Source organism: Paenibacillus ilasis (assembly GCF_043195395.1).
In the GTDB taxonomy this organism is placed as follows: Bacteria; Bacillota; Bacilli; order Paenibacillales; family Paenibacillaceae; genus Paenibacillus_AQ; species Paenibacillus_AQ lautus.
The window spans coordinates 230,687-288,357 of the sequence record NZ_JBHDJG010000003.1; the positions used below are offsets into that span (position 1 = coordinate 230,687).

Annotated in this window: 43 protein-coding genes and 1 riboswitch (2 of these 44 running past the window's edge); of the genes, 12 read left to right on the plus strand and 31 right to left on the minus strand. The window is 50.8% G+C overall.

Annotated features, from left to right (window positions below; genetic code table 11):
* From ACETK5_RS25310 to rlmD, 3 genes are all read right to left on the minus strand, one after another.
* A protein-coding gene (locus tag ACETK5_RS25310) for a 50S ribosomal protein L25 (protein ID WP_100540656.1) crosses the window boundary here: on the minus strand, positions 1–303 show its 5' portion. 273 nt of this gene lie to the left of the window's left edge; 303 of the gene's 576 nt are visible here — the first part of the coding sequence; it begins with the start codon at positions 301–303; its stop codon lies off the left edge, out of view.
* A gap of 599 nt (positions 304–902) precedes the next feature.
* Positions 903–1,460, minus strand: coding sequence for a DUF4256 domain-containing protein (locus ACETK5_RS25315; RefSeq protein ID WP_394058562.1), 558 nt, complete (start codon positions 1,458–1,460; stop codon positions 903–905).
* Positions 1,461–1,685: 225 nt separating this feature from the next.
* The gene (rlmD, locus tag ACETK5_RS25320; protein ID WP_394058566.1) at positions 1,686–3,284 is read right to left on the minus strand and encodes a 23S rRNA (uracil(1939)-C(5))-methyltransferase RlmD; all 1,599 of its coding nucleotides are present in this window, start codon (positions 3,282–3,284) and stop codon (positions 1,686–1,688) included.
* A gap of 231 nt (positions 3,285–3,515) precedes the next feature.
* On the opposite strand from rlmD, the gene ACETK5_RS25325 reads away from it, so the two are divergent.
* Positions 3,516–4,289: a sporulation protein gene (locus tag ACETK5_RS25325; RefSeq protein ID WP_326115483.1), complete on the plus strand. Its 774-nt coding sequence runs from the start codon at positions 3,516–3,518 to the stop codon at positions 4,287–4,289.
* Positions 4,290–4,371: 82 nt separating this feature from the next.
* Here the strand turns inward: ACETK5_RS25325 and ACETK5_RS25330 are convergent, their stop codons facing one another.
* The 13 genes from ACETK5_RS25330 to ACETK5_RS25390 all read right to left on the minus strand — a co-directional run bounded on the left by ACETK5_RS25330 (position 4,372) and on the right by ACETK5_RS25390 (position 23,169).
* Positions 4,372–5,046: a GntR family transcriptional regulator gene (locus tag ACETK5_RS25330; protein WP_326115485.1), complete on the minus strand. Its 675-nt coding sequence runs from the start codon at positions 5,044–5,046 to the stop codon at positions 4,372–4,374.
* A gap of 120 nt (positions 5,047–5,166) precedes the next feature.
* Positions 5,167–5,967 carry a Nif3-like dinuclear metal center hexameric protein gene (locus ACETK5_RS25335; RefSeq protein ID WP_326115488.1) on the minus strand — a complete coding sequence of 267 codons (801 nt, stop codon included), beginning with the start codon at positions 5,965–5,967 and terminating at the stop codon, positions 5,167–5,169.
* Positions 5,968–6,073: 106 nt separating this feature from the next.
* Positions 6,074–7,699: an ABC transporter substrate-binding protein gene (locus tag ACETK5_RS25340; protein WP_100540652.1), complete on the minus strand. Its 1,626-nt coding sequence runs from the start codon at positions 7,697–7,699 to the stop codon at positions 6,074–6,076.
* 49 nt (positions 7,700–7,748) lie between these two features.
* Entirely contained in the window at positions 7,749–8,621 is an 873-nt protein-coding gene (locus ACETK5_RS25345; protein ID WP_326115489.1) for a carbohydrate ABC transporter permease, read from the minus strand.
* 13 nt (positions 8,622–8,634) lie between these two features.
* Positions 8,635–9,600 (minus strand): ABC transporter permease, encoded by a 966-nt coding sequence (locus tag ACETK5_RS25350; protein WP_326115490.1) that lies wholly within the window; start codon positions 9,598–9,600, stop codon positions 8,635–8,637.
* 542 nt (positions 9,601–10,142) lie between these two features.
* Positions 10,143–11,177 carry a hypothetical protein gene (locus ACETK5_RS25355; RefSeq protein ID WP_394058571.1) on the minus strand — a complete coding sequence of 345 codons (1,035 nt, stop codon included), beginning with the start codon at positions 11,175–11,177 and terminating at the stop codon, positions 10,143–10,145.
* 29 nt (positions 11,178–11,206) lie between these two features.
* Positions 11,207–11,749: a sigma-70 family RNA polymerase sigma factor gene (locus ACETK5_RS25360; protein WP_394058573.1), complete on the minus strand. Its 543-nt coding sequence runs from the start codon at positions 11,747–11,749 to the stop codon at positions 11,207–11,209.
* 207 nt (positions 11,750–11,956) lie between these two features.
* Complete coding sequence (locus ACETK5_RS25365; RefSeq protein ID WP_326115492.1) at positions 11,957–12,937, minus strand: DMT family transporter; 981 nt, start codon at positions 12,935–12,937, stop codon at positions 11,957–11,959.
* Between the two features lie 135 nt (positions 12,938–13,072).
* Positions 13,073–13,239: riboswitch (FMN riboswitch) on the minus strand.
* Between the two features lie 230 nt (positions 13,240–13,469).
* Positions 13,470–13,841 carry a hypothetical protein gene (locus ACETK5_RS25370; RefSeq protein ID WP_394058575.1) on the minus strand — a complete coding sequence of 124 codons (372 nt, stop codon included), beginning with the start codon at positions 13,839–13,841 and terminating at the stop codon, positions 13,470–13,472.
* Positions 13,842–14,004: 163 nt separating this feature from the next.
* Entirely contained in the window at positions 14,005–19,119 is a 5,115-nt protein-coding gene (locus ACETK5_RS25375; RefSeq protein ID WP_394058577.1) for a choice-of-anchor I family protein, read from the minus strand.
* 608 nt (positions 19,120–19,727) lie between these two features.
* A complete protein-coding gene (locus ACETK5_RS25380; RefSeq protein ID WP_394058579.1) occupies positions 19,728–21,347 on the minus strand; it encodes an extracellular solute-binding protein in 1,620 nt (539 codons plus the stop codon).
* Between the two features lie 33 nt (positions 21,348–21,380).
* Complete coding sequence (locus ACETK5_RS25385; protein WP_100540642.1) at positions 21,381–22,262, minus strand: carbohydrate ABC transporter permease; 882 nt, start codon at positions 22,260–22,262, stop codon at positions 21,381–21,383.
* A gap of 16 nt (positions 22,263–22,278) precedes the next feature.
* Positions 22,279–23,169, minus strand: coding sequence for an ABC transporter permease (locus ACETK5_RS25390; protein WP_243390952.1), 891 nt, complete (start codon positions 23,167–23,169; stop codon positions 22,279–22,281).
* A gap of 363 nt (positions 23,170–23,532) precedes the next feature.
* Between ACETK5_RS25390 and ACETK5_RS25395 the strand changes: the two genes are divergently transcribed.
* A complete protein-coding gene (locus ACETK5_RS25395) occupies positions 23,533–25,800 on the plus strand; it encodes a helix-turn-helix domain-containing protein (RefSeq protein ID WP_394058582.1) in 2,268 nt (755 codons plus the stop codon).
* 136 nt (positions 25,801–25,936) lie between these two features.
* Here the strand turns inward: ACETK5_RS25395 and ACETK5_RS25400 are convergent, their stop codons facing one another.
* Positions 25,937–27,130, minus strand: coding sequence for an acyltransferase family protein (locus ACETK5_RS25400; RefSeq protein WP_394058584.1), 1,194 nt, complete (start codon positions 27,128–27,130; stop codon positions 25,937–25,939).
* 182 nt (positions 27,131–27,312) lie between these two features.
* Here ACETK5_RS25400 and ACETK5_RS25405 point away from each other — a divergent pair, with 182 nt between their 5' ends.
* From ACETK5_RS25405 to cpaA, 5 genes are all read left to right on the plus strand, one after another.
* Positions 27,313–28,245 carry an AraC family transcriptional regulator gene (locus ACETK5_RS25405; RefSeq protein ID WP_100540638.1) on the plus strand — a complete coding sequence of 311 codons (933 nt, stop codon included), beginning with the start codon at positions 27,313–27,315 and terminating at the stop codon, positions 28,243–28,245.
* Between the two features lie 201 nt (positions 28,246–28,446).
* On the plus strand, positions 28,447–29,757 hold the full coding sequence (locus ACETK5_RS25410; RefSeq protein WP_100540637.1) for an ABC transporter substrate-binding protein: 1,311 nt from the start codon (positions 28,447–28,449) through the stop codon (positions 29,755–29,757).
* 89 nt (positions 29,758–29,846) lie between these two features.
* Complete coding sequence (locus ACETK5_RS25415; protein ID WP_394058587.1) at positions 29,847–30,800, plus strand: carbohydrate ABC transporter permease; 954 nt, start codon at positions 29,847–29,849, stop codon at positions 30,798–30,800.
* 1 nt (position 30,801) lies between these two features.
* Entirely contained in the window at positions 30,802–31,626 is an 825-nt protein-coding gene (locus tag ACETK5_RS25420; protein ID WP_326117216.1) for a carbohydrate ABC transporter permease, read from the plus strand.
* A gap of 151 nt (positions 31,627–31,777) precedes the next feature.
* Positions 31,778–32,263 carry a capreomycin N-acetyltransferase CpaA gene (cpaA, locus tag ACETK5_RS25425; protein WP_326117217.1) on the plus strand — a complete coding sequence of 162 codons (486 nt, stop codon included), beginning with the start codon at positions 31,778–31,780 and terminating at the stop codon, positions 32,261–32,263.
* A gap of 140 nt (positions 32,264–32,403) precedes the next feature.
* Here cpaA and ACETK5_RS25430 read toward each other — a convergent pair whose 3' ends face one another.
* Both ACETK5_RS25430 and ACETK5_RS25435 read right to left on the minus strand, forming a co-directional pair.
* A complete protein-coding gene (locus tag ACETK5_RS25430; RefSeq protein ID WP_100540633.1) occupies positions 32,404–32,913 on the minus strand; it encodes a GyrI-like domain-containing protein in 510 nt (169 codons plus the stop codon).
* A gap of 54 nt (positions 32,914–32,967) precedes the next feature.
* Positions 32,968–33,918, minus strand: coding sequence for a helix-turn-helix transcriptional regulator (locus ACETK5_RS25435; protein ID WP_326115505.1), 951 nt, complete (start codon positions 33,916–33,918; stop codon positions 32,968–32,970).
* A 240-nt stretch (positions 33,919–34,158) separates the two neighbouring features.
* Here ACETK5_RS25435 and ACETK5_RS25440 point away from each other — a divergent pair, with 240 nt between their 5' ends.
* Both ACETK5_RS25440 and ACETK5_RS25445 read left to right on the plus strand, forming a co-directional pair.
* Positions 34,159–34,641, plus strand: coding sequence for a PH domain-containing protein (locus tag ACETK5_RS25440; protein ID WP_076322918.1), 483 nt, complete (start codon positions 34,159–34,161; stop codon positions 34,639–34,641).
* On the plus strand, positions 34,634–36,307 hold the full coding sequence (locus ACETK5_RS25445) for a PH domain-containing protein (protein WP_394058590.1): 1,674 nt from the start codon (positions 34,634–34,636) through the stop codon (positions 36,305–36,307). The genes ACETK5_RS25440 and ACETK5_RS25445 overlap by 8 nt, the downstream gene beginning before the upstream one ends.
* Here ACETK5_RS25445 and ACETK5_RS25450 read toward each other — a convergent pair.
* The 6 genes from ACETK5_RS25450 to ACETK5_RS25475 all read right to left on the minus strand — a co-directional run bounded on the left by ACETK5_RS25450 (position 36,302) and on the right by ACETK5_RS25475 (position 49,615).
* Positions 36,302–36,940, minus strand: a complete 639-nt coding sequence (locus tag ACETK5_RS25450; RefSeq protein WP_326115509.1) for a TVP38/TMEM64 family protein — start codon at positions 36,938–36,940, stop codon at positions 36,302–36,304. The genes ACETK5_RS25445 and ACETK5_RS25450 overlap by 6 nt on opposite strands.
* Before the next feature lie 207 nt (positions 36,941–37,147).
* Positions 37,148–40,087: a family 10 glycosylhydrolase gene (locus ACETK5_RS25455; protein ID WP_394058593.1), complete on the minus strand. Its 2,940-nt coding sequence runs from the start codon at positions 40,085–40,087 to the stop codon at positions 37,148–37,150.
* Between the two features lie 334 nt (positions 40,088–40,421).
* Positions 40,422–41,417 (minus strand): Gfo/Idh/MocA family protein, encoded by a 996-nt coding sequence (locus ACETK5_RS25460; RefSeq protein WP_394058595.1) that lies wholly within the window; start codon positions 41,415–41,417, stop codon positions 40,422–40,424.
* 39 nt (positions 41,418–41,456) lie between these two features.
* Positions 41,457–41,783, minus strand: coding sequence for an antibiotic biosynthesis monooxygenase family protein (locus tag ACETK5_RS25465; RefSeq protein WP_326117225.1), 327 nt, complete (start codon positions 41,781–41,783; stop codon positions 41,457–41,459).
* A 175-nt stretch (positions 41,784–41,958) separates the two neighbouring features.
* Positions 41,959–48,045, minus strand: coding sequence for a phosphodiester glycosidase family protein (locus tag ACETK5_RS25470; RefSeq protein WP_394058598.1), 6,087 nt, complete (start codon positions 48,043–48,045; stop codon positions 41,959–41,961).
* Positions 48,046–48,520: 475 nt separating this feature from the next.
* The gene (locus tag ACETK5_RS25475) at positions 48,521–49,615 is read right to left on the minus strand and encodes a CapA family protein (protein WP_394058600.1); all 1,095 of its coding nucleotides are present in this window, start codon (positions 49,613–49,615) and stop codon (positions 48,521–48,523) included.
* Positions 49,616–50,029: 414 nt separating this feature from the next.
* Here ACETK5_RS25475 and ACETK5_RS25480 point away from each other — a divergent pair, with 414 nt between their 5' ends.
* The 3 genes from ACETK5_RS25480 to ACETK5_RS25490 are packed head-to-tail and all read left to right on the plus strand — an operon-like array spanning position 50,030 to position 51,675.
* The gene (locus ACETK5_RS25480; protein ID WP_216534678.1) at positions 50,030–50,512 is read left to right on the plus strand and encodes an Lrp/AsnC family transcriptional regulator; all 483 of its coding nucleotides are present in this window, start codon (positions 50,030–50,032) and stop codon (positions 50,510–50,512) included.
* 51 nt (positions 50,513–50,563) lie between these two features.
* Positions 50,564–51,133 carry a chromate transporter gene (locus ACETK5_RS25485; RefSeq protein ID WP_394058602.1) on the plus strand — a complete coding sequence of 190 codons (570 nt, stop codon included), beginning with the start codon at positions 50,564–50,566 and terminating at the stop codon, positions 51,131–51,133.
* Positions 51,133–51,675, plus strand: a complete 543-nt coding sequence (locus ACETK5_RS25490; protein WP_394058604.1) for a chromate transporter — start codon at positions 51,133–51,135, stop codon at positions 51,673–51,675. The genes ACETK5_RS25485 and ACETK5_RS25490 overlap by 1 nt, the downstream gene beginning before the upstream one ends.
* A gap of 609 nt (positions 51,676–52,284) precedes the next feature.
* Here the strand turns inward: ACETK5_RS25490 and ACETK5_RS25495 are convergent.
* The 6 genes from ACETK5_RS25495 to ACETK5_RS25520 form a co-directional block, all read right to left on the minus strand.
* Positions 52,285–52,656: a Rieske (2Fe-2S) protein gene (locus ACETK5_RS25495; RefSeq protein WP_394058606.1), complete on the minus strand. Its 372-nt coding sequence runs from the start codon at positions 52,654–52,656 to the stop codon at positions 52,285–52,287.
* Positions 52,657–52,988: 332 nt separating this feature from the next.
* Positions 52,989–54,044 carry an amidohydrolase family protein gene (locus tag ACETK5_RS25500; RefSeq protein WP_394058608.1) on the minus strand — a complete coding sequence of 352 codons (1,056 nt, stop codon included), beginning with the start codon at positions 54,042–54,044 and terminating at the stop codon, positions 52,989–52,991.
* 28 nt (positions 54,045–54,072) lie between these two features.
* Entirely contained in the window at positions 54,073–55,623 is a 1,551-nt protein-coding gene (locus ACETK5_RS25505; protein WP_326117231.1) for an ABC transporter substrate-binding protein, read from the minus strand.
* A 59-nt stretch (positions 55,624–55,682) separates the two neighbouring features.
* Positions 55,683–56,543, minus strand: a complete 861-nt coding sequence (locus tag ACETK5_RS25510) for a carbohydrate ABC transporter permease (protein ID WP_100540619.1) — start codon at positions 56,541–56,543, stop codon at positions 55,683–55,685.
* 12 nt (positions 56,544–56,555) lie between these two features.
* Complete coding sequence (locus ACETK5_RS25515) at positions 56,556–57,476, minus strand: ABC transporter permease (RefSeq protein ID WP_100540618.1); 921 nt, start codon at positions 57,474–57,476, stop codon at positions 56,556–56,558.
* Positions 57,477–57,667: 191 nt separating this feature from the next.
* Positions 57,668–57,671, minus strand: the end of a protein-coding gene (locus ACETK5_RS25520) for a helix-turn-helix domain-containing protein (protein ID WP_394058611.1). The gene runs 2,306 nt beyond the window's last position; the window shows 4 of its 2,310 coding nt (coding positions 2,307–2,310); the start codon falls outside the window, past its right edge; its stop codon occupies positions 57,668–57,670.

A 57,671-nucleotide genomic window follows, 5' to 3' on the forward strand; every position in this document is an offset into this window, starting at 1 on the left:
GCGTACAACTTCATTTATATTGATGCGTAAAAAGTCGATATGAATGTATTCACGAGTGATTGGATCACGCTGAACGGACTCCAGCAAAACCGGAAGCGGCTCCCGATCGTCAAAACGAAGCTCAAGGATTCCGCCTTTGCCGTTCCTTGCCCATTTGCCGAACTCTTTGGCGGACAGTTGAATCATCATATTATCTTCCCCTGTGCCAAATACAATTGCCGGAATTCGTCCCGAAAGACGGAGCTGCTTCAGTCCGGTTTTGTTCATGGCAGCGCGCGTTTCTACTCGTAAATTTACTCTCATCTCAACAACACTCCTCAGATTATCGTTATTTGGGTGCACTCTCCATCGATCGTCCATTATGAACTACGGATTTCTCCCCCCGCAGCGGGGAAATCAGGAGCACCATTGCATCACCTCCAGATAGACATTTAATGTAAAAAGCTTTTATATATGCGAGAAGGCACCTCGTCCCACGGGGAACGAAATGCCTAATTACTTGCTACCATATCATAGAAAAGGGGTGTTGTCGACCGAGTTGTCTAGATCACCTATCCCGTTGCTCGATCTACCGGTTTGGCTTTATCCATCACTTGCACCCTCGATGCCATCTGAACTTTACATCCGATGCATCTGAGACTACGCCTTCTTGTTCAGGCTTAATAGTAAATTGCTTCAAATACTCGTACGTAGGTGGTATTGGCATCGCGATCTGTAACTTGGAGGCAATTCCCTCGAACCGTGTTACAATTGCATAAACAATGATATTACAGAAAACCTCCCGTCAGGTAGGTTATTTTGTTTTTATACGAAAAAGAGGAGCTTTCCGCTCCTCTTTGATATTTCCTTCAAAACTTCTCATCTATTTGTCCTTCCGTACACTATCTAAACCCCTATAAAATTCAGACCCTTAGCGAGCCACGGAATCCCCTCGCAGCATAGTATGATTCCGCTCCATTGTGGTACACAAAGACAGTGTCGTAGCGGCGATCACAGAAGATTGCCCCGCCAAGGTTTCTAATACTGGCAGGTGTTACCACCCAGCTCGATGTTTTCACATCGAAATTTCCAAACTTCTGCAGGTCCCGGTATTGTTCTTCCGATAGAAGCTCAATGCCCATGGCGGCTGACATTTCAACAGCACTATTCTTCGGTTTATGTTCTTTCCTTGATTCCAGCGCTTCACGGTCGTAACAAATACTTCTGCGGCCTTTTGGACTCTCAGCTGAACAATCATAAAAAATGTATTCGCCCGTCTGGTTGCCATGGCCAATAACATCCGGCTCCCCACCAGTTATCTCCATTTCATGAAGTGACCACAGTTTTTCAGGATTTGCTTCAAGCTTTGCTTGTACGTCAGCCCATTCCAGACCTTGATGGCGGTTCATATTTTTCTCAAAACGAGCTTTCAATGTATGGAGCAGCCCTTCACGTTGTTCTGTTGACAATTCTTTAGCCAAGTTAGATTCCCCCTCATACCATTACAAACTTAGTTTTAACTTATTAAATAATAAATTGACTGGGCGTTTGTTATATCCTCCATTAACTTCTGAGCCTTGAACAGCACCGCACGTTCCCTTCTTATCATCAACACACAGCACTTTACGTCTACGGGTGCATTTCATTTAATACTAATGATTCTGTGTAACTCTGCTTTTCGCTTTAGCGACACTGACACATCTCGTCTATTCTTTCCTCACCAACAACGTTACCGCCTCCACATGGCTTGTCTGGGGAAACATGTCGACCGGCTGCACCCAATCGAGCTCATAACCGCCGTCAAGCAGCACCTTGCAATCTTTCGCCAAGGTCGAAGGGTTGCAGGATACGTACACAAACCGCTTCGGTTTGGTGCGGAGCACCGTCTCCAGGAAGCGCGGATCCAGGCCGGTACGCGGCGGGTCGGCAATGATGACGTCCGGCTTCATGCCTTCCTTGACCCAGCGCGGCAGCAGTTCCTCTGCCTGGCCGACATGAAAGCTTGCGTTGGCCCGTCCGTTTCGCTGCGCATTGGCCTTGGCATCCTCGACGGCTTCAGGGATCGTCTCGATCCCACGCACTTCTTGGGCATAAGGAGCGAGCCACAGCCCGATCGTGCCGGTTCCGCAGTAGGCGTCGATGACGGTTTCCTTCCCCGTCAATCCGGCTGCCGCCCGGACCGACTCGTACAGCTTGACCGTCTGCTGCGGATTCAGTTGGAAGAAGGCTCTTGGCGACAGCGAGAATTGCAGGTCGCTCAGCGATTCCTGCATGCTCTCGGCTCCCCACAGCGAGATCGTCCGGTCTCCGAAGATGAGCGAGGTTTTCTTCGGATTGATATTGAGTGAAATCCCGCTCACCTCCGGAATGGTAAGGCGCAGCATGCGAACGAGATCGTCCTGCCTCGGCAGCTTGCTTCCGGCCGTGACCAGCGTCACCTGAAGTTCCCCGGATTGAAAGCCGTGACGGACCACAATTGTCCGTACGCCGTCCTTGTTTCCATTCTCTTTGTGAAGCGGAATCCGTAATTCTTCGAGGACGGATTTGACCTTCTCCACGGCTTCATTTACCTTCGGATGCTGAATCGGGCAGCCGCTAATGTCCACGATCGTATGGCTGTCCGCTTCATAGAGCCCTGCGATTACTTCATGGCCCTTCCGTTTCAGCTGCAGCTGCGCTTTATTCCGGTAATCCCATGGGTGCTCCATCCCGAGGATCGGCTTAAACTTCACATCATCACGTCCCGCATATCGGCTGAATGCCTCACGCACAATATCCGTCTTGGCCTGCAGTTGTCCCTCATAGGAGATATGCTGAATTTGGCAGCCGCCGCAGATGCCGAATACCGGGCAAGGGGGTTCAATCCGGTTAGGCGAACGCTTCTCCACTTCCAGAAGCTGTGCCTTGATAAATTTAGGCTGAACCTCTTTTACCTCGGCTTTGACCACTTCATTCGTGATCGCTCCGTCAATAAACACCGCCTTACGGCGGTAATAACCGACTCCCTCTCCGTTAATCCCAAGCCGTTTGATTGTAACGACAATCATGTCGCCGGCTTGCAGTTCATCCGCGTGCTCACGTCCGGATGTTGGCCTTGGCCCATGCACTTCTCGCTTATATTTATCAGACGGTTTCGACTTAGAATACGATGAAGCCGATAATGGATCCCTGTTCTTCCTATGTTCACGCTTAAAAGCCGGCTTGGCCCCAGCTTGGCTGGCTGCCGCCCGTTCACCCGGCTTCTTTCCGTATGCAGTTGATTTGTTGTTTTTGGTTCCTTGTCCGGAACGTCGTTGTTCACTCATGCCTTGATTTCTCCATCCTTCATGGTATCGTGTCCAATATACCATGCCGAACCTGCGAATGCTAACGATCCGTGTTCTTTTTCCCGATGTCATCGGTGATCCTCTGCTTCCTTGACGTCAATATCTTCGCCGCGTAAAACCGCAAAAAAATATTTTTGCAATTCGGAAACCAGAGGTGATCTTCCAGCGTATAATTCCATTATCATACATTCACATATGGAGGTATCTTTTATGTCGTTTTTTAACAAAATGCTAGCCAGTGTAGGAATTGGAGCTGCCCAGATCGATACGCATCTCGAAAAATCCTCCTATTATCCGGGTGAAGAAGTACGCGGCGTCATTCACATTAAGGGAGGGAACGTAGAACAGACGGTTGACCGCATTTACTTGAAATTGATGACGGAATATACCAGGGAAAGCGACGACAAGAAGTACATAGAATCCTATACCCTTGCCAAAATCAATGTCTCAAGCCGCCTCACGTTAAAGCCTGGCAATCAGCAGGAAATCCCCTTCTCCTTTCCTCTGCCGCTGGAAACACCGCTCACCATTTCGCGGCAGCCGGTATGGATCCATACCGGCCTCGATATCGATAATGCCATCGATCCGAAGGACCGTGATTTTATCGACGTTGAACCGAATGCAGGCGCATCCGTTGTCTTTGACGCCGTGGAAGGACTTGGCTTCAGCTTCAAAATGGCAACATGCGAATATCACCCGAGATTAGGCCAGGGCGTTCCTTTTGTGCAAGAAATCGAATTTTATCCTGGCTCCTCTTATGCCGGCCATATCAAAGAGCTTGAATTGATCCTCTATCCGGAGCAGGACGGGATTTCGATTCTGGTCGAAGTCGACCGCAGAGGCAGAGGGGTATCAGGCTGGCTCCAGCGATCCCTTGATATGGATGAACAACACTCCTGGGTTACCCTGGATCAGCAGGATCTGGAGCAAGGTCCATCCCATGTGGCCCAAATTATTGACCGTGTCATCCGCAGATCGATCTAATGAAAAATGGCCCGCAAGGCAGGTCGCTTGATCCCAAGTGACTCTCCTGCGGGTCATTGTTTTAGATACATGATATCGCTTGTCAAATAAAATAATGCGGGTACTTCTCGCGTAAAATATCCTGCTCCACAACGACAAGACGCAGATGACGCTCCATCACTTTCATGGCCTGCTCCGCTTGTTTATTGACGATCAGCTGATACATTTCCTTATGCTGCGAAATGATATGCTCCCAGTTCGAATCCTTGGACAGGCGAAGCAGCCGCAGACGGTTGAAATGAATGTTCAATTGCTGCAGCATCTTCCAGGTCCGTTCTTTGCCCGTACCCTCAAACAGAATTTGATGGAACTCCTCATCCAGCTCAAACAGCTTATAGAAATTATGGTTTTCCGCGCATACGTCCTGGAGCGCAATATTGGTTTCCAGACGGAAACGGAACTCTTCGGGGAAAATTTCGCAGGCAAGCGCCACAATTTCCTTCTCGATCTTCTCCCTGATAAATCGGCCTTCCTCAACATGCCTGAGATTAATACGGGATACGATTGTCCCGCTTTGCGGAATGATGTCGAGCAGTTCCTCCTCGGCAAGCTTCATGAACGCTTCCCGGACCGGCGTTCGGCTGACGTTTAATTCATCCGCAATTTCCTTTTCCGAGATTTTCGTACCCGGTTCCAGCTCCAGATGGAATATCCGGTCTTTCAGCAGCTGATATGAATACTCCCTGGTAGAGCCTTTAATCTTTTGCTCTGTTGACATATATCGTTACCTCTTTCTCCTATGCTCTATGTTCTCTTTGCTTACGTTATAAGCATCGGCTGATATCACCGCTTCATATGCGGATGGCTCTTCCGATCACTGTTGAAGTGATTCCTCACTCTATATTACCTGAATCAATGGCACGGGCGGTATATAATGTACGGGAATCCTCGGAAAAAGCTTGCGGAGCAGCTTGGCCGCACAGGCCATACCGGGCTCCTCGCTGGCGGCATGGCCAATCAGGAGCATGGACGTGTTCCGGCCTTGGGCCGCTGCATCGCCGATGTATTCGGGCGTCTCCCATTCCGGGCCTTCGCCGGCAATAAGAAGATCCAGCCGCTCATTCACGCAGAGGGGAATGGCGTGCGACCCGCCGCCCCGGTAGCCGACGGCAATGCCGACTTTGGAACATGTTCCGCTTCGATTCCCGACATAACGAAGATACGGAAGATTCAGCTTTCTTTTTATATCTTCTGCAATATCCTGAACCGTCATTTCTCCGGGCAGCGTGGCAATAGCCGCTGTCGGAAGATACTTATCGATATATGGTTCCCAGTCCAGCGCCTGAACCAATCCCTGTGTAATCATATCGGGAACATACCTGTGAGGCCCATCATGAAATCGGTAAATCGTCAGATGGCCGGATTCGATCAGGCCTATTTTATCCTGGTATACAGGGCTCGCCTGTATTCCTTCCACCCCATCCTCATGATGGCTGTAAAAGACCCCCTCATGGGTGATCACAAGATTTGCTCCCGCTTGTATGGCTCTCTGCAAAACCGAATGTGAAGCGGCGAACGTGACAGCAATGCCGTGAACGACGGCATCCGCGCTTCCGGCTACAATCCTGTCCACCGTGGATTCAAGGCGTCCCGCTGGTTCTGTTAATCGGTTGATTACGTCTTGAACGATCACGCTCAATTTAGAACAACCTCCTTGTCGTCAACATGGCTGGATCATCGCGACCGTCCGAATCTACAAACAGGCTGCCTTTCCATAAAGAAACGGCAGCCTGTCGATCCGTTGGTTATTGTTGCTCTTTATAATTTTTATACGTTTTATTTGCAATTTCTAGGTATTGTCCCACGCCCTGGCTATCCAGCTCTTTCACGAACTTGTCGTACTCTGCGAGATCGCGGTCGCCCAGAATGAACTTCAGCGTGTTCTGATCCGTGTAGTCCTTCAGCGGCGTGCTCAAAAGCGTCACTCGCTCGCGTTCTTCGACCGAATACGGAATCGGCGGCTCCGGCTTCACGACCGTTTTTGTTTCGCTCATGCTCTTCTGGAACTGCTGCTCTTCCTCGCTGAACATGGATTGAAGCAGCTCGGTCGTACCGCCGTAAGCGAACACCCCGCCCGAGAATCCATGCTCGATCCGCAGATCCTTTGTACCCTTCGGATTCAGTCCGTTGTAGTTAATGTCGTCCATCAGCTTGCGTACGCCGCCTTCCTTGGTATACGTCACGCCTTCGACGCCCCACTTCGCGAATTCCTGTCCCTCGTCGCTGTAATAGAGCCAGTCGATAAACTGCAGGATGGCTTTAAAGTGCTCGCTCTCTTTCACTTTGGAAGAGATCATGACCCCGTTCTCAAGTCGGCTGCCGGACATCAACTGGCCTGCCGGGCCGCCGGGAACCGTGATTTTGCTGATCGCATACTTTCCTTCGCCCAGCGTTTTGTCCATATCATTGCGGTGCTGGACCACGGTCTGGGAGTTGCCGTTAATGATGAAGGATTTGCCGGTCACGAACTTTTGCACGGCCTGGTCGTCATCTTGGGTAAAGCTCTCTTTGTCCAGCAGTCCTTCGTCCACCAGCTTATGGAAGTAAGCCAGCATGTCCTTATATTCATCCGTTGCCGCTGTATACACAAATTCGTCCGAATCTTCCTTATACGTAAGCCCGCTGCCGAAGCCCCATCCGCCTTTGGTGCCAAAACCCGTAGCCGCGATGTTCAGCGTACTGTTGAATTTGAAGCGATCGGAGAACGGCGTAACGTCCGGGTACTCCTGCTTCAACTGCTTCATGGCCGTATACAGCTCATCCCAGGTGGTCGGAATCGCGATGTTATGCTTCTCGAAAATATCCGTGCGCACGATCAGCGTATAGTCCGGCCATACCGCCTCATGCAGGCCTGGAAGCACATAATATTTCTTGTCCTCCTGGCGAAGTCCCTCCAGTTCGCTTTCCATATCCCATTTTTCGATCTTGTCCTTGAAATTCGGCATCAGATCAATATAATCGCTAATCGGCAGAATCGCGCCGGAAGCCACGAACGCGGATTCTTCCCCGGGATAAGTCTTCGGAATGACCAGCGGCGCATCGCCGGAGCTGATCAGCAGGCTGCGCTTTTGACTGTAATCGCTCATCGGCACGATCGTCGGCTTCAAGGTCACGTTTGTCATTTCTTTTAGTTTAGCAAAAAGCATCCAGTCCTGCTTGTAAGGATAAGCCGGCTGGTCACTGTAGAGGATGGACAGATCGAACGGCTCCGTTGCCTTGAACGTATCGCCTACCGCGTAAGTTTCCATGGCGCCCTTATCCTGAATCTCGGCCTCTTTGCCGCCTGTTTTATCGGTACACGCCGCCAATACCGCAACAATCAATGATATCAATAAAGCTTTGCCAGCAAACGAACGAGGACTTTTTTTCATGTTCCTATTCCTCCCAAAATTTCAATAATGGCCAATCGGATGATCCTTCCTATTGCTTGACGGAGCCCAGCATGATGCCGGTTACGAAATAACGCTGCACGAACGGGTAAATCGTCAATATCGGCAAAATGGTCAGCACCATGGTCACCGATTTGATATTGGCGGATATCTGCGTCAGATTATCGGCCGAGGTAGCACCGGCGGAAGTCACGCCTGTCGCGCCCGCTATCATGTTCCGCAAATAGATCGTGACCGGGAAGAGCTCCTTCTGATCCAGGTACAGAAAGGCCGGAAACCAGGAGTTCCAGTGCCCGACGGCATAGAAGAGGACCATGGTCGCGATGACCGCTTTGCTTAAGGGCAGCACGATCCGGAACAGCATGCCGTAGGTGTTCAGGCCGTCAATGGCCGCGGCTTCCTCCAGCTCTTCCGGCATATTTTCAAAAAAGGATTTCATGATGAGCATGTTGTAGATGCTGATGGCTCCCGGGATTACGATGGCCCAGATCGAGTTGCTGAAGCCTAAGCTGTTAATGAGTACATAGTTCGGGATCAGCCCACCGTTAAAGAACATCGTGAATACGGCAAACATCGTTAGAAACTTGCGGCCGAACAGCCTTTTCTTGGATAAGGCATACGCAAAAATCGTCGTTAAGAACATGGAGATCGCGGTGCCGACCACGCTGTAAACGACGGTGTTTTTGTAATTCGTCCAGAACATGGCGTCTTTGGTCACGGTTTTGTAGGTATCGATATTAAAGCCCCTGGGAATCAGGTTGACCTTCCCTGAGTTGATATACGACTCGCTGCTGAAGGATTGAGCGACTACGTTCAGGAAGGGGTACAGCGTAATAAAGACAACGAACAGCAGGATGATGGCATTACACACTTTGAACACCTTATAGGATCTTGACTCCTTCATATACGCTCCCTCCTTACCATAAGCTTCGATCCGTCAGTCTTCGCGAGATCGCATTCACGGAGAAGACCAATATAAGTCCGATCACGGACTCGAACAGTCCGATGGCTGTGGCATAACTGAAGTTGTTGGATACGAGACCGACCCGATATAAGTAAGTCGAGATAACGTCGGCCGTCTCATAGATGACCGGATTGTACAGCAGCAATATTTTCTCGAACCCTACCGCCAGGAACGCTCCCATATTCAGAATCAGCAGCGTCACAATTGTCGGGAGGATGCCCGGAATCGTGACAAACAGCGTTTGCTTCCAGCGGTTGGCCCCGTCAATCCTAGCCGCCTCGTACAGGGATTCATCAATCGTCGTTAAGGCGGCCAGATACAGAATCGCTCCCCAGCCCATGCCCTGCCAGATTTCCGAAGATATATAAATCGTCCGGAACCACTCGGCCCGCTGCATGAAATTGATTCGCTCTCCGTTAAAAAACTCCAGCAGCGAGTTAACGGAGCCATTGACCGACGTTAATTGCAGGATCATCCCGGCAACGATAACGATGGACAGAAAGTGCGGGAGATAAGAAGCCGTCTGGACGAATTTCTTGAATCGCTTGCTCTTCACCTCATTCAGCAGCAGTGCAAAGATGATGGGGACCGGGAACGTAAAGAGCAGGGATAACGCACCGAGCAGCAGGGTGTTCTTGAACACATTCCAGAACGCAGGGTCATGGATAAACATGTTGAAATAATGCACTCCTACCCATTTCTCCCCATAGATACTGCCTCCGGGCATAAATCGCCGGAAAGCAATCACATTGCCAATCATCGGTCCGTATTTAAAAATGAGCAGGTACATCACCGGTAATATCAATAGGGAATACAACTGCCAATCCTTCCGGACGAGGACAGCAACGGTTTTAAGTCTGGGTGGTTTCTTGGCCGCTTTCACGGCTGGCAAGGAATGATTTGCAACTTTTGGCTCCATCAACGTTATTCACTCCAATCCGTACGACCTCTTCTCACACCTCTTCATTCTTGGAATACGGCCGTGTTTCATGATCTACTTTCATTCAATAAACCCAGGAAATCGCTTTCATTTATTGTGGCTATAGGCAGGCTGTAACCGTTACGGCAGGGTAATGTCCCGCCTTCTATTAATCCCTCCTCCAATATTAAGCGCTTACAATGTTCGTTTAAAAAATAGACTCCCGTATCTTGAACGTTAGACTAACAAAGTGATCCAGCTGCTTCTCTCACCTATGTAGAGAGTCATATTTCACCATACTAGTATAACTAGTATGGTAGTTGGTTTTATTTTAATGGACGTTTTCCACAATTTCAATACATTTTTCTCTCATTTATAAAATTCCCATCCCAAGCCTCAAAAAAAAGCCGAGAGGGCATTCAGGCTTTGGCCCACTGCTCTCACGGCTTTCGGATTCCTTTCCTACTGAGGTATTTCATCATGCATAAAGGGCAGAAGTCTTCGCTTCTGCCCCTTGAGGTTTCCCCCTGCCACCTCTATATTTACTTCAGCTCTGTCACGTTGCCGTCAATGCTGATGCTTTTGATGTCCATATCTCCCAGAAAAACGAGGTTATTCTTGCTGTCCAAATTATACAGCCACTGAAACCCGCTCTTTGTCGTACTGGTCGAACTAACACGAAGCATCATTTCGGATCCGTCCGCAGCGATCACCTTAACCTCCGGCGTATATTCCGGTAGTTTATCCAGCTCACCGTCGGTACGCTTGCCTTCGATAGCCACACCGATGGAAGAAACACTAATGGTGCTGAGAGATAGTGCCTCCTCATTCTCATCGATCGCCAGATTCAGGCTTTGCTCTCTTTGCTTGCCAGGAGAAATGGTGAATTGAACATCCCATGGCCCTTCAACAGCTTGGGTGTCGTCCGCCGCTGTGATTTGATCGGCTGTGATCCGTGCTTTTAGCCCGTCGAGATCATTCGCCGCATCCATCTCAAATACGCCGACAAGCTTTTTGTTATCGTCAAGAAGCTGCTGTCCCACCATATAACTCACATCATGTTCCATTTTCAACTCAAGTCCGGGTATCGAAACACCCGCGGGGAATGGCGTACCATCCTCTTTCGTAAAGCTGACCACCAAATAACCGCTGTTGCCGACATAAACTCCTTCTTCAACATTCATGGTCACCCCGGATACAGTATCCGTTCCTTGTATAGGGGATCGTTCATCTTCCGCGATGGACGCGGATTGACCGAAGAACTGCTTCAAGCTATCCATATATTGGCTCGCAAAAGCCGTCGTGCTAAGTATCATGATCATCGCGGCAGCGATAACAATACTGGCTTTATATTTTTTCACTTTCCTGTTTTTGTACACCATAGGTTCCTCCTCTTGAATCTTGCTCATCGCATTGCTCTTGATTCGTTCCATATCGATCCTCTGCGTCAACTCGCGTTCCTCTTCCTCCGTAAGGAGGAGATCCTCCAGCTCCTGATTGTCGATATTGGCCATAATATCTACAATTCGCCGCTTCACTTGCATCCATCCCCTTTCGCTATCGATTTGAAGCTTCATTCCTATAGACACGGTCCATATAGAAAATCCTACGGGTTCTCGGTTTCATAATGAATGCGCAGTCTGTCCCTTGCCCGGCGGATTCGGGCGGTGACGGCTTTCTCCTGCATATTCAGCCTGCTTGCAATATCGCGGACTTTCTCCAAATAGAAGTACCTGCGGATGAAGATTTCACGATCCGGTTCGCCCATCCCCTGCACCATGCCGCTTATCGTTTCCTTCTCCTGACGGAGAATAGCCAATGCCTCCGCAGAGGGACAAAATACGGAATCATCCTCCAATTCGGATTCAATGACCCGCTGTCTTTTGCGCAAGGCATTCAAGGTATGATTACGCGCGGATATGGCCAGATAAGGCTTAAGACTATCTCCGCGCAGGATGATTTTGTGCCCGTCTGTCCACAGCTTAACGAGGACATCACCGGCTATTTCCTCCACATCGTAGGAATTAAACCGCCCGCCTGCCACCTTAGCGACCACCGCGGCTATGTAGCGTGAATAGCGGTCAACCAATGCTTCAAAACATCGCGGATCTTTCCTCGCAAGCCCATCCAGCAATGTTCGATCCTCCATGGATCCTCCCCCCCCTTAATAACCGTCTCCTCTGGTTGAACCAAGCCATAGATCAGGCGCTACTATATAAGACACCTATAATTTCGAAAACCCTACACATCTTTCGAAAAAATGATCCTTTCGCCAGGCAGGCCCATTGGAATAACTTTGTAACGACAAAAAAAACCGATCCAATTCGGATCGGCTTATCTGCAAGCACTAATGAAATTACTGTAATTGTGGAGAAGCCTCGGATTGCTGTCTGGATATGATAAACAGCACGATCCAGATCAGCAGGAATCCCAGAAGCTGAGGACCTGTCACGATTTGCTGGAATACAATCCAGTTGATGAGCACGCCAACCATAGGAAAACTCAATTCCGCAAGTGTTGCCACAGAGGCTTTGGTCGTGGTTAATCCTTTATAATAAACCAGCAGGCTCAGGAGACCGGGCAGCAATGCCTGGCCGATCAGGTTCAGCGATACCAAGGCAAATGCCCCGGTATTCCAGGCTGGCATATTCCATGTTGCCCCCTCGCTCCATGTAATGACGGTCAGGAGCGGCAGTGCCAGCACGAAACGCAGTGAGGTTACCGTCTCGTATTTCAGTTTGCCTACCATCAGGCGCCCCATGACGGTTGAACCGCCCCACAGCGCTGCTGCGCCTAAGGACAAGAGGCTGCCAACTTGAATAAACTCGTTCCAATGGCCAATCGGCAAGGTTAAACCGAAGGTCAGTAAATACGTGCCCGCCAAAGCGATGATGAGCAGAATCCCGAAATGGCGCGGAAGCTTCTCTTTCAGAAGCAAGCTGGCCAGAATGATGGCAAACAGCGGCTGCAGCTTCTGAAGCAGCAGGACGGCATTCAGATTGCCGCTCGACAGCCCCATCGTAAACAATACGGTAGCCAATGCCGAGCCGCCCCAGGATATAAACAGCAGCGCGCCGACATGATTCCAGCCAAGGCCTTTTAGTTCCTCGCGGTTCTTCCACAATACAGGGATTGCGATCAGAGAAATGATGATATGTTCCAGCAAAACGATCTGAGCCGAAGTCAGATTTTTAAGCAGAATGACCCGGAATAACGGGTCTACGCCCCACAGGGCGGCTCCCAATACGACGAGCCAAAACCCTCCTTTAAAACGTCGACTTGCCTGTGCGTCGGAACCAAAGGGTTTCACCTTGACTCCAGTATTCATATTACTCATCTTGCCCTCTCCTGTCTTGAATACGGAGGTCTTACTAGCAGAAAGCCCCCATCATCGACATATGTCGACGTTACGGGGGCTGATCAAATAAGCCTGCGCCCGAATGGAAAATTTCGCATCCACGGCAAACTCATCTTTGATCTTCTCCCATCCGGACTTTACCGTCGGCCTTGGATTTGCACCAAGTCAGTCGCTGCATACTTGTTCGTGCCAGCATGCAGCGAGTCGCGGGCTGAGTTTCGTTCACGCCGGAACGAACCATCACCGCCGGTTAGGAATTTCACCTTACCCCGAAGATCCATATTCATGTTTTATTTTTGTCATGCAATATTCTGATTGACCGATAATTCCTATAAGCTTAGTTGATGTATTGAAATTATAGCATGAATCCTTTCATGTAAATACATCTATTTTCAAAATAATTGAAATTAGACTGGAATACAATGAAAAATCTCACGTTCAACCAAGACTTACTGAGAATTATACAGCAAGTATCAATTTGTTACCAGTATGTTTTTCTGCCATTTTCATTTTAGGTTATATCAAATACCTTGTAGTTAGAACGGGTACCGACCACCCCAGCTTGAAGGCAGAGCAGATCAAGGGCGTCCTTGGTGTTAAGGCCCATTCCTCCGCCTGCCCGAGGCAACGACAACGATAGGTTTGATGAACTGGCGGCGGATTCACTCTCGTACTGCTTCGTCTCGCTTAATAACATTTTGCTTCCATCCGGCCGAACCATATACTGACGCAAATAACCGCCTTCCCTTACGGTTATCAGCTTTCCCTTGCCCTCTTCTTCCTTCGTGCTCTTCTGGAGCAGCTGTTCAAATCCTCCTTGGGCTGATTCAGCGTTCAACCGTTTTACAGGACTCCAGTATGTATATGCAGACTCAATGCGCATGAACTCACATCCTTCTCAATCGTTATTCTATCACTTACAGATATTATCGGGTACCAGAGCACTTCGCTTTAATCGCTCGCCATTTACATTGGTATAAAAAACGCCCTTAAGGTTTTAGCAACCTTAAGGACGGTCTTTTACTTCTAATGGATTCCTGTTTCGCTTAGTTCATAAACTTCAATGCAGCCAAAGTACGTTTCAGAACAAGTGCCGCTTGGGCGCGGGTAACCGAATCGAGTGCTCCGAAATGACCATGATCATCGCCCTGCACGATGCCTTGCTCCGTAAGACTGGCTACATGGGGAGCCGCCCAGGCAGGGATGGATGACTGATCCTTGAATCCGGTAGCGGCATTTGCACCCTGATTCGGCAGGTCTGTCGGACTTACCGCATCCATAGCACGGGTGATCATCACAGCCATTTCTGCCCGCGTCATGCCAGCATTTGGCGAGAAGTCACCGCCGGTGCCACCCTCGACCAAGCCGTAACGCGACGCTGCGCCGATCTCGCCGGCGTACGCGGCGTCATCCTGGACATCCTTGAATGATCCGCTCTCGATGATTGGACTAAGTCCCATTGCGCGGACCAGCATAGCCGTAAACTCGGCGCGTGTGATCACCTTGCCCGGTGCATACGAGTTAGCGTTGACTCCGTTCACGAGCAGCTTGGAGGAAATGGATTCAATTTCCGCTTTCGCCCAGTGGCCGTTCAGATCCGTAAAGGTTTTCTTGTACTGCAGGAGTGCATAAATGGCGTTTCCGGCATGCTTCACTTCGATGGCCGGTTTACCGTTCCATGTCGTCGCGGCAGCCGGTACAAATCGGAAGGTTCCCGCTTCTGCGTCATAGATTACAGCAGTGACCAAATTCGGAGCTTTCCCTGCCGGCAGCGGCAGGATACGGCTGATGACACGCTTCCCGAAATCCTTCAGTTCTTGCTCTGCGCCTGGTGCTCCAACCGCTACGCCAAACTGAAGCGCTCCATTCGCTGCCATCGAGGCACCCATGGAAGCTGCCTTGCTTGTCATAGCATCCACCACCCTGCTGCCAACCGGGGTCATGGATATTTTCACTTGGATGCTGCCGGAGCCCTGCGCCGGCTCCAAAGCCTCATCCAAATGTAGAGCCGTTATCGGAAGACGGAAGGAACCAAGTGCAGTCTCCAGCACCAGGGTCGCATTCGAATTCCGCTCCATGGCCTGCTTCAGACCTGCTGCCGAAAGGGATAGCTCCGCGGCACGGTTCAACTCCGGAGCCCGAATAATCAGTTCCTGCTGCCCGTTCGCAGACAATCCGGCAACTGCCTTCTGCCATGCCTCTTCCTTCACCGTAATGTGGTCCACAGCTCCGCTTGCAGCGCCTATCATCAGATCCTTGCCTGTCATTACGATTGGCAATGATGTGTCTCCGCCCGAGGAAGGAGTGTTAGGCTGAGATACCGGCGGTGTTACAGAACCGCCTCCCGAACCACCTGATCCTGAACCTGATCCCGGTGAGGAGCCGTCGCCAGGATTCGCCGGTTTCTTCTGCTCCGTAATTCTTCCCTCCACCTTCGGCGAAACCTTTCCGCCCAGCTTGGTCACATATTCCATGAAGATTTCATAATCCGGATAACCCAGATCCTCGTTATATTTCCCTTCGGCAATCGCTTCGGCAAAGGATTTATATCCGTCCCCGCCCTTGGCCACAAAGCTGTTTGTTGCCATCCGGTACGATTCGGTCAATACCAAAGGTTTGTAGCTTCCATCCTTCATAATCTGTACATCGAACACTTTATCACCTGCCGGAGCGTTTGGATCCCATTTAAATTTCATCCCGGCGATTTGCGGGAATTTTCCTGGCAGATCCGCCAATTTGGCACCGCTAATTCCGTTGTCCAGTCCGTCTTTCAGCTGCTGTCCTGTGACGTCCATGACAAACAGCGTATTTCCAAAAGGCATCACCGTACGCAGCTCGCCCATCGTGATTTCACCTTCATCAATGGCTGCGCGAATACCTCCTCCATTGGTGAGAGCAATATCGGCGTTTTTCAGCTCTTTGGCTTTTGCCAGCATGCCATCCGCAATCAGATTGCCCAGGTTTGTCTCCTTGGAGCGGACATTCTCGCGTTTTCCATCAAGCGCCACTCCTGCAGTGCCGATAACCTGCTTCATTAGCTCTTCCAATTCCGCTTTATAAGGAGCCAGCATATTTTTAGCCTGCGTGTCTTCCGCGACCGTATGGTCTACCGGAATCAGCTTGCCGCCGAGTTCGCCGTCTCCAACGAGAACATTGCCTTCCTTGTCAAACTGCAAGTCGACCCGGCCGAGATATTTCCCCCATTCATTCGCTTGCACGATGACGGTTGGTGTACCGTGTTCATTGTCCGTCACCACTTCCGGTGCATTGAGCGTTGTGTGGGTATGGCCTCCAACAATGAGGTCGATGCCTTCAACTGCTTCGGCAAGCGCCTGATCTTTGGCGTACCCAAGATGCGACAGACCGATGATGATGTTTAGCCCTTCCTGCTCCATCGCCTCCACGGTTGCACGAGCTGAGGTCACCGCTTCACGGAACACCACATCTTTACCTGGGCTCGACGTCTCTGCCGTATCCTCGGTCGTTAATCCGAATACCCCGACCTTTTGACCGTCCACCAGAAGCGTGACGTAAGGATAAACCCCGTTATTTGCCGTCGTCTTTGGCTGATCGGTATCGATCACCTCCGGCTTACGAATCAGGTGCGAAATGTTAGCATCCTGACTCAGATCCACATTCGCGCTGACAAGCGGGAATTGCGCCTTGCTCACGAAATTTGCAAGCGTCTTGGTGCCTTGATCGAATTCGTGATTACCGAACGTCATCGCGTCATAACCCATATAGTTCATGAAGGCCAGATCGGCCAATCCAAACCATTTGGTAAAATACAGATCGCCTGAGAAGACATCCCCTGCATCCAGCAGCAGGCTGTTTCCGCCCTCGCTGCGGACCTGTTTAACCAGTGCAGCCCTTCTGGCCACTTCAGCCAGATGCGCATGCGTATCGTTGGTATGCATAACCGTTAATTTCCATGGCTCTCCTTCCGACGAACCATCCGTTACCTTAACCTGTACTACCGCCGACCCATAACCATCCCTGCTCAAGACGGTGATCACGGCCTCACCTGCGGAGACTGGCGTGACCAGACCGGTTGGATCCACGGAAGCCACCATTTCATTGGAGGAACTCCAAGTCAGCTCGGTTGAGCCGCCTTGGATCGGCTCCACGCTTGCCTGCAATAGTTCCGGTGCGCCGCCTGGACTCAGCTTCAGTGATGTCTTGTCCAGCGTAATTTTGGTTACCTGGAGCTCCAGCAGGGCCACCGTCCCACTGACCTCATTAGCGACCAGCAGCAGCGGCCGTCCTGTCTTGCTGTCCGCGGCCGGAATAAAGTCCAATCCCTCAGGCCCGGAATCCGACTCAATTCCGCCGTTAAAATCCCGTGTATTGATGTAGTTCAGAAACGCAGGGTCGGATGGATTCGTTACATCATACGTCATAACCCCGCCAATGCGTTCTAAGCCGACAAAAGCCAGCGTCTTCTGTCCTACCTTACCTACCGTTACATATTCGGGTTCTGGACCTTTCTTGGCGCTGCGGCTGTCCAGATCGGTTTTATCATTGCTGGCATTGAAATGATTCGGTAAGCGCTCGGCCGTAATCTTCTCAAAATCACTGCCGCTGTCGTACACCTGGGACATGTCGGCTGCATTCCATATGGAGAATGAACGACCTCCGTACAGATACAATTCCTCATTTCCCATATCGCTGGCAACCTCAACCTTGTCGTAGGCGGTTCCCTTGTCTGCTAGAAATTGAGCAGCCGGAGACAACGGATCCAGATTAGGCTTCATTTTGCCAATGTCGCTTTCATTGCTTCGCTCATCCCAGCCTGTTGCATCGCCTTCGTTCGCAGACAGAATATACTGCTGTCCGTTCACGCTGTAGGTCGCGATTCCGTCCGGCATATACATCCCGTAAAAAGGAACGTTCTCAAACTTGATTTGTCCGTCCTTCAGAAGGTCGAGCTGATTCTCCGGTTGATTGAAGTCCTTATACCCGAGTCCCTTGACCGATTGAATACGCTTCGCGGCGATATCGACCACGGCGACTGCATTATTCTCCTGCAAAGCAACGTAAGCCGTCAACTCGTCCTCGGACAAGGAGATGTATTCGGGCTCCAGATCATGAACAGCATCACCCTTAGTTCCGGTGCTGCGAATTTGCCCGTCCGCTTCCACAGGTCCGCGAATATGCACCTGATCGTCAATGATCGACGGGTCATCAAACTTCAAATGACTTACTTCGCCTGATAAGGTGTCGATAATCGTAATGCTTCCTTCTGGATCAGGAGCGATCTCCGTACGAGGCTCGCCTTCATCCGCTGTCAGGATATAACGGCCATCGGACGTATACTTGACCATATCCGGCTGAATGCCGGTTTCATAAGATCTGATCAAGCCGCCGTCATAGTCGAGTACCAGAACCTTGCCGGCTTTTGCATGATCCTGCTCCTGCACAGCGACCACAACCTGCTTCGTCTTGGTGTTGATATCCACGCTGGTGAGGTCCCCATACAGAAAACCGCCCGTGCTTGCCAACGCTTCCACATCGATCTGCTTGTCCTTCAGCAAGCTGCCGTCAGCGTCAATAGACACGATTTCGAGACTTGCCGGCTGGGTTGAACCATTGACTAGATAGAGCTTCCCGTTATCTTTGTTGTATTTTACAATTTCCGCAACGCCGCCATCCTTATTGGAGGTACCTACGGAATAATGCCCGATCATTTTCATGGCCAGCTTGTCAGCCACCGGATCAGTGCGTTTTCCCAAAACTTGCAATTTCACAAGCGACTGAGCCGTTGCAGGTACGGCTGCACTATCTTGTACCGTTACCTCAACCGTATATTCTCCCTCTTGTCCAGCAGCAGGCGTGCCCGTAATGGATCCTGTATCGGATGTAATGTCCAAGCCTGCCGGTAAACCCGTTGCCGAGAAGGTATACGGTGCTTGTCCGCCATATACATCAACGGTTACTGTATATGTTTCTTCTGCATGTGCATCCGGAAGGATCTTATCGGTAATGCCGAAATCAACGGCAGCGATAGCTGTGTCTTGCGATGCTGTCTCCATGCTGGCCGTCTGAAGTATCTCTTGTCCCTCTTCAGCCATCACGGTGCCTGCCGAAAATAAAGAGGCCATCGTGATTTCCGCCGCCATCAACAGCGAGACTACTTTCATGCTTTTATGCTTCAACTCCATATCCCCTCTTCTATCCTTATTTAATTTCAAGTGTAAGGAAGAAGTGTTAACGCATCCTCAATAAAGCTCGCGGTTTGTGTAAAATGGACGCCAAACAGCAAAAAAGCCGCGACAGCCATGCCGGGCTTCTATAAGCGGCAGCTGTATACTAGCTGCCTGCCAACCTTGAAATCACCTTCATATGTATTGTGATACTCCACTTATCAGAACAAGTACCAGCATCCTCATCGCCTTTAATCAATGATTCCAAAATGCCTCATTGTTGCTATGCTGATCAAAATAACCCAACGTATGAACAGGATGGCCCACATGATCAAAAAGCCCTGAATCAACCGCTCAACCATCCATTCAACCTTGTTATTGGAAGTATATCTCCGTCTCGGCTTCAAAAACCAATGAGTTAACCCTTTAAAGACACCCAATACGATAAACGCGATTCTCACCCGTTAGACACTCCCTCCTCTCAGTGATGTAATTCCCCAAAATTGGTTGTCATTTAATATGATCTTATCACTCATTTTGGGATATTTCACCAATGATTTGGAGTGATTAAAAAACGCGATACGGGATCATCCCCGCACCGCGTCTTTTGATTTTCTTATATCTGTTTACTCCGCCTGGTAGCGCTCATAAGCGGCCTGGTAAACCTCCATGTATCGGTCCAGTCCCATCTTGTTGAGTGTATTCACATACTCATCCCATTGGCTGAACGAGGCCGAGCCGTTCACGAATTTCGCTTCCATTTCCTTAACGTAATCCTCAATATCTTTACCGATCGAGGACATGACGTCCGTCTCTTCCAATGTAAAGTTAAAATTGTAAAGAATCTCTTTTACAGCATACGGCTTTGCTTTTTCGGCAGCGGCCATTGCGTTAGGGCGTGTCTCCGAGGCTTTGAACCATTGCTCCCGCACAAAGCCCGGATAGCTGCCCCCGAGCCAAGTGAAATTTTTGGCCAACGCCTGATCCTGCGTTAATCCGTTTGGATTCTCCGTAATCTCTTTCACATATTCGAGCTGACCGTCAGCGTTTTTCGTATAAGTCTCGCCTTCTTTACCCATGAAATAGAACTGGGCTCCTTCATCCCCATAGAAATAATCCATCCAGCGGATCGTGGCTTCCGGATTCGGGTTCTTATCGGTAATCGCAAATGCACCCACGTGAACCATCGGCACTTTGACGTGAGAATAGAGCTGATCTCCGTGCGGTCCCTTAAGCGCCCCTAGCCCGATGTATTCTTTGCGTCCCATCACCATCTCCGGATTCGGCACAATCGTGGAGCCGAGCAGGCCCTCCTGCCCTTTCGCATTCAATGCTCCGCCTTCAATCGTGAAGATTTCTTTATCGAGCAGTCCTTCCTGATGCAGCTTGTTCACGAACTGCAGCATTTCCTTGTACTCCGGCAAAGCCTTTGTGAAGCGCAGTTTCCCTGTGTCCGGATCTATGTCCACCAATTTATGGCCAAGTCCACTTGTACCAAGTCCCCAAGAGCCTTTCAAGTGATCGATGATCCCGGTAATGCCTGTTGAAGCGAATGGAATCTCATCATGCTGTCCGTTACCGTTCAGATCGGTTTCCTTGACGGCCTTCAAATACGTATAGAATTCTTCGGTCGTCTGCGGTTCTTTCATCCCGAGCTGATCCAGCCATTCCTGATTAATCCATATCGGTGTACCAATCAACATGGAGAGCAGCTCAGGATCGTAGAAAGAAGGCAGGGAATAAATATTGCCGTCCGGCATCGTAAGCCCTTTTCGAATATCCGGGTACTGTTCCATCATTTTTTTGAAATTCGGTGCATATTGATCGATCAGATCGTTCAGCGGTATAAATACCCCTTGCCCCCCATAGCGGGTCAATTCTGCGGAGCTCACCCTTGCCGAGTAGAATACATCCGGATAATCACCGCCTGCCAGCGCCAGGTTCCGTTTCTCGGTCAGTGTATCGAATGGAATGAGGTTCCATGTTACATTCACATTCGACATCTCTTGATAGGTTTTCCATACGAGGGTGTCCTCGAATTTGCTTCCGTTCGATGGCGACTTGCCCGTGAAGAATGTCAGGTTGAGGGGCTCGTTCACAATCGGCATCCCCGTTTCGTTAAAATTAGCCTGAGGCGTTTCCCCCTTATCCGTTGCACCTTCCCCGCTTTTACTACCACAGCCTGCCAGCAATCCGGCTGCCAGCACGGCTGCCAATGTAAGTGAAGCCCATTTTCTCATCACCATAAATTTCATTTCCTCCTCATAAAATATCCGTAATCAACCTTTAATTGCACCAATCATAACACCCTTCACAAAATACTTTTGCAGGAACGGATACAACAGCAGCATCGGCAGATTCGTCACAATGACCGCCGCATATTTGATCGCTTCCGCATCCATTAGACTTCGTGCCAGTGAATCATCACTGATATCCACCATCTCCTGCATTTGTCCCTGAACCAAAATTTCACGCAGGAACAGCTGCATCGGATAATTCGCACGATCTGACAAATAGATCAGCGCACTAAAATACGAGTTCCAGTGGCCCACGGCGTAGAACAGCACCATCACGGCCAGTATCGGACCGGATAACGGCAGGACAATGCGCCAAAGCACCCGCATGTTGGAAGCTCCGTCAATAAACGCCGCCTCCTGCATCTCCTTCGGAATGGAGCTTTGAAAGAAGGTCCGCATGATGATGATGTTCCACACGGATACGGCCGAAGGGATAATGATGGCCCAAATCGTATCCAGCATCCCCAGTTCCTTCACCAGCAAGTAATTGGGGATCATCCCCCCGCTGAAGAACATGGTGAATACAATAATTGCCGTGAAAATGCCGCGACCGTTGAAATCGGCTCTGGAAAGCGGATAAGCAGCTGCGATCGTCATCAGCACATTCAGCGCGGTTCCCGTCGTGGTATAAAGCAGCGTGTTCAGGAATCCCTGCATAAGATCCGAATTGGCAAATAATCGTTCGTAACCGACAAACGACAATTCCTTCGGCCATAACCATACTTCCCCCCGCATCACCGTTTCCGGAGCGCTGATGGAAGCAATCAGAACAAAAAATAAAGGATACAGTACAAGGAGCGTAATAAAAGATAGTATAATGTAAATAAATACGCCGGCTATTCGTTCACTGCGGCTTTGCGGCATATGCCATCATTCCTCCTTACCATAGGCTGTTCTCGCTGACTTTTCGGGCAATCCGGTTTACGGTAATCAGCATGATAAAGTTAACGATGGAGTTAAACAGGCCGACCGCAGCCGAAAAGCTGTACTGGGCACCCAATATACCGCTCCGGTATACGTTCGTGGCGATGACGTCGGACGCTTCCATATTGAGTGAATTTTGCATCAGGAAGATCTTCTCGAAACCGACGCCAAGAACGGAACCGATGTTCAGAATGAGCAGAATCGTCATCGTGGGCGCGATCCCCGGCAGATTAATATGCCAGATTCGCCGGAGCCAGCCCGCACCATCCACCTTGGCCGCCTCATGCAGCTGCGGATCGATCCCGGCGAGCGCCGCCAAATAGATAATGGAGCTCCAGCCCATGCCCTGCCATACGCCAGACCATACGTAGATGCTCTTGAACCAGGAGGGCTCCGTCATGAATGCAATCGGCTCTCCGCCGAAGGAGGTGATAATGTAATTGACTAGGCCGCTTACTGGCGACAGGAACATCATGATCATGCCAACGACGACGACCGTGGACAAGAAATGAGGTGCATAAGTTACCGTTTGTACGAATCGGCGAAACCGGCCCGATCTGGCTTCATTGATCATCAAGGCCAGAATAATCGGAATCGGAAATCCGACCGCCAACTCATATAACCCGATACCCATCGTATTTTTAATAATGCGCCAAAAATAAAAGCTGTCAAAAAAGCGCTCAAAATGTTTGAAGCCCACCCATGGGCTATCCACGATCCCTTTGTTAGCCATAAAATCCTTAAATGCAATTTGGACGCCATACATGGGTACATAATGAAATACAATGAAGTATAACAGAACCGGTGCAAATAAAGCGTATAGCTGCCAGTTTCTGCGCATCTGCATCATTGATCTCCGCCAGACACTTTTCTTTTGAATTTTTGAATGCGCTTCCACATTGCTTAGCTGACGTTGCAAAATCGGCAATCCCCTCTCTTTCGTCTATGCATCTTTCGTGTGTCCCAAGGTCCACGTCTGCATCATAAACGACCCGAACGCATAAGGGGTATTGACCATTTTAATGATGTCTTGCCTTTCATTGGATGGATGGGCGAAAGCGCCATTTTCCTAAAGCAATGCTTAAAATCTAAAATATTGACTATCCATTTTTTACGAACGATTAACACGAATCGGGCACAATCCTTAACACTTGTCCTATATAATGTTGTGAAACCTTGGACGTCAGAAAAATACAAAGGGGGGAAGGCTGTGAATTGGATCAGACATAAAAGCCGCAGTGTATTCTTTAAGATTTTTCTGAGCTTTCTGGCCATCATCGTGTTATTCGGATTTTTCTATACGGTCATCTTCCAGCTTTTTAAGACCAGCCTGCAAAAAGAAATCATCGATACCAGCCAGCAGGCGGTTCATGATACGGCAGAGCGGTTCAACAACCAATTCAGCAGACTGCAGGTATTAATGTTCGATATATACAATCAATCCGAATTAATCGGCTTCAATAATCAGCTTCGCCACCAGGCCGGAAACGAAGTCAATTACTTGAAGGCACGTGATGTGATGATGCAGATGCGGAGCGATATCTATAATCCTCTGTTCTTTCTGGAGGACACCCTGATTTATCTCCGGGAGTTTGATTTTGTCCTCAGCAAATCCGGTAGCGGCGATGCTTCCTATATGTTGGGCCGATCCTACATGAGCGCTGAGTATCCCTATACATTCTGGAAAAACTATACCGACCATCATGAATCCTTCAAACTTCTCCCTGCAGCAACCTACCGGATAAACAACGATTGGTCCGAGAAAAAACTGATGCCCTATATCTATAAACAACCGAACAGCCGCTATGAGATCATTGCTCTCATTGATATCGATAAGGCCGCTCAATCCTTCTTCGGCGAGTCGGACGATCGTGCCCTGGCGATTCTGAACGCTGAAGGAAAAGTATTGTACGCATCGAACTCCATTAATCAAGATCAGCTTCCGACGTTTGAAGCTGGACAAAAAGCGGTGCTGAAGGATGGAACCTACTATTTTGCGGAAGCCGGATCCGACGGACTGGCTTATGTCTCGGCCGTACCTTATAGCCATGTCTATTCTCAGTTGAGCCGGTTAACCGGCGGTTTACTGCTCATCTTCTGCCTGTCGCTTGGCGTGGCTCTCGCCGCTTCCTATTTCCTCAGCCGCAGATTGCACAAGCCGGTAAAGCAGATTCTAACCACCGTTCTGAACAGAGCCAGCAGTTCATCGATGCCGGAACCCGGAAGCATCACGGAATACGATCTGATTCAGAACCGGATCCAGGAGCTGTTCAGGGAAAAGGAAGAAATACGGGATCGCATGAACAAGCATAAATCCGTTCTAACCAGTTACTCTTATATCAGTCAGCTGAAGAGCATCAATACCGATATTAGCGAGTGGGAGGATTTCCTGTCGGATGACGGAAGTTTCATCGTGGTTCTGTATCACATCCGTTTCCGGATGAATCCGGTTTATGAGCTCCCCCTTCAGACCGATCAGGCTGTCCGCCATATGCTGGAGCATATTCATCTGATCACGGCTGAACGCTACCCGGGATCCCATACGTTCCAGATCGAAAAAAATGAGATCGTATCCATCTTCAAACGGGAGGAGGCTGCCCGCCTGGAGGAACTGCTGCTGGAAATCAAGGACATGTTAAATGAAGAAAAGGAATTGTTCCTGGTCACGATTGCAGTCAGTTCCCAGGTGAGCCATTCGTCCGAATTCAATCAAGCCTACCATCAAGTCAAAGGACTGACCGCGCAGGCACAACTCATGGAGGAATCACAGATGGTAACCAAGCAGCGGGTGCTTCCAACCACCGTCAACCTGAGCCCGTCACAGGAAAAAGGACTGCTGGACGCGCTGCAATCCGGCAGCGACAGCCGCTCCCTGCAGATCATCGATCAGGCGCTCGAAGCGATGCAGCGTAAGGAGGCGGGCATTGCGCAATTTCGTTTCTTTGCCGATTCGGTCGCTTCCAAGATTCTAAGTTATATGGAGATGGCCCAGGTTGATAAAACTTCTGTCCAATCCTTGAAGCAATGGAGCGCAAGATTGGCAGAATGCCATTGTTTATCTGATTACCAGGGGGTATTCCGTCAGCTCGTTGAAGCCTCCTGCGCCCTCATTCGCAAGAAAAAGGATACCGGCGAAGAGCCGCTCATCGCCATGTTCATGAACATTATCCATAACCAGTATGCCGATGATCTGTCTCTCGACTATTTGTCAGCCAAACTAAACCTGTCGAGTGCCTACCTCTCCGTCTATATCAAGGAGAAGACCGGTCTTAACTTCAGTGAACATCTGCTCGGCATCCGTATGAACAAAGCGAAGGAACTACTGTCGTGCACGGACTTAACCGTCAATGAGATCAGCCAACGCGTCGGGTATCTCAACATCACCTCCTTCAACCGGACGTTTAAGAAGGCCACTGGCATGACGCCGGGCGCGTACCGCAGGCAGCATGTGGTGCAGACCCATGCGAGCGGATCATGAATTGCGGCTGTGACATAAGAAAACCTTCTCTTTCCTGGAAGGCCCGGGCATATCCCCGGCCCTCCAGGCGGAAGAGAAGGTTTTTTCTTTATATTTCGCTCACACGCTGACGGTAAACAAACGGATCTGTTTCGCTCTAATCAGCCTTCATTGTCTTTTCCGTTTGTACTTGCCCCCGATGTCCTCTTAAATTCTCTGCAGGGAACAACCGCTTGCTCCAGCGTGCCAGCAGGATCAGGATCCGGGCATCCACGAACCTGTAGAACCCATGGGCAATAACAGCGATAACCAAGAACGTAATGATGGTGGTAAACAGTACGTTCAACCCATAGTTCAGGAATTGATTGAGATACAGAAATATAAAGCTCCCTAGGGAACAAATAACGGTAAAGTGCACAAGGTACAACGAAAAAGAGACTTTTCCCAAATAAGCAAAAAACCTGCGGCTAAATATCGACTGCATTCGGTTCGAATTCAACAGCACCCCTAGGATCAGGAATGATCCGATAACATGATAGAACACAAAGAAGTCGAAATCGGAAGCCCCCCATTGAAGAAGCGAATATATCGTTCCTTGCGGTGCGACATAGGGATAGGAGCCTGCGTAAATACCGATACAGAGAAGCAGAATATGAATCCAGGGCCGACGGATATAAGCCAGCCAGTCCCTCCCGCTATTCTTTACATCGCTTAACAGCATCCCTAATATAAATCCCAGGTAATAGGAATCGATGAATACGCAGATAAGGACGGCATAAACGGCATAACGAATCCCATGACGGCCACAAGTGACTAGAAAAACAAAAATCAGAAACGATCCAAACAGCTCGTATGTCATCGTCCAGAGCACGGGATTGTATTGCGATCCATACGTGAAAAAGGTATGAACCAAGCTTTCCTTCAGCATGATTAGCAGATTGGCGTCAGCCATAAACGGATCGGGCATCGAAGATAACGTCATTCCACGTATTTTGTCGTAGGCTCCGAGATCCAACACGATGATCAGATAAGCAAGGAAGACGGATAACAAGGCGGGTACGGCCAAACGAAAATAGCGGCGAATGGCAGACGAATAAATGATGCGCCTGTCTCCGGTTTGAAAAAATCGATAGCTGAGCACATATCCGCTCAACACAAAAAACAGACAGACCGAGAAGTTGCCGTTAAACAGCAGATTGAACGGTGTGCGCGCGGCAATCTCCTCAAAAGCGAAATGCTCGATCTCCTTCCTCCCCTCAAAAACCGACGGTGCAAACACCTGGAAAAAATGAGATACGACCACAATCAAGGCAGCTAAACCTCTCAAGCCATCCAAATATACAATTTTCATAACAACCCCACGTTCCCCTAGAAATAGGATGTTTGCGAATGCGAAACATATTTCACAGGGCAGGAAGAGGAATGCTGTACACGATTCGTTTTTCAGGGATAATCATCTTTAAGAAAATGGCTGACTCAGGAAATGAAAACGTTTTCTTAATCTGAAGGAATTCAATAGGGGAGGGTAAAACATTGAGTATTTATTGGAGTCAGGTTGATATTGAAGAACTAACTGGATCAGGTGTCGTTTATTTTAACTCAAAGATGGAAATGTTGGAAGGTCTTCCGTGCAAAATGTATAAATTGACCTATCAACAGAGCTTATGGACGCATTGTCACGATTATTTTCAGATTTGGTATGTGGCGAAAGGAACATTCCAACACACCGTTAATCAACAGGCGTACGAGATCTCCAAGGGTGATATTTTTGTTATACCACCGTTTACCTTGCACAGCGTCAGCATTTCACCCGATGAGGACATCGAGATTTACGGATGCGAATTTATGCCAGCTTTCGTGAACGAGAGATTTCAGGAAATGCCAGCAGATCATGCTTTTTTCGATGTGGGGTTTCTGGAATACTTTCTGCGCCAGGAAATGAACGCCCAGTCCAAAATAACGCTGGACAGCGTTACCGACGTAACGGTCCAGAATGTCTTGAAGGACATGCTGATCGAATACGAGAGACGAACCCCTTTTTTTCAAATCTCGCTCAAAGCGAAGCTCCTTGTCCTCCTCTCGATTCTGGTACGGCAGGTCAACGGTGAACTGCTCCGGGAAGGATTCGAGAAATCCGAGAAATACCGGGGAATCATGACGAGAGTCGTTGATCACATCCATAACCACTATCAGGAAGATATGAATCTGAATGATCTATGCACCCTATCGAATTTATCAAGGTCCACGTTCTGCATCCTCTTCAAAGAATGGACAGGCAAAACGTTCAACCGGTATCTCACCGACCTGCGGATTCTACAAGCCATGATGATGCTGAAGCAGCCGGAGTTATCCGTGACGGATGTTTGCTACTCCACCGGTTTTAATGAACTCTCCTACTTCTGCAGAATCTTTAAAAAGTACACGGGCATCTCTCCCACCGACTTTCGTAAACAAGCGATCAAATAGAACGTTCATTACCATACGATAATCCTATTTTTGAACACGATAGTGAAATGAAATGATATTTTTACATGCTACGATATCCATAATTCTTACAAATAACTGGATCAGGGCCGGTTGTTTAGTCAACTGTTTTGGGGAGGGAAATTGATAGAACTTCGATTGCGTTACACGATTGTACACGAATGCTCAAGGGGAGGAAGAGGAATGAAGAGGAAGAAGAAATCTTTGATCTGGAGCCTTATTCTATTGATCTCTATCGTAACAGGATGCACAGGCGGCAATCCGCCGCAATCTGGCAGTGATGGTGACAAGCCATCCGAAAACCCGCCTGCGCAGGATGCCGTAACACTCGACTTCTGGTACGGCTGGACCGGACCGGAAGCGGAAGCGCTGGAACGATTGATTGCCAAGTGGAACTCGGCCAATCCCGACATTCAAGTGAAGGGTCTATCCCAAAGCGACTATCAGAAACAGCTTACCGCGATTACGGGGGGCAATCCTCCGGACATCGCATCTCAATTCGGACAAAATGTCGTGCCGTGGGGGCTGCGCGGCGCCATGATGCCGCTTGATGATTATATAGCGGAGGACGGCGTGGATCTTAAGGACTTCGTGCCCGCTGCCTTAAGCTCTTCCCAGCATGAAGGGAAGACGTATGCGATCCCGACGGCCATGCACGTGTCCATGCTGTTCTACAACAAGGATATTTTGCAGGAAGCCGGCTATGACGGTCCACCGGAAACGATAAGCGAGTTAAAAGAATATATCAAGAAGCTGAGCATCGTGGAGGATGGAGGGCGCCTCCAGCGGCTCGGATTGTGGCCCGGAATGGATGCGTATACGTTCAGCTATGCCTTTAACGGATCGTTTTATGATGAAGCAACCCAGCAGGTGACGCCGGACCATCCGGGGATCCAATCGGCCATTAAGCTCTCGAAGGAAATCTGGGATCAATACGGTTCCGATAATCTGGACCGATTCTCATCCGGGCTCGGCCAATACATGTCGGCACAGAATCCGTTCTTCTCGGGCAAGTATGCGATGACGATTGACGGAGAGTGGCTGCCCACCTTCATCAAACAATACGCGCCTGATCTGAATTATGGCATTGCGCCGATTCCTTATGATGAGAACAACCCGGAATTGAAAAACTCCGGAAATGTGTCTACCAGCGTATTCTATATTCCGAAGGGCGTCAAAAACCCGGACGCGTCCTGGAAGTTCATCAAATGGATGACCGAGCCGGAGCAAATGGCCGAATTCACGGCTGCCCTCGGGAATCTCCCAACGAGAAACTCTGCCTTCTCCAATCCACTCTATGAGGATGTGCCAGGGTTCAAGGAATTTCTGGACTACTCGGCAAGCGAAAACCTGAAGTCCTTCCCGGCTTCTTCCTACGCGAACGAGTACATGACGGAATTCAGCGCACAATATGACGCGATTCTCCGAGGCACCGTCAGCATGGAGGAAGGCTTGAACAAGGTGAAGGCCAAGATTCAGCCGCTGGTGAAATGATGACTGAACGAAGCAGGCTCTGTCCAATACAGCGATGTATCGGACAGGGCTGCATACTAAAAACTTAAAGCGGAAGGAGAAGCGCGAAGATGAGAGTCTCTACAGCAGTGAATCAACAGAAACCCGTATCAGGCTGGTCCAGGAAGGAGCGTCATTATGTATATCTTGGCCTGGCGTTCGCCTCTCCTTGGATTATCGGCTTTCTGGCTTTTACGGTCTACCCGTTCTTCGGTTCGCTCTACCTGAGTCTGACCGAATACGATTTATTCAGCCCTCCCAAATGGGTGGGGCTACAGAATTACGAGCAGATCTTTGCGGATGACCGCTTCTATAAGTCGCTCGGCAACACCTTTTTCATGGCGTTCATATCCGTGCCGATCACGCTGGCCGTCTCTTTGCTGATTGCCGTAATGCTCAATTTCAAAGTGAAGGGGATCAATTATTACCGCACGATCTTCTATCTTCCGTCGGTCATACCGATCGTCGCAAGCGCTCTGTTGTGGACATGGATGCTGAACCCCGACTTCGGTTTGGTTAACATGGCACTTCGCACTCTCGGTTTAACGGACCCGGCGTGGCTGCTGGATCCCCGTTATACGAAACCGTCTCTTATCCTGATGAGCCTGTGGGGCTCGGGTGCAGGCGCATTAATCTTTCTCGCCGCTCTCCAAGGCGTGCCGAGACAATATTATGAAGCGGCTCAAGTCGACGGAGCGAACTGGTGGTACCGGTTCTGGAAGATCACGGTTCCCGCCCTGTCCCCCATCATTCTTTTTCAGCTCATCATGGGGTTAATCGGAGCCTTTCAAATCTTTACGGAATCTTACATTTTAGCTGGCGGCAAGGTGGATGGAAGCGGCTCTCTGGGCGGTCCGGAACAGTCTCTGCTGTTCTATGCGGTCAATCTGTATCAGGAAGCATTTGTCTTTCTGAAGATGGGTTATGCCTCGGCGCTTGCCTGGATTCTATTTATCATCGTATTGCTGATTACGTTCATCCTGTTAAAAACGTCAGGCCGTTGGGTCTATTACGGAGGTGAGTAACATGGCTGTCAAATTGCGAGTGATCTTACCGCACTTGGTCCTTATTCTATTCGCAGTGATCTTCCTGTTTCCATTTGTATGGCTGGTGATGACCTCGTTGAAGACGCCGGAAGAAATACTCATGTTTCCGCCGAGTATCCTGCCTGAAACGTTCCAATGGTCGAATTATAAAGAAGCGCTTCAAGCCATTCCTTTTACACGCTATATGATGAACACGTTTCTGATCTGTATAGTGAATATCATCGGTCAGCTTTTCTCTGCACCGCTGGTAGCCTACTCGATTTCCCGCATTCCTTGGAGGGGCCGAAACATTATCTTTACCATCGTGGTGGCGACCATGATTCTGCCGGCTCAAGTGCAGATGATCCCGCAGTACATCATCTTCACCAAGCTCGGCTGGGTCAATACGATCATGCCGCTGACCATCGGCGCATTCTTCGGGGCACCGTTCTTCATCTTTTTGCTTCGGCAGTTCCTGCTTGGCGTACCGACCGAGTTGTCCGAGGCTGCAAAGATTGATGGGGCTTCGGAGCTGCGAATTTATGTGAAGATCATCATGCCGATCCTGAAGCCGGCTCTGGCCACCGTCGCTTTATTTTCTTTTGTATGGTCGTACGTGGATTTCATGGGACCGCTCATTTATTTGAACGATTCGGCAAAATGGACCATCACCGTTGGCCTGCAAAGCTTTCAGCAGGACCACGGGGCGCAGTGGGAGAAACTGATGGCGGCTTCCACCATCATGGCGATTCCCATGATTCTGATCTATTTCTTCGGACAGAAATATTTCATGAAATCGGGATCGGCGTTGACTGGGTTTAAATAAGCGGGACCTTCGGATTGGATGCCTTCTCTTTCTCAGCATGGACCGGGCGTATGCCCGCCATGAACACGGAAGAGAAGGTTTTTTACGTTTCCAAATCGAAATAAAGGGATATGGAAGAAACCCATATCAACAAACCCAAAGGATGAGAATCATGCCTCTTCGTATCACGACAATGACCGAATCGTTCGCCGATCAAATTATGGAATGGAACTATGAACCTCCCTATGACTTCTACAACAGCGAGCCGGATGAGGAGTTTCGGAAAGAACTCCTTGAGTGTTCCTATTACGCCATACTCGATGAGGAAGGGCAGCTCTTCGGCTTTTGCTGCACAGGCTCATCTGCCCAAATTCCGATTGCGATCCCGTTAGGTGCATATGACGAGGATCTGCTGGATTTCGGTCTCGGCATGAAACCGGAATCGACCGGACAAGGCCGGGGAAAAGAGTTCCTCTCGTTCGTGCTGTCATCCATCGCTGAAATTCACAATCGCACATCGTATCGGCTGACCGTTGCCAAATTCAACGAACGAGCCATTCGCTTGTATACCCAGCTGGGCTTCTCGGAAGTAACATCGTTTGATTATCGCGGCACTACGTTCATTACGATGGTCAAGATGCCGGTCTCTGAATTGTGAAAAAAAAGAGGGTGATCCCGCTGCGGGATCACCCTCTAGTTCATTATTGGCAAATATCGCGAATTCCCGGATTGGGTCATATCACCCGAGGAATAGTCGTTTCCACTCCAAGCAATGGAGCTGTAGCCGATTCTTAACCGCTATTCAATAGCGATGTAAACGTCCACCATGGTATGGGCAGGATCAAACTGCCGCATGTCATACCGTTCGTAATCGCCTGTATACGTCCTTTTTTCGGCTGAATGCTGGAAGTAACTCCAAATTTCATACCACACCTCAGGGACAATTTCCATCAAAGGGCCACGTCTTGTCCGGAATACCATGTACTTGGCTGCTGGGACGGACGCCTGCTTCAATTCCTCCGAAGAAGCTGCAGCAGCCACGTCTTCCTCTATCCTGTTGCCGATAATCAAGGTGTATTCCCCGGATGCGTCGCTTTCGTAATCGGTGTACAAAGCATATATGGCTTGATCCTTATCCGATAACCGTGCCTGCAAACCGCCTTGGAAATACTGGTCCCATAACTGCGGTATCTTACCTTTCGGTCCTGCCTCCGCTTCATTTGTCGTTCGAACGCCGACACCCTGAATGGACATGGCGGGTCTTACCTCTATAAATCGTTCACTCTGATTCTGATTGCTATCACGCATATGTATCCTCCTTAAAATGAATATGTCTCTATTCTAAAGAGGTAACGTGGACATCTATCTGTCCTGGTTATCGTAGCGCTGCATAATCCATTGTGCTCTTCGCTTCACTTCCTCGGCCGCTTCGCCCGGCTGCTCAACCAGCACCTGATTACCAAAGCTTAGAATCATGCCGTAAAACCACTCATCTAATTTGTATAACACGTGAACGCGTAAAGAGCCGTCCGGGTTGACGGTTACTTGTTCCGGCGGAAACATATCCGCCACCCGCTGACGCGCGGCTGCTTCGAATAACAGCACCGTCTCCTGCTCCAGCGCGCTCGACCAGGAGGAATCCCATTCCAATCGTTCCTCGCCGGGCCATAGCCTTGGCTCATACGTCTCGCTCAGCATCGTTATATCCTGCATGCGCGACAACCGGAAGAGGCGATGGTCTTCCCGCTCCAGACAAAAGGCTTGTACATACCAAATATTGCCCTTCAGAATCAGGGATGCCGGTTCAATGGTTCTTCGCTCCGCGCTGCCCTCCGCATCGATATACTCCATCACGACCCTGCGCTTTTCTTGAATAGCCTTTTTGAGCAAGCTCACAGCGGATTTCAGTCCTTGACGCTGTCCCCAAGGCTGAAAGTCCATGATCACAGGTTCCCTCCGATATTCATCGTCAAGCCCCTGCTCTACCCTATGCAGCAGCGCTTTTACCTTCTCAAGCAGGATGCCCATCTGCTGATCATCCAGTGCGCTGCTCATCCCTTTGACGGCTGTAACCAGCGCACTCATCTCCTCGGCGGACAGCCAGTACTTGTCGATCATATAATGCTCCATAATTTCAAATCCGCCGGATATTCCCTGGTGGGCAACAATCGGAATCCCGGCTTGGCATAGCGTATCCATATCGCGATATATGGTTTTGCTCGATACTTCAAACCGATCAGCCAACTCTTTGGCGCTCAGTCTCCCCCGGTTCAGAAGCAGGACGGTTATGGCTAATAGCCGGTCTATTTTCATTGCATGCGATCCTTTCGTTCTCGATCATCTTATGTTCTTCCTTAACTCAAGCTTAACAGATTCGGCATGTGTTCATGCAACCGTTAGGTCAGGTTCAGATGCTCGTTAGCCTGTTATGCTACAATGATAGGCACGGCAATCAAGTCAAAGGACGGGATGAAACGATCCATCCCCAAGAACGTAGACATACATAAAAGATGCAAAATGTACGAATCTGTAACATCAAGGAGGAACATACATATGGACAATCGACTTGACGCCATGCGCAGGTGTCACCCGGACTCCGTAACGATCTCACGCATAACGGGTTTCATTACGGATGGGGTTATTCTACTCGCTGCAGCAGCCTATCTAATTATGGCTGCTATATTCGGGTGGACTCTGATACCGGGCTGGATCACCATCGGACTTCTGGTACTCGGAGCCTGGTTTACTTGGGCCGTGCCCTCTTTCACCTACAAACAATTCGGCTTCAAGGTAAGCGAGGAAGAATTGGAGCTTCGCTCCGGCTGGATCTGGCTCAGTGACACTCTTGTCCCGATGACGCGGGTACAGCATGTCGAGCTGGAACGGGGACCGCTCCTTCGTAAATATGGCTTAGCCAAGGTTAAGGTCGTTACCGCCGCAACGACACATGTCATCCAGGCGCTCAAGCTGGAAGAAGCAGAGGAACTGAAGAAACAGATCGGCGAGCTGGCCAAAGTGGTGGATCACGATGAATAAACCGACAAGACTTCACCGCCTGTTCATCCTGTTCCCGCTCGTAGGCAGTGTAAAGTCACTCATTCCTATCGCCGCTCTGGTATCCATCAAATTCCTTAACGGAAAATCGCTGCGCGACATCCCCTGGTACTGGCTGTCCGCCGCCATCGTTATCCTGGTCTCGCTTCTGCTTCTGTACGGGTATCTGAAGTGGAAACGCTTCGTCTATACGCTGGAAGAAGACAAAATCCTCATCCGTCGCGGCGTTCTGTTCCGTGAGGAACTATCCATCTATACGGGCCGCATTCATTCCATGAATATGGAGCAGCCCTTGCTGCAGCGTATATTGGGGCTTACCCAGGTCCGAATCGAAACGCCGGGCAAAACGGAAGGCGGGGGCATACTGCCTGCCATCACCAATAGCGAAGGCGAACGACTGCAGCGCTGGCTGCGCGAGCAAACCCGAACAAGGCAGACGCAGCGTGAGGTTCACCAAGCCCATGAAAGCCCCGACCCATCCGATCAGAGCCTTCCCGTTCAGACGGAGGGGCCATCTGTTCAACCGCCGGAAACCCGGGAGAATTACGAATCCGTTCAACCGTCGAATCATAACATGGGATACGGAAGCGATCTTTTGGAGGACTCCGATTCGGGCGTCGTTGGCAGAAAGAATACAAGCGCTGCAATCACGGAAGAAGAGGAACGCAGCACGCTGCTCCAGCTATCCTCCGGACGCCTGCTCAGTGCCGCTCTCTCCTCGCCCAACCTGTCACTGGCTTTAGCCTTTGTAGGTGGTATTTTATCATTTGCCGATGACCTGCTTCCGGATCAAATGTACCAATCGCTGTTTCAGTCGGCAGGGAAGCTGCTGCCCGGCAGTTGGATCAGCATTGCCGCTGTGGCGCTTATCGTATCCTGGCTGCTCTCCGCCGTGCTCTACACGATTAAATATGCGGGATTTACCGTCGAGCGGATCGGGAAACAAATCTCGGTCAGCTGCGGTCTGCTGGAGAGAAAAAGACTGCTCTTCTCTCCCGAGCGAGTGCTGGCCATTACCGTTAAAGAAGGCGTATTCCGGCGCTGGTTCGGTTACGCTGAAGTGAAGGTTCATGTGCTTACTTCTGAGTCCGACAAGCATTTCATGCTTCATCCTCTACTGAAGACCAGAGATATTCCGGCGCTGCTGAATCGGGTTACGCCTCAATTCAGCGCTCAGGCCATTACCGCTTCGCCGCCGCCCCGCGCAAAATGGATGTACCTGCGGTGGAAGCTGGCTTTTGCCGTGGTAGTCAGTGCTGCGTGCATTTGGTATTTTGACAGGCTCGGTTTGTTATCGCTTCTGCTGCTTCCGCTCTCGTTAGCTTGGGGACTCCTTTCGCACCGGGATTCCGGAGTTAATGTCACGGACAAACAGCTTACGATCCGCAGCCGTTTCATTGCAATGTCCACCAGGTATATACGCCGGCCGCAGATTATCGCCATGGAGGTTAGCGGTACCCGTAGACAGCGAAGAAGAGGGCTTCTATCCCTTCAAGTGAAGATGATATTCAGCGAGATCAACGAAAGTTTAAGTGGAATGGATCAGCGAGAGATCGAGGCTGTTCGAGCTTGGTTCCAAAAGAAAAAAGGCGAGAACTCCGCACCTGCAGAACGAAGTGGTCCCGCCTCACCGACCGAACGCTTATAAGCGTTCGGTCTCCGTTCTTCCTGAACGGCCAAAGCCCGACAATCGGTAAACCATAAGGGTTATCGCAAGAAATACGCCATATACGCCGATGGTGATGATGATGTGGGAAGGGTCTGTCATGAGATGATCCCCTACCATCGAGAACAGCAGCATGGCAGGGATTTTGCCTAACGCAGACGCGATGCTGTATGATGCGAACGTTACCTTGCTGAGAGCCGCGTACACATTGATGACAATGGAAGGAATAAACGGGATCAACCGGGTAAACAGGATGGTCAAAAAGGCGTTCCGCTCGAACATCGTTGTCACTTTTCCCAGCCTGTTATAACGGTAAAGCACCCGGTCGCCCCATTCCTGATAGCCGTATCGGATGAACATAAACATCAGGATGGAAGCGGCGGTGGAGCCAACCCAAGTGACGATTCCGCCGATGACCGGCCCCAGGGCGGCACCGATAACGCCTCCAACCACCGGATAAGGGATCACCGGAAACAGGGCCATGACGACGGCCATGAGCATCATCAGCATGATACTGTCTGTCGATCGAATCCATACCAATATGACATCGCCATAAAAGTAAACAAGACCACCTACGGCGGCGTAAACCAATGCCATTCCTAATTTCTTGAACATGCACCACACTCCAGGTCATAATGCACCTATTGTACCATGCAGCATGTCCATTGGAACAAGCAGCAAAAGGGACATCCCAAGGCAATAAGCCGGGGATGTCCCTTTTTTCTTGAAGCGGACCGTCCGTTCTCTAAAGCGACATCTTGCTAGGGAAGAAGACCCGCCGTTAACCGGTACGGATTATATCCTATCGCTATCATGTAAAACTCACGGTTTGCTCGGTTTCCCCGGTGGATTCACCGGGGGCTTTCCAGGCTTACCGCTTTGTTTCACTTTCACCGTGACCGGTTTGCTTGCGGTACTCTCGTTATGCAGACGATCGACGGCCGTCACAACATAAGTGTAGGTTTGTCCCTTTACGACGGTATGATCAACAAAGGCCTGCGTCGTACCGGCGGTTTTTCGGAGAGTCCCTAACAAATGCGACGGATCTTGAACACTGCCGGTTCCTCTGCCATCAAAACGATAAACCGCATAATACGTCTCATCATCTGTCGACCTCCAGCTTAGCTTCACGCCATCCTGCTCGTGATCAGCCTTTGGCTTCTTGGGCGCATTCGGCGCTTCCGAATCGATCCAAGGCATCGCCGGGATCAAGGCCGGATATCGATATAGATCGTTCTTCAGTCTGTCCGTAAACCCGAGCGCGTTATCCTTAAACCATCTGGAGCTGAAGTACATGCTGCCCAGGACTTCCTCAAAGTTGCGGTTGTAATGGATCTGGTTTGGCATCTCTTCGGGGTTGGACCAATCGGTATTCGACCCGATTTTGTATACGGCTTGTCCGCTGTATAGATGAACGTTCTTGCCGGACACGATCCCGCTCCACCAATCGATCAGCTTATCGTAAGCGGCAGCGGAATAACCGATATTCCAATAAATCTGAGGCGTAATATAATCGATCCACTCTTCTTCAACCCATTTCTTCGAGTCGGCATAGATGGCATTGTAACTCTCAAGGCCATTGGTTTCAGAGCCGGTCGGATCACTGGATTTATTTTTCCAGATACCAAACGGGCTGATGCCGAATTTCACGTAGCTCTTCTCTGCCTTGATGGCTTCGTTCACGTTCTGAATGAATTGATTGACGTTATTTCTTCTCCAGTCTCCCTTATTCGTAAAGGAGCCTTTATATTGGTTAAAGGTGTCCGTATCCGGGAAATCCACGCCGGTTACGGGATACGGGTAGAAGTAATCGTCAAAATGCACGGCGTCGATGTCGTAATTCCGAACGACCTCCAAGATGCCGTCAATAATAAACTGCTGTGCCTCCGGTATCCCCGGGTTGAAATAGAGCTTGCCTCCATATTCTTCGACCCACTCCGGATGCTGCCTCGCCGGGTGGGTGGCTACAAGTTTGTTAACGTCCCCTTGAAGACTGATGCGGTATGGATTAAACCAGGCATGAAACTCCATGTTCCGCTTATGGACTTCCTCCAGCAGGAATGCCAGCGGATCGTACCCCGGATCCTTACCCTGAACTCCCGTCAGCCATTCGGACCATGGCCCGTAATTGGACGGGTAGAATGCATCCGCCGTCGGCTTGATCTGCATAATGACCGCGTTCATCCCCGCATCCTCCAGCTGATCAAGCAGGCTGATAAACTGCTGTTTCTGCTGATCCGGATCGGTGACTCCTTTGGCTGGCCAGTCAATATTGTCGACGGTTGCAATCCAGGCCGCTCTCAGCTCGGCTTTTGGATGCTCAGAAGCTTTATTCACCGTGATGTAGAGGGAACTGGTCTTTCCTTGGAATGTGGCTGTTACTCTAGCGGAACCTATCTTCAAGCCGGATACCACTCCTTTATCATCAACAGCGGCTACATCCGGATGACTGCTGGTAAACGTAACGCCTTCCGTTATGATCATCGGCTCTTCCATCCAGGAGTAGGTTGCGGACACCGCCGTCTCGAAGGAGTCTCCAACCGTAACCGCTGTAAGACCTTGAAGTTCGATGCTCTGCAGAACAGGAACCGGATCCGTCACCGTAATGGCATGCTGTGCGGTTATTCCGCGGTACGAAGCCGTAATGTCTGCCGTTCCTGCGGAAACTGCGGTCAATTGACCGGCTTGGTCTACCGATACAACGCCCGGCTGATCACTTACATAGCTAATTCCTTCAGTCAGCCATACCGGATCCGTCTGGTTTCCGTATACGGAGTAAACCACACTGGTTCTCAAGTTGCCGGTAAGACTGGTTTCCATATGAAGCGGCCCGGATAACAGCAATTCTCCAGGGGCTGGCGCATCCTGCGTAATATGAAGCTCATACTGAGATTTTGGTGCATCTCCGTATTCCGCTGTTATGGTTACCGTTCCCGGCGCCAATGCTTCAATGGTGTCGTATGTAGCGCCCGTGACAGTAGCGATGTTATCGTCACTGCTGGTGAGTTTCACGCCGGTTGTTAATAAATCAGGTTCCGTATGTCCTTCATAGGTTGCATATACTTGGGGTTTCACCGTTTCTCCAACGCCCATGGGCGTCAGCCCGCCAATGTCGAGCCCGTACACCTGGGAAGCCGTATAGAATGCGGACAGCCTGTCAAAGTATACGGTACCTTTGTTTTTATTCGTATCCTTTAATTCGGTGATATAGATTTGATTCACTTTGAGAGGAGCCTTGATGGTAGAGGGAACGTTAAATTTGACGTATTTCCAGCCCTTCCAGCTAAAACCGGAGGTCGACGTTAAATCCACGGCATGCTTGCCGCCGGAAGAATCCTGAAGCTGGGCCCGGAGCCAGTGGTTCCCGCCATCGCCGTAAACCCACAAGCCGAGTGCAGTCGGTGAACCAGAAACGCTTCTGCCGGTAGAACCGTCCGGGTCTTTGAGGTTGAGGTAAGCCGCCGAGGTGCCGGATTCGCTGCCCACAAAATCATAAGTTAGAGCTGCAGCATGATGACCGTAATAGATTGGCTCCGGCCTCCCTACTACATCCAGCTGGGCCTTTCCCCTTGCGGAAGACGCGGACAAATTTGTTATCGATTCAAAATCTTCGATGACGACAGCCCCTGGCTCTCCGGTGCTTGCGTACGCATCAAATGAATTACCCCAAGCGGAAACAGCCGAGCTGAACATCACGGCTAACGCCAGCGTCATGGATAGAATCGACTTGCTGCTACGATAGACACGCCTTTTGATTATCATTCACGAATTCACTCCCTTTAGTATGAGTGCTTGCTATCCAAACTGAAGTCCAATTCCAAGCGAAATCGGCTGCCGCTCACCTCCTATCGATCTGCTAGAATAGATGATCGTGATGGTCTTACACACATGTTCATCTCTATCTCTATCATATTGAAATTTTATTTCAAATTTCAATAGTTTTAATAAAATATAATTTTATAAATCAGGCAGGAATTTCAGCTGTCCATGACGTAGGGAATCACAAAAAAGAAGCCAACATGGGACAATCCCCCGTATTGGCTTCTTCATTCATTCAGTTCACGTATTCAAGAAGTCCGATTATCAGCTTCACGGCTTAACCTTCCGAAGGATACCTCAATCCCCACTGCCCCCGGATTTGATCCAGCAGCCTCATAATCGCAAGCGACTCGTCCAGCGGCATCACATCGCTCTCGAGCCGTCCTTCCAGCAGGCAACGTCCCACTTCGTAAGCCTCGAAGCTATACCCTTTTTCCTGACGGTCATCTGTAACAACCAGCGGTTCCTCGCCATCTACATGAAGCGAAGCGGAGGTTGCATTCAGGAAAGAAGGTATGTGAATATACCCGTTGGTGCCATAAATATAAGCTTCATTCGTCAGTCCCAGCCGGATCGCCCCGTTTAACGAAGCGGTCTTGCCGGATTCATAAGATAGAATAACCGAGAACTGCTCATCTACGCCCGTCTCGCCGATATGCGCGGTACTCCATATCTTCTCCGGCTCGGTTCCAAAAATCATGGAGGCAAACGACACCGGATAAATACCCGCATCCAGCAGCGCGCCGCCGCCAAGTTCCAGGTTCAGCAAACGGCCCTGCGGATTCCAGCCGCTCCGAAACCCGAAATCGGCCTTCAGCAGCCGAACATCGCCGATAAGCCCTTCGTTCAGCCATTCGCGCACCTGCCGGATCGGCGGAAGGAAACGCGTCCACATGGCCTCCATCAGGAACAGCTTCTGCTCCCGTGCAGCCGCCACTACTTCCTCCAGTTCATCCCCGTTAATCGTGATGGGTTTCTCGCACAGGACGGCTTTGCCGGCATGAAGACACAGTAAGGCATGCTCCCGGTGCAGCGGATGCGGAGTCGCTATGTACACAACGTCGACGTCGGGATCCCCTACGAGCTCTTCGTAACTGCCATAAGCCCGCGGGATATCATATTTCGACGCAAACTCACCTGCACTGCTTGCCGTACGTGAGCCCACGGCCACAAACTGAGCATTCTCCACATACGCCAGATCGGCTGCAAACTGCTCCGCAATCCAGCCCGTCCCCATAATTCCCCATCTGATATTACCCGGATTCTGCATCATCATTTACTCCTCCTCATCCTCTTCCTTGATTGGCCTTGCCTAAAGCTTGTAGAAGCTATCCCTCTCCACCTTGCAAATTCGCAAGCCAAAGCTTTCATACCACTCGTTCTTGCCCCTTTCCTGCGCTACCTGATGTGCGGCATTCTCCTTCCATAAACGAATGGCCTCCAGGGAATCCCAGTACGATACCGTGATCCCGAGACCCTCATCCCGGGCAGACTCCACCCCCAAATAGCCAGGCTGCTGCGCTGCGAGCTCCGCCATTTTATCGGCCATCACCCCATAACCCCGGTCACCCTGTGTACGCTTGGACACAAAAATGCAGGCATAATACGGCGGCTTCGGCGTGTTCGCGTATTCCGTCATCCTCTTCCCCCTCTTCCCGGTGACCAGATTAGCCATTACTTCGATTTACATTCACTCATTGACCATGTAATCATTATATCGGAACTTCCGCCATTCTTTAACCTAAAAAAGAAACCGCCTCTCTCCTCTGTGATCATCTACAGGAGAAGAGAAGCGGTATTCTGCCTTCTAGCCTTTACTTCAGTTTGTGCAACAGATTATAGATGACCTGCGCGCTTTCCGCACGCGTGGTCAGGCCTTCCGGTTCAAAGCGGCTCGGTGTATGGCCCTGAACAAAACCGAGGGCATGCGCAGTTTCTACCGCTTCCCGAACCCAGTCCCGGGATGAAGCAAGGTCGGCAAAATCGCTGCCCGCGCTGATGCTCTCCTGCTGCTGTTTCATTGCGTGGGCATAAGCGCGCACCAGCATCGCCGCCATTTCCTGACGTTTAATCGGGGCGTCCGGATCAAAACGGTCTTTGCTAGTTCCATTCACGATGCCTGACTCGGCAGCTGCGGCCACAGCCTCTGCGTACCATTTGCTTGAAGCTACATCGGCGAACGGCGCAGAGCTCTCTGCCTGAAGATCAAGCAGACGAACCAGCATCGCCGCAAATTCGGCCCGGGTCACTTGCTGAGCCGGTGCGAAGCGGTCCGCGCTTACGCCTTCGATGAGCTGCTTCGCAGCCAAATCGGCAATCACTTCCGCGGCCCAGAATGAAGATGGCACATCGGCAAAGGTTTTCTCGTAATCCAGCAAACCGTAAGCGCTGAAATGGCGGATTCCCGCGGCCATGCGGCCGTCTTTGTTTACACCGCCAATATACTCCAGCTCACCATTGTCGGACAAATAGTATATGGCAATTCTTTTGCCGTTAGCTGCATTAGATAATGGCAGTTCCAGCGTGATCGGATGATCGAATTCCGTTAAGCTGTGGACTTTGCCATCCGCTTTCGTTAATTGAAGCTGGAACTTCAGCATGGCTCCCGCTGAAGTCAGCTTCGCACCGGAAGCGCGGGCAGCTTGCTCGATAAGCTCCTTCTTCTCCGCATCCGATAACGTGTCGGCACTCAGTTTCATCGTGCTCTTCTCAAGCTGCCCTGCATCTGCAAGGGCGCCCAGCTGGCGAAGCACTTCGGCCGGGATCGTTAGGGACAAATTCTTCGCTTCAAGGTGGATCGAACCATCCTTGAGGATGTCTGCTGCATTCCCTGGCAGCGTAATATCCGTAAAGCTTCCATCCATCGTTATTACAACTTGCCCGTTCGAGAGCTTGGCAGCCAGCTCGCTCACGGATAACGTGACACTGCCTGACGGCGGCGTTACCGGCGGCGTTACTGGTGGTGTAACTGGTGATGTTACCGGAGGCTGCACGGGCGGGTCTACCGGCGGCTCCGGTCCCGGATCGGGATTCCCCCCGCCCCGGGCGGTCACCTTCAAATCATATTCCGACTTGAACCCTTCGTAGGTTGCCCAAATGACGGTCGCCCCTTCTGCCAAAGCCCGTACCGAGCCCTGTTCATCAATGGAAGCTACGTCCGGCTTACTGCTCGCATAGGTGATGCCTTCGATTATACGGATACGGCTGCCGTCAGTATAAACGGCCTCCGTTACGGTCTGATCGGCGTCCCCGATCTTCAGCTCGGATTTGCCGCTTAAGCGTATCGATTCGATGCTGCCGTTCGGGATTCGGTCTACCGTAATCTTCACGTCTGCATAAACATCCGGCGCTGCCGTGCTGGTCGCTCTTACGACCGCGCTGCCCAGACCTTGAGCCGTCACGACGCCGTCTGCGGATACGTTGACGACATCATTCGACGGTTCGGAACTGTATACGGACCACACAACAGTTCGTTCAGCCCTGCGCGGCTTCACTAGAGCCACCAATTTTTGGCTCTCGCCTACAGCTAGCGTCAGTTGGTTTGGAGTTACTTCAATCCGCTGCGGTTCCGGCTTCGTATCCGACTTCGCCAGCGTAAACTCATCCACGACGCGTCCGTCAACGGTTTTGGTTACATAATAAAGCTCGTCTCCTTCCACTTCCACAGAAGCATACATCTGAGTTGGTTCATCGTCGACCACCTCATGCCAGCCTCGCTCCGTGTGAGAGTAGAATTTAGGCCCTGACGATCCCGCTACGACGTAGGTTGTGCCCTTCCCGTCCGCGGCAATTTGGTTGTTCATCATCGGGTAAGAACGAATATATATATGATCATGTCCGTTTAACACGAGATCCACGCCAAATTTCTCCAGCACCGGCGCCCACAGACTGCGTACCTCGGCGGAATCATAGATACTTCCATAAGGCCCGCGGTGGAACATCGCGATGGTCCATTCCTTCGTATTGTTAGCCAGATCCTGCTGGAGCCACTTCTTCTGCTCCTCCAGCTGATACTCGCTGTTCAGCATAATGAAATGAACGTCCTTGTAATCAAAAGAGAAGTTCGTTCCCTTCAGGCTGTCCAAGCCATTGCCCGGCTGATTAAAGTGAGCCAGGAAGTCCCCGTTTTCCTTATTCCCCATCACTTCATGGTTGCCGATGGCCGACACTAACGTCGTATTCAGGAAATGCTTCTGGGCTTCATCGAACCAATAGTTCCACTGCTCCTCCAGGAATCCCTTGTCCACCATATCCCCGGCATGGACCATGAATTCGGCGTCCGGATGCTCGGCTGCCGCCTTGTCGATTGTATTCCCCCACAGCTCGAACTCTTTCGAGGTGGAAGCCTGGGAATCGGCAAAATACAAAAATTTCGTTGTGTCTCCCGCAAGCTCCGTTGTTTTAAAGGAGCCTTGTGCACTGTAATGGCCTTGGCCGTCACCGACTCTGTACACATACTCTGTGCCCGGCTCAAGTCCGGCCGCTGTCGCTTTATGGACACGGACTGTGCCGAGATCCAAGGTATGGTACAACTCGCTGGCACCATTGAATTTCTGGACGTTCGGCGCATCGAAATCCGTAAATTCGGACCACTTGACCAGTTCCACGACGGTCTCATCCGTCGCCGGGTCCGTGTGCCAGTTCAGCATCCGCGACGTGGTCGGATCTTCTCCCATGCCCACGCTGATGTTGAACGGAGTAGGACTTCCAGCCAGCGGCGAAACCTTAAACTCCAATGCCGGGCTATATTGATTGCCTTTGACGGCCTGCACGGTATACGTCTTGACCTGGGACGTCAGCGCCCCCGTCTTCAGGATACCCACTGCATCCGTTGTGCCAACCGCTGCAGCGTCAGCCATGATCTGGACGCCTTCCACAGGCTGACCTTGGGCATCGGTCACTTCAAACACGGTTTCGTATCCCTGTACCGCTCCTTCCTCATTCCAGCTCAGCGCATAATGCGTTGCGATCTGCGATTCGATCGGAAGACCGTAGAACGAGAATTCGGTACTGCCCGTATCGGTGAAGGATACCGCTCCGGACGTGAGCGATATGATGCTGCTGCCGGTTGCGTTCTTTTTCACGTCGTACCGGATTTGGCCGATCCAATCCGTATCCTGCAGGGATGCGGTATGGATGTCCTTCCAAGTCACTTTCACCACTCCTGTTGTAGCGTCAATGTTCGCACTAACCTGGGATGGGCTCAGCTTGTCCCCCGGTATGAGCTCCAGATTCTCCACTTTGGTGGGATCGAATTGGAAATCGACATGCCCGCTGCGGATTTGGGATGTCTTCACACCGCCGATATCCAGCGTGTAACTGCCGCCAACATAGATCGTATCCGGCGTATTGTATACCACTTTGGCTGCACCGGTATTTACGGTGAAGTTCCATTCCTCGGTCGTTTGGTTGCCCGACAGATCGCGGACGGTGACTCTCGCCTGATGAACGCCATCGGCGAGCGGAACGCTTGGCGTGTAATGGATTCGTCCTTCCGGCGGATACAGGGTATGCTGCACCGGACTGCCGTCCAGATCGAACCGGATTTTGTCCGGATCAATTAAGGTGGTTCCCGGGTGTGCCACAGGATCATAGCCTGCATCCTCGGCATACACGGTAATGGTCGGCGTGTTCTCTGTAATCTCCGTACCGTTAGCCGGAGAGAATTTCTTTAAGATCGGCGGATCGATATCGTCATTGGCCGGACCGTACAATGCACGAATTTCGTCCACGTAAATGGCACCAGCGTCTTTTTTCGCCGCCTGGGTTTCCATGTAACGAACCGGCATGTCCATCACCAGCGGAAGCGTTCTTCCTTTGGGCACGGACGCTTCGAGATACTTCCATCCCTTGAAATCGACGCCGATCGTCTGATCGGTAAAATCGAGCGGGATCGCTCCCTTGCTGTCACGAATCTGGGCACGGAGCCAGTGAGCGTTGCCATCCCCGTAGACCCACATGCTGATTTTCTCCGGATAACCCGGAATTTCGATATTGTCCGCCGTACCGTTCGTCTGCAGATAAGCGCCGGAGGTACCCGTCATTCCTGTAAAATCATACTCCAGCTTCAAAGCGCCATTCCCGGATCGAATATAGGTCTCATCGGTTTCAATAGATACCTTGGTCGACTTGTACTGCGCTCCGGCGCTTGGTTTATAACGGCTAAGGCCGTTCTCGAAATCCTCGAGCATCACCGGCGGAAGCCCGACGTTCACATCGATTGAAGTCTCAATTTGACCGTACTTCACGAAGATTTTGCCGCTGACGTCCTGCTTGTCCGTGGCGGTAAACGTCCCGTTTCCGTCAATCGTCCCGATATCGCCTTCGGTACGCCACTCCAAACGGCTATTGTCGGCCTGTACCACTTGACCATTGCGAAGCGCCGTGACCTTGAGCGTCTCGGTCGAGCCGGAGGAGAAGGTCTTCACGGCGTCGGAGAACTTGAGCTCAGTCAGCTCATCAACGACTTCCAATGCGGCTTTACCCGTCAGAATACCGGATTGTACGGATACCTCGGTCAATCCAGATTGGTTGCCTGCCGTAAACGTACCGCTGGCGTCGATCGCCCCATAGGCTGGGTCAACGCCCCAAACCGCGGCCTCCGTCATTTTAGCCGGATGCAGATTCTGGTCTACCGCCGCCGTTTTGAAGGTAGCGGATGAACCGGTCAGCACTCTTTCCAGCGTGGGCGCCACAACAAGTTTATTCGCTGCTCCTTCAGGCGCCTTGTTCACCAGCAAAATGCCGTTGGCCGTTTTGCGTTCCCCGCCGTCCGACGGCGAGTTGAGCACCTTGCGCTCCGTTTCTCCCGGCAGGCGGGCAACGAAGGTGGCCGAACCGCCTCCGTCCAGATTTAGTGCGTTCACTACACCAAGCTCTTGCAGCATTTCGCCAAGCTCGATGTAGTTAAGCCCTTCACTGAACCCCGGCTGGCGGCCATCAACCTCGAACAGCACGACGGAGCCGTCCGCTTTGGTGCCCACCACCGTTCTCGGGTGTACAGCCGGATCGGTATGCTGCTGCACGACGCCATCCTTGACCAGCATCACGGTGCCGCCAATCGCCATCGTGACGTCCTGCCACTCGTTATCCAGCTGAAAACCAGCCGTCACTTCATCCCCTGCCTTCAGCCCGGCAAGCTTGCTCCGCTGCGAGCCCGAAGCGGACAATACCACTTGACCTTGGCCGATCGGCAAATTCCCCTGATCCTTAACAACGGAGACCACTTTCATCGTCAAGGTCTCCCCGCTGGCGACCCTGCCGCTCACGATATCCAGAATCACTTCGTCTCCCAGATTATTGGTCATCGTGGTGGCATTGAATTTTTCGGTATAAAGAACAAGTGCGTCCGTCCCTCTTAGACGGTTGATAGAGGACAGGCTGCTGACCGTTCCGCCTATCGTCACATTTTTCGTTAATTTCGGACTGCCGTAGAGGCTCGTTCCGTCCTGTTTAATGCCAAAGGCGTTCCTGCCGCTGGGCGGATCCGTCAATAGCTCTCCGTCCCCCATGAACAATCCGAGCGGAATTCCGGTGGACATATCGTAGAAATCTCCGTTCACCGCCGCGATGACGCGATTGCCTGCCTTGTCGGCATCCGACGCCATTTTGCTGACTCCCTGCATGCCGTATACCTTGCCATCGGTGAGACCCGGCTGAAGCTCCAGATTTCCCTGCGATGGATCAAATTCCACCATATGGACCTTCTGCTCGCCGCTGCCTTTTTGCATATTCGCCCACGTGTATGTAGCCCCCGGCCCGATCTCCATCTGCCGCATATCAATGACCGATGCAGCGGCAGCCATTGGGTCGGCAGCAGCAGCTTGTCCTGCGGGAAACAGCAGCGATAGAAACATCACACCGCTGAGCAGCGATGATATTCTCTTTTTGCTCCTTAACATGTACATGAATTCCTCCTTCTCTATGCTTGGACTCTGGTTCCTCTCGGTTGTAAGTCCGCTCATGAACGAAAGACCTACTCGGGAGTATAGCGCTCGCTTGTTAATTCCACCTCCAATCTGTGTTAAGACGAAGTTAACTCTGCCGCTATCGGCTTTACATTCAGTCATTAGCTGGAAGGGCTGCAAAAAAGTATGTTACCGCTTCGTATTCACCGCTTCCAACGGCCCAAGTTAACTCGACTTTTCTCCCTTTATCATATTGAAATAATATTTCAATTTACAATACATTTTGTAAAATTTTATTTTATTTTTACAGCAGGAATTTCCGGCTGAATGGCGTAAAAGCAGTTTTTGTCGGATACGGGGAATGAAAAAAAACGCCTTGCCGCCAGTTTCCGACTTATTTTTACGGCGAGCTTCCCCAGGAAACAAAAAAACAACCGCCGCCTATGGCCGCAGTTGTTTTAACTTCCTATTATTTTTTGGTGACGTTACCGTTGGCATCAATTTTTGCATTGTAGGAGAGTTTGTTCAGTTTCGCGATGATGTCTTTGTTGTACTTCTTGTCCATCAGATTCGGTTGACCTTGAATAATCTTCACCGGCGTAATCCGGCTTGTGATCTTGGAGCCCTGGATTTCAAAATGGACCATCATCGACAACAAGGTATTGTCACCGCCCCGGGTCGAGCGATTAAACACGAAGTTGCCAAGCGAATAATAAATCGGCTTGTTCTTATAATATTCGATGCCCATCAAGGTATGGCTATGAGAACCAATAATGATGTCGGCACCGGCGTCGATCATCTTCTTCGCCATCGTGCGAGCATACTCTTCCGGATAATCGGCGAATTCCTGGTTCCAGTGAATGTACACGATCGTATAATCGTTGGTTTTGGCCGACTTCTTAATATGGGTCAGCATAGGCTCCATCGTGTAGGCGGAGGCAGCACCCGGATGGTTCTTGCCCGCGATCCAGGAATTGTCCGACAGCACCCTGCTGACGCCCAGCACCGCAATTTTCTTTCCGTCAATGTTCTTCTCGTAAGGCTGGAAGGCCTCGTCCATATTGCGCCCGGCTCCCGTGTACCCGATCTTCTGGCGCTTCAGATGGGTAATCGTATCCAGCATCGCCTGCTGCCCATAGTCCAGAATGTGATTGTTGGCCAGCGTTACGCCGTCGATTCCCGCATAGACCAAGCCCTGAAGCGTGTCCGGCTTCGAACGGAAAGCAAAGGTTTTGTCCGCCGCTTTGCCCCGAATGGAGACCGGCGTCTCAAGGTTGGCAAACGCCATATCCGCCTTTTTCAAGATGGGGGCTACCTTCTTAAAAGGATATAGGTTACCTAATCTATCAATCTGGTTCCCCACGTAGCCGTCCAACAGAATGTCGCCTGCAAAAACAAGATCTATCGGCTTGTTCTTCGACTTGGCTTGAGTGGTTGCGCCCGCTGCATCCTTGGTTTCCTGGGCCTTGCTCTGAGTCTGTTTCCCATCCATGCCCGCTGCCGAAACAATGCTGACCGGGAGAAGCATAACGATAACCAGAATGAGGCAAAATAATTTCTTCATATCCATGCCGCCCTTTCCAAATAAAAACTCTAAGAAGCTAGTCATTTACCACGTTTATCCTATCATAAAATGATATAAAAGGGTAATTATATCAAATGATCCATTTAATAGAATTAAGAATGGCCTCTAACCAGTTAGCCTTTCAGGACTACGCATGCGGATCATTCTTCGGATCCCTGTCGCCCCAGATTTTTCAAACGGATGACGAGTGGGGAAAAATCTATCTTTTTCTATCCATAGTCTTAGACTTAAAAAGCGGGCAAAAAGTTTCAACCATCGCTTATCATGTTGAAAACTTCATAAATTGCTTATATATTTATACGTATCGTAATTAAATAAGATTTTCTGATTACGTTTTGTAATATCTATACGAGGTATTTCTTACATATAAGTAATCTAAAGGAGCTGAAGCCCATGAATATTCATTCTTCAGGTGAGAACGCGCCTCTCCTGATTGATGATACGGACCGCAAAATCATTGCAATCCTCGGCAAGAACGGGCGAATCTCGTACACGGATTTGGCCAAAGAGATTGGATTGTCCCGCGTTGCGGCACAGGCCAGGGTCAATGCCCTGATCGATGACGGCGTTATTGAACGGTTCGCGGCGGTCATTAATCCGGAGAAAGTGGGGATTTCGGTATCTGCTTTTTTCAATGTGGAGGTCGAACCCAAACATTTACAGCAGGTCGCGGACACATTGGAGAACGAGCCGTATGTAACAAGTCTTTATCATATGACCGGTCCCAGCAAGCTGCATATGCACGGACTGTTTACCGATCATAAGGAAATGGAAATGTTTTTAAATGAGAAGCTTTACCCGCTCCCGGGCATTACGAGTGTGGACACGCAGATCTTAATCAAGCGTTATAAAAGCCGAATGGGCATTCGACTCTAACTCTCGACAGAAAGGACTCATACCTTGCCTGATAAAACTAGCAACCCATACATGGAATTATCGTTCGGCATGTTCCGAACCGGAATACTCGGCTACGGCGGCGGGCCTTCGGTTATTCCGTTGATCCGTCACGAGGCCGTCGTTCGTTACAACTGGCTCAGCGATGATGAATTCGGAGAGGTGCTCGCGCTCGCCAACGCGCTTCCTGGCCCCATCGCCACGAAGATGGCCGCCTATCTCGGTTACCGGGAAAAAGGGGTGCTTGGCGCCATCGTTGCCGTTCTCGCGCATATCCTTCCGACCTGTATCGCGATGATCGCGCTGCTGTCGGCCGTGACGTTCCTCAGCAGCTCCAAAGTGGTGGCGGGCATGATTGCCGGCGTTACGCCGGTCATTGCCGTCATGCTGGGCACGATGGCTTACGAATTTGGCGAGAAGGCTGTGAAGGGGCTCGGCATCTACGCCGGGATCGGATTTTTCGTGGTGTCGTTTCTTCTGCTGGAGAGTTTCCAGATTCATCCGGCCCTCGTCATTATGCTGTTCCTTGCATATGGCACCCTACATTTCAAAACCGTAGCCAAATTAAAAAAGCAAAGACGGGATAAGGAGGGATCCGCCTAATGGAAGAATGGCTTCAGCTGCTGATCAGCTTTTTTGTCTCCAACGTGCTCGGTTATGGCGGCGGTCCCGCTTCCATCCCGCTCATGTACAAGGAAATCGTCACGAATCACGGCTGGCTGACCGATCCGGAATTCTCCAACATGCTTGCGCTTGGCAACGCGCTTCCCGGCCCGATCGCCACCAAAATCGCCGCTTTTGTCGGGTACGACGTATCCGGCTGGATGGGCATGACCCTCGCCCTCGCTGCTACAGTCATCCCTTCCGCGGTAGCGCTCATCTGGCTGCTGAATCTGCTGCAAAAATATCGCACGTCGCCGGTGGTCAAAGGCATGACCCTGCTGGTTCAGCCCGTCATCGCCATCATGATGCTGACCCTGACCTGGCAGATCGGCAAAAGCTCCGTCATCTCCATCGGCCTCCTGCAATCCCTCGGTATCGCCGCCGTCGCTTTCTGGGCCATGAACATCCGCAAAATCCACCCGGCTTTGGTGATCCTGGCCGCGTTTGCTTACGGGGGATTGGTGTTGTCTCAGGTGATGTGAGGGGGATTGTAGAAAACAACTATAACCCGTTCGGGCAAGTCGCTGTAACTAAAAGAGCGAGTTTGAGGGGCACTTGCCCATCAATACTCGCTCTTTTTTCTAATCAAGAGCCATCCAAGCATACCCCGGACTACGCACCACGCACCACGCATCCTACGTATCCCCCGATTAGACCAACGGGGCAATGAGCAGAAATCACATGTGAACCGGACATCCAAAAATATGATCGCCATATCATTTAATTTGTCCCGAAAGTCCTCTTGCTCTATGGTCGAAAGGATTTTCTAACGGACACAGAGGACTTAGCGGACTCAGAGTACCTTATTTCATACAAAACAGCCCCTTTGGTAACTTTAGCGGACTCTGAGGACCTTATTTCATACGAAACAGCCCCTTTGGTAACTTTAGCGGACCCTGAGGACCTTATTTGCTGTTTTAATCGGTATTTGCACCCATAATTCGCACAATAGCGGATCTGGAGTCCGGTACATTGTAAAAAATCGAGTTATGATCTTAAATAACGGATCTAGGGTCCGTTAAAAGCTGACACAAGTGACTTGAGTGCCCATGGCTAGTAATGTTACCTGCAGCCCCATTAATTACATCCCTTCAACTCCCCGCCTGCTTCCTCCCCATCACCACCCCGATCTTGCCCTCTTGGACCTCCACCTTATACTTCTTCACCCGGATGCGGTCGCTGAACAGCGACTTGCCGGTCTGCAGGTCGAACTCCCAGCCATGCCAGGGACAGCGGACGATCTCGCCCGCCCGGCCGTATTCGTAATCATACACCTCCGAAGGAAGCGTCGTGCCGGAGACCAGTCCTGCGCAGATTGGCGCCCCCTGATGCGGGCAGTAGTTCAGAATCGCATGATACTCGCCGTTGACCCGATAGATGCCGATTTCGCGTCCCTCTATGTTCACGACCGCGTGCCCGCCCTCCGGAACGTCCTCCTCCGCCAGCACGTAATGTACCGCCATACATGCCACCTCCTTGCCTATGCGCCCAGCTTTGTAGGGTTTTGCTTTGCTTTGACTTTGGTTCAACTTTGGTTCGACTTTCTTTCGCCTTTGTTTTCGCCTTTGTTTTCTACTTTCTTTCGCCTTTGATTTCGACTTTGATTTCGACTTTCTTTCAACTTTGTTTTCGACTATGTTTTCGACTTTCGTTTGTCTTTGGCTCGTCTTTGGTTCGTCTTTGGTCTGACTTTGGTTTGCCCATAGCCCCAGCTTCAATTATTCGTGCTAGGTTCATACGGATGCCGTTCATCCATTTATCCATTTATCCATTCATCCATCCATCACCCATTCCCTCATTCCAACCGGTACAGCTGCCTCGCATTCTCATAAAAAATCTTCCGCCGCGCCTCCGGCTTCAGCCCCCGCAAAATATGGCTTGGCGAGTCGAAGTCCCAATGCGGATAGTCGCTGGAATAGAGCAGCATGTTCTCGGCATCGATCATGTTGAAGAGATCGATGAGATGCTGCGGATTGTCGGGCTCCTCAATCGGCTGCGTCGATAAGTAGCAGTGATCCCGGATGTACTCGCTTGGCATTCTCGTCAGCCAGGGCACGGTTGCGCGCAGTGCCTTGTAGTTTTTGTCCAGCCGCCACATCAGGGCCGGCAGCCAAGCCACTCCGCCTTCAACCAGAACGACCTTCAGGTTCGGGTATTTCACGAATACGCCCTCGCATACCATGCTTACCAGATGCGCCATGAACATTTGGGAGAGGCAGGTGTGCCACTCAATGTAGCGGGTCGGGTAGCCGGCCGCGGTGGGAGCCGTCGAGCTCCCACCGCCTTCCGCTCCCGGGTGGATTGCGAGCGGAAGGCCGTTGCGCTCCGCCGCTTCATAGATCGGGTGATAGTGGCGCTGACCCAGCGGCGACCTCGCCGCACTGGAGATCATCACCTCCACGATATCCGGATGGCCGCCGATCCGGTCGATCTCGCGTGCCGCCAGCAGCGGGTCCTGGGTAGCTACCGCCATGGCTCCCTTAAAAGCTTTATGCTTGCCAAGCCACTCGGCGATCAGATAATCGTTATAAGCCGAGCATATCGCGGCCGCGTAATCCGGATCATGCGTAGAGGAGATATTGTAGACGACGCCCGTCAACACGGCGTAGTCCAGATTGTAGCCTTCGATCAGCTGCTTAATCATATAATCGGGATCGGAGCCGGCTTTTCCTCCCCCCGGAGGGATCGAGTCTTTTTTCATCACGCCGATCGGCGAGTAATACCCTGATCCTGCATATCCGATGCCGGATGCCGCTACCCGGGAGCGCCAGGGCTCCTGCAGATATGGCAGCAGCGCCCTGTCGTCCTGCTCGTTATGAACGTCGACATCAATAATTTTCATATCGTCCATTACCTGATTCCTCCATCTCCATCGCGGATTACTTGCCGCCGTATGTGCGAGTATAGGCGGTGTTGTACATGGTAAGGAGTTCATCGGAGCCGAGTTTCTTGGCCTGGTCAATAAACTGCTGATAGGTGGAATCATTAATCGGGGTTTTGCCGGTTACGAACTCCGTCACCTTCTGTTCAAGGAATTTGTTCAGATTGTTCAGCTTCGATTTCTCGAGCTCCAGCTCCTCTTCCGTCTTGACGATCTGTTTCGGTGCCGGCACGATGTACTGCTCATATCGGGCGTTAATATCCTTGCTCTTCTCACTCAATCCGCGCTCCCACACCTCACGGGATTTGGCGTTATTCAGCGTAATCAGGTCATACCATACGCCCCAGTCCTTGCGCAGCGCATTAAACGGAGACTCGCCGAACTCCTTGTTATATACCGCTTTGCCGTCCTCCATCGTATACGTTTTGCCTTCGATTCCTAGGGACAGATAATTCGTTCCCTCTTCGCTGACCAAATAATCGAGGAATTGGACGGCGCGCTCCTTATCCTTGGCTTTAGCCGAGATCGCTCGACCGACGGTGCCAACGACCGGACGGGAGAACTGATAGTTCTTGATCCCTTCGGCGGCAAAGGAAGGAATCGCATCCAGCTCATACTCGGCCGTACCAGCCCCCCTCGCCTTCGCTACAAGCGACTCCAGATCGGCCTTCCAGAAAAACGTCACCAGGGATTTGCCCGTCAGTATGCGCTCCTCCCACTGCGCTTGCGTCAGCAGCGAGAATTCCGGATCCAGCAATTTTTCCGCATACAGTTTATTCAGATAGACCAGCATATCCTGATAGTTTTCATGGTATGGGGCGAATGCGTATTGGTCGGTGGTCGGATCCAGATTATAGAAGCCGCTGATGCCCGTGAAGATACGCCCGAAGGTCGTATACAGCCCCGTATCGCCAACGATCGCGTTCGATATGAGCGGATAGGAGTCCGGCACCTTTTCTTTCAACGTTTTCAGATATTGATAAAATTCATCCACGGTGGTCGGGGCCTGTATCCCGTGCTGATCCATAATGTCCTTGCGGGCATACCAGATAAAGTTGAAGCCCTTGCCCTCCGCATCCCCTTCCAGGACAGGTACGGTATACAAGCCTCCGTCCGTGCCGGTTGCCAGCGCCTTGGCTTCAGGATATTTTTCGTAAAATGCTTTAAGATTCGGTGCCCGATCCAAATAATCATTAAGATTCAGGAACACCTTCTCCGGCCCATGCTCCCTGCCGTCCTGCGTCGGCACCTGGATAAAATCCGTAGCCGTATTCGTGGCAATCATGATCTGCCTTTTCTCCTCAAGCCCTTCCTGGCTTACGATCTGGAACTTCACTTTGACGCCCGTCTTGGCCTCGATCTCTTTGAAAATCTCCCAGTCATCCCGAACCTTGCCCTCCACCCGGTCGTATACGAGCCATGAAAAAGTAACCGGTTTGTCAGGACTTAACGTCCCCGAGTCGTCCTTGCCCCCGCTGGTGCATCCCGTAACCAGCATCGCGCAGAGCAGGATCATGGCAAGCGCTGTTCTGAACCCCTTTCGCCGCATTCCCTAACCTCCTTTTTATCATCACAACGTATAGAGATGGATTTACTTGAAATCCATGACTATCCCTTAATGCCGCCAATCATCGTGCCCTGTACAAAATATTTTTGGATAAACGGATAAACGCATAGGATAGGCAGCGTACCGATCATGATCATGGCATATTTCAACGTCTCCAGATGCGTCAGGTCGCCCTCGCCCTGCACATTCGTACCAGCGATCAGGATGTTGCGCATCATGATTTGCAGCGGGTACATCTCCCGGTCATTCAGATAGATCAAAGCGCTGAAAAAAGAGTTCCATTGATTCACGGCCGTGAACAGGCCGATCGTGACCATCACCGGTACGGATAGCGGCAGCACGATCCGCACCAGAATCTGTATGGATCCGCAACCATCGATGGCAGCCGCGTCCTCAAGCTCCTCCGGCAGCGCCTCGAAGAATGTCCGCATAATGAACAAATACCATGTGCTGATCAGCGACGGAAGGACAATTGCCCAGATCGTGTCCAGCATCCCCAGCTTCTGAACGATCAGAAAGGTCGGGATCATGCCGCCGCTGAACAGAAGCGTGAATGCCGCCATCAGCAAAATCACTCTCCGGCCGGGCAGCCACCGCTTTGCAAGCGGGTACGCCATCGCGGAGGTCGCAATCAGCGTCAGCACCGTATGCAGGAATGTGTACCGGATTGTATTCCAGTAACTCATCCAGAGATCGGGGTTATAGATAAGCTGTTCGTATGCGATCAGCGTAATCTTTTTTGGCCACAGCAGCACGGCGCCGCTTGCGACCATGGCATTATTGCTGATGGAAGCCGAGAATACGTACACCATCGGATAGGCCATCACCATGATCAGCACCATCATGAACAATACATTGAATACGTCAAACAGCTTTGAGGCGAAGCTTTCCTGCTTTTTCATCGCGCACCTCCCTTACCACAGGCTGGTCTCCGAATATTTGCGTACGATCCGATTGGCCGCAACGACCAGAATGAAGCCAATCGCCGACTGGAATAGGCCCACCGCGGTGGCGAAGCTGAAATCGGCATCGAGGATGCCCCGCCGGTACACAAAGGTGTTGATAACATCCGAGGTTTCGTAATTCATCGTGTTGTAGATCAAGAGTATTTTCTCGAAGCTCGCCTCCATGAAATTACCGAGCGACAGCACGAACAGGATAATCATGACCGGCACCATGCCGATGAACGTAATATGCCGGACCTGCTGCCATCGGTTCGCCCCATCCATCTTGGCCGCTTCGTACAGCGTCGGATCGATTCCGGCAATCGCAGCCAGATAGAGAATGGTGCCCCACCCCACCTTCTGCCATATTTCGGAGCCCACATACACCGTCCGGAACCACTCCGGCATGCCCAGAAACATGATCGGCTCGATGCCGAACAGCTTGACGAGCAGATGGTTCACCACGCCTGTTGTGGGAGAGAGGAAGGTAACGAGAATGCCCGCAATCACGACGGTAGACAGGAAATGCGGCATATAGCTGATGTTTTGCACAAACCGTTTGAACCATTTGCTCTTCAGTTCATGGAACAGGATCGCCAGAATAATCGGCGCCGGAAAATGAAACAGAAGATCGTACACATTCAGCATGATCGTGTTGCGAATCAGCTTCCATGCATCGGGGGTGACATAGAAAAATTCAATCAAATGCTTGAATCCGACAAACTTGCTTCCCAAAATGCCTCGGCCGATCGAATAGTCCTGGAAGGCGATGATGATGCCGTACATCGGCGCGTACTTGAATATCAAGTAATACAAAATGCCGGGCAGCATCAGCAAGTACAACGCTTTATGCTTTCTCAGAACATAGCCGATCCGTGATAGCTGCGCCAATAATCCCCACCTCCGATTGAAAGCATTTACATTCGTTTGTTGTTGTCCCCACTATACGAGCCGTGCCTTCCTCGCGTAAAGCAAACATCTTTTCCGTAAGACGCATGTTTTGCAATGCCTGCGCCGCAAGGCTTTCAGCCCGTTCCATGCAAAAAAAGAGACTTCAGAAAATAATGCAGTCTCTTTTTTTCCTAC

What these genes read in the sequence shown, in the direction of transcription:
- rlmD (WP_394058566.1), bottom strand. Translation starts at nt 3,284, where the DNA reads ATGAGTGAACAACGACGTTCCGGACAAGGAACCAAAAACAACAAATCA.
- ACETK5_RS25325 (WP_326115483.1), top strand. Translation starts at nt 3,516, where the DNA reads ATGTCGTTTTTTAACAAAATGCTAGCCAGTGTAGGAATTGGAGCTGCC.
- ACETK5_RS25330 (WP_326115485.1), bottom strand. Translation starts at nt 5,046, where the DNA reads ATGTCAACAGAGCAAAAGATTAAAGGCTCTACCAGGGAGTATTCATAT.
- ACETK5_RS25340 (WP_100540652.1), bottom strand. Translation starts at nt 7,699, where the DNA reads ATGAAAAAAAGTCCTCGTTCGTTTGCTGGCAAAGCTTTATTGATATCA.
- ACETK5_RS25345 (WP_326115489.1), bottom strand. Translation starts at nt 8,621, where the DNA reads ATGAAGGAGTCAAGATCCTATAAGGTGTTCAAAGTGTGTAATGCCATC.
- ACETK5_RS25350 (WP_326115490.1), bottom strand. Translation starts at nt 9,600, where the DNA reads ATGGAGCCAAAAGTTGCAAATCATTCCTTGCCAGCCGTGAAAGCGGCC.
- ACETK5_RS25355 (WP_394058571.1), bottom strand. Translation starts at nt 11,177, where the DNA reads ATGAAGCTTCAAATCGATAGCGAAAGGGGATGGATGCAAGTGAAGCGG.
- ACETK5_RS25360 (WP_394058573.1), bottom strand. Translation starts at nt 11,749, where the DNA reads ATGGAGGATCGAACATTGCTGGATGGGCTTGCGAGGAAAGATCCGCGA.
- ACETK5_RS25365 (WP_326115492.1), bottom strand. Translation starts at nt 12,937, where the DNA reads ATGAGTAATATGAATACTGGAGTCAAGGTGAAACCCTTTGGTTCCGAC.
- ACETK5_RS25370 (WP_394058575.1), bottom strand. Translation starts at nt 13,841, where the DNA reads ATGCGCATTGAGTCTGCATATACATACTGGAGTCCTGTAAAACGGTTG.
- ACETK5_RS25375 (WP_394058577.1), bottom strand. Translation starts at nt 19,119, where the DNA reads ATGGAGTTGAAGCATAAAAGCATGAAAGTAGTCTCGCTGTTGATGGCG.
- ACETK5_RS25380 (WP_394058579.1), bottom strand. Translation starts at nt 21,347, where the DNA reads ATGGTGATGAGAAAATGGGCTTCACTTACATTGGCAGCCGTGCTGGCA.
- ACETK5_RS25385 (WP_100540642.1), bottom strand. Translation starts at nt 22,262, where the DNA reads ATGCCGCAAAGCCGCAGTGAACGAATAGCCGGCGTATTTATTTACATT.
- ACETK5_RS25390 (WP_243390952.1), bottom strand. Translation starts at nt 23,169, where the DNA reads ATGCAGATGCGCAGAAACTGGCAGCTATACGCTTTATTTGCACCGGTT.
- ACETK5_RS25400 (WP_394058584.1), bottom strand. Translation starts at nt 27,130, where the DNA reads ATGAAAATTGTATATTTGGATGGCTTGAGAGGTTTAGCTGCCTTGATT.
- ACETK5_RS25410 (WP_100540637.1), top strand. Translation starts at nt 28,447, where the DNA reads ATGAAGAGGAAGAAGAAATCTTTGATCTGGAGCCTTATTCTATTGATC.
- ACETK5_RS25415 (WP_394058587.1), top strand. Translation starts at nt 29,847, where the DNA reads ATGAGAGTCTCTACAGCAGTGAATCAACAGAAACCCGTATCAGGCTGG.
- ACETK5_RS25420 (WP_326117216.1), top strand. Translation starts at nt 30,802, where the DNA reads ATGGCTGTCAAATTGCGAGTGATCTTACCGCACTTGGTCCTTATTCTA.
- cpaA (WP_326117217.1), top strand. Translation starts at nt 31,778, where the DNA reads ATGCCTCTTCGTATCACGACAATGACCGAATCGTTCGCCGATCAAATT.
- ACETK5_RS25430 (WP_100540633.1), bottom strand. Translation starts at nt 32,913, where the DNA reads ATGCGTGATAGCAATCAGAATCAGAGTGAACGATTTATAGAGGTAAGA.
- ACETK5_RS25435 (WP_326115505.1), bottom strand. Translation starts at nt 33,918, where the DNA reads ATGAAAATAGACCGGCTATTAGCCATAACCGTCCTGCTTCTGAACCGG.
- ACETK5_RS25440 (WP_076322918.1), top strand. Translation starts at nt 34,159, where the DNA reads ATGGACAATCGACTTGACGCCATGCGCAGGTGTCACCCGGACTCCGTA.
- ACETK5_RS25445 (WP_394058590.1), top strand. Translation starts at nt 34,634, where the DNA reads ATGAATAAACCGACAAGACTTCACCGCCTGTTCATCCTGTTCCCGCTC.
- ACETK5_RS25450 (WP_326115509.1), bottom strand. Translation starts at nt 36,940, where the DNA reads ATGTTCAAGAAATTAGGAATGGCATTGGTTTACGCCGCCGTAGGTGGT.
- ACETK5_RS25455 (WP_394058593.1), bottom strand. Translation starts at nt 40,087, where the DNA reads ATGATAATCAAAAGGCGTGTCTATCGTAGCAGCAAGTCGATTCTATCC.
- ACETK5_RS25460 (WP_394058595.1), bottom strand. Translation starts at nt 41,417, where the DNA reads ATGATGCAGAATCCGGGTAATATCAGATGGGGAATTATGGGGACGGGC.
- ACETK5_RS25465 (WP_326117225.1), bottom strand. Translation starts at nt 41,783, where the DNA reads ATGACGGAATACGCGAACACGCCGAAGCCGCCGTATTATGCCTGCATT.
- ACETK5_RS25470 (WP_394058598.1), bottom strand. Translation starts at nt 48,045, where the DNA reads ATGTTAAGGAGCAAAAAGAGAATATCATCGCTGCTCAGCGGTGTGATG.
- ACETK5_RS25475 (WP_394058600.1), bottom strand. Translation starts at nt 49,615, where the DNA reads ATGAAGAAATTATTTTGCCTCATTCTGGTTATCGTTATGCTTCTCCCG.
- ACETK5_RS25480 (WP_216534678.1), top strand. Translation starts at nt 50,030, where the DNA reads ATGAATATTCATTCTTCAGGTGAGAACGCGCCTCTCCTGATTGATGAT.
- ACETK5_RS25485 (WP_394058602.1), top strand. Translation starts at nt 50,564, where the DNA reads ATGGAATTATCGTTCGGCATGTTCCGAACCGGAATACTCGGCTACGGC.
- ACETK5_RS25490 (WP_394058604.1), top strand. Translation starts at nt 51,133, where the DNA reads ATGGAAGAATGGCTTCAGCTGCTGATCAGCTTTTTTGTCTCCAACGTG.
- ACETK5_RS25495 (WP_394058606.1), bottom strand. Translation starts at nt 52,656, where the DNA reads ATGGCGGTACATTACGTGCTGGCGGAGGAGGACGTTCCGGAGGGCGGG.
- ACETK5_RS25500 (WP_394058608.1), bottom strand. Translation starts at nt 54,044, where the DNA reads ATGGACGATATGAAAATTATTGATGTCGACGTTCATAACGAGCAGGAC.
- ACETK5_RS25505 (WP_326117231.1), bottom strand. Translation starts at nt 55,623, where the DNA reads ATGCGGCGAAAGGGGTTCAGAACAGCGCTTGCCATGATCCTGCTCTGC.
- ACETK5_RS25510 (WP_100540619.1), bottom strand. Translation starts at nt 56,543, where the DNA reads ATGAAAAAGCAGGAAAGCTTCGCCTCAAAGCTGTTTGACGTATTCAAT.